Genomic DNA, 49276 nt, shown 5'->3' on the forward strand with positions numbered 1-49276 from the left:
TCACGATCCGGACCTCCATGGTGCGGGATCGGCGCGGCCAGGGGAACGGTCCGGCCGTCATGTCATCGGGCCGAGGCCGCCCTCCCAGACGGAGATGACGCCGCCCCCAGCGGAATCGTCACCGTGAACACCGTCGCCCCGGGCTCCGACGTCAGCTCCACCGTGCCGCCGTGCGCCTTCGCCAGCGACCTCGCCACCGCGAGGCCCAGCCCGCTGCCGCCCCGGTCCCGGGTGCGGGCCTTGTCGACGCGGTAGAAGCGGTCGAAGACCCGGGCGCGGTCGTCCTCCGGGATGCCGGGACCCGCGTCGGCGACCCGCACCGACGCCGTGCCGGGCGCGACCGAGAGCGTCACCGACACCGGGGTCCCGGGCGGGGTGTGCACGGCCGCGTTGGTGAGCAGGTTGTCCAGCACCTGCCGGATGCGGACCGGGTCCACCCGCAGCGGCACCGGGTCCTCGCCGAGCTCGGCCGTCAACGGGTGGTCCGGGTGCCCCGCGCGGAAGGCGTCCGCCGCCTGCCCCACCAGCTCCACCAGGTCCGCGTCCCGCAGCCGTATCGGAGTCTCCACGTCCGCCGCGTCGAGGCGGGCCAGCAGGAGGAGGTCGTCGAGGAGGATGCCCATGCGGGCGGCCTCGGCACGCAGCCGGGCCAGATGCTTGTCGCGCTCCTCGGGGACGTTCGCCGCCGCGTACTGGAACAGGTCCGCGTAGCCGCGCACCGACATCAGCGGGGTCCGCAGCTCGTGCGAGGCGTCCGCGACGAACCGGCGCAGCCGCTGCTCCGCCTCCGCGCGCACCGCGAGGGAGTCGTCGATGTGCTCCAGCATCGTGTTGAACGCGGTGCGCAGTTCCTCCACCTCGGGCCCGCCGTCGCCCCGCTCCGCCCGCAACGGCAGCCGGGCCGCCGACTCGCTGAGGTCGTGCGAGGCGATGCCGTGGGCCGTGCTCGCCATGTCGCTGAGCGGCCGCAGCCCGCGCCGCAGCAGATTCCGGCCGATCACCACCAGCACCAGCAGCGCCAGCGCGAACGCCACCACCTGCACGGTGATCAGCTGCCGCACCGTGCCCTGCACGTCCGCCAGCGGCGCCGCGCTCACCAGGACCACACCGGGCTGGACCTCGCAGGCCCGCAGCCGGTAGGTGCCCTCGCCGTCGATCGTCACCGTGCGCGAGATCTCCGTCCTGGAATGCGCCATCGTTTTCGCGAGGGCGGTGAGCGCACTCGTGTCATCCGGGACATCGGAGGGCTCGCGCAGCTTCGCGGTCGTGCCCGAGACGTCGTAGACCGCCGTGTACCAGCCGTAGTACGGCTTGCTCTGGACGATGCCGTGGGCCGCCGCGTCCTTGGTCTGGACGACCTGGACGAGCTTCATCTGATCGCTGACCTGGCGTTGCAGATAGTCCCGCATATACATCGTGAGGGCCGTGCCGACGACCGCGAACACGATCAGCGACAGGACGCCGACGCCCAGCGCCAGCCGGGTGCCCAGACGGACCCGGCGCCAGTTCCGCCGCAGCCGTCCGATCATTCGGCGGCCTGCCGGATCACATACCCGAAGCCTCGCACGGTGTGGATCAGCGGATCGTGCCCCTCGTCGAGCTTCCGGCGCAGCCGGCTGACCACCAGTTCCACCACATTGGAGCGGCCACCGAAGCCGTACTCCCACACATGGTCGAGGATCTGCGCCTTGGTGAGCACGGTCGGCGACTTGCGCAGCAGATAGCGCAGCACCTCGTACTCGGTCGGGGTGAGCGTGACGAGGCGGTCGCCCCGCCGCACCTCCCGGGTGTCCTCGTCCATCGTCAGATCCCCGACCCGCAGCACCGAGCGCGGGAAACCCGGCCCGGCGCTGCGCCGCAGCACGGTCCGCAGCCGGGCCATCAGCTCCTCCACCGCGAACGGCTTGACCAGATAGTCGTCACCGCCCCGGGTCAGTCCCGCGACCCGGTCGGCGACCGCGTCCCGGGCCGTGAGGAACACCACGGGCACCATCGTCCCCGAGTGCCGCAGCCGGTCCAGCACACCGAAACCGTCGAGCCCCGGCAGCATCAGATCGAGCACCACGATGTCCGGCGCGAACTCGGCGGCCACGGTCAGCGCCTCCTCACCGGAGTACGCGCACGCGGCCTCCCAGCCCTCGTACCGGGCGACCGTCGCGACAAGGTCGGCGATCGGCGGGTCGTCGTCCACGACGAGGAGTCGTACTTTGTCCACCCGCTCATACTGCGCCACCCACCGATCCACGCCAGACCCGCGGCACCGCCACACCCACATTGATAACCACTTGAAAGTTCTTCGACAGGAAAACGACAGCCCCCCGAGGTGAAGCTCTAGTTCCAGGACCCGATCAAGGAGCTGCCGTCCGTGACGACCGTCCAATCACCCCCTGCGCCCCCCACGGCGATACGCCCCAGGGTGGTGGCCCGCACGGGCCTGTACGCCGTGCTGGCCGCGAACGTCGCCGTGGTGACCGTCTTCTTCGCCCAGGCCGGATTCGCCTCCAACTCGCTGATCGTCATCGGCCGCCTCCTCGGCCTCTACGGCGCGCTCGTCATGGCCTTCCAGCTGCTGCTCGTGGCCCGCCTGCCCTGGCTCGACCGCCGCATCGGCATGGACCGGATGACCTCCTGGCACCGCTGGACCGGCTTCGCGCTGCTCTGGACGCTGCTCGGGCACCTCGTCTTCATCGCCTTCGGCTACGCGGAGGGCACCGACACCGGACCCGTCGGCGAGGTCGTCGACCTGGCCGAGACCACCGAGGGCATCCTGCGCGCGCTCGTCGCCTTCGCCCTGATCCTCGTCATCGGCGCGACCTCCGCCCGCTACGCCCGGCGCCGCCTCGCCTACGAGACCTGGCACTTCATCCACCTCTACACCTACGTCGCGGTGGTCCTCGCCTTCACCCACCAGGTCGCGGTCGGCACGACGTTCACCGCGTCGTCCACCGCCACGACGTACTGGTACACCGTCTGGGGCGTGGCCCTCGGCTCGGTCGCCCTGGGCCGGCTGGTCCTGCCCCTGTGGCGGAACCTGCGCCACCAGTTCCGGGTCTCGGCGGTCGTCCCCGAGTCCGACAACGTGGTCTCGATCCACATCACCGGCCGCGACCTCGACCGGCTCCCGGCCCAGGCGGGCCAGTTCTTCCTCTGGCGCTTCCTCACCAAGGACCGCTGGTGGCAGGCCAACCCCTTCTCCCTCTCGGCCGCCCCCGACGGCAACGGCCTCCGCCTCACCGCCAAGACGGCCGGCGACGGCACGGCCGCCCTGCGCCACCTCAAGGTCGGCACCCGCGTCTTCGCCGAGGGCCCCTACGGCGCCTTCACCAGCCTGCACCGCAGGAAGCCGGACTCCCTCCTCATCGCGGGCGGCGTCGGTGTCACCCCCATCCGCGCCCTGCTGGAGGACCTGGAGGGCCACGCGGTCGTCATCTACCGCGTCTCCGCCGAGCGCGACGCGGTCCTCTACGGCGAACTGGCCGAGCTGGCCCATGCCAAGGGCGCCCAGCTCCACCTGCTCACCGGCCCGCCCGTCCCCGACAAGCTCGCCCCGCGCGAACTGGCCCGCCTGGTACCGGACATAGCCGACCGGGACGTCTTCCTCTGCGGACCGCCGCCGATGATGAACGCGGTGCTGCGCACCCTCGGCGACATGGGCGTGCCCAAGCAGCAGATCCACTTCGAACGCTTCAGCCTGGCGGGATGAGAGACATATCGTGAAGCGAGTCATTCCTGTTCTGGTGCTGTCCGTCGCGGGTCTGATTCCCGTATGGCGGTACGAGCCGTCCATCGGGACGACGACGAGTACGCCGAGTTCGGCGAGTACGCCGAGTGTGGAGGCGGTCGCGACGCCGACTCCTGCCTCCACCTCCACGGATGCCTCTTCGTCGGCCCCTTCCACCTCCTCGAAGAAGGTCGTCCAGGGCACCGCGATCAACACCGACAAGGGCACCGTGCAGGTACAGGTGACCTTCGAGGGCGACAAGATCAGCACCGTGAGCATGCTCCAGCAGCCGGACCACCCGCAGACCACGGCGGCCGTCCCGGTGCTGATCGAGGAGACCCTCAAGGCGCAGAGTTCGAAGATCGACACGGTGTCCGGCGCCACGATCACCAGCGACGCCTACGTCCAGTCGCTCCAGGCCGCGATCGACGCCAAGGGCGCCTGAAATGAACCGGGTCGAGCATGTGATGGGGTTCCCGGTGTCGTTGCGCGTCGACGACGAGGGCATCGGGGTCGGGACGATCGAGGAGGCGGCGGACGCGCTGTTCGCCTGGCTGCGTGCGGTCGACGCCCGCTTCAGCCCGTTCCGCGCGGACAGCGAGGTGTGTCGATACGACCGTGGCGAGCTACAACTGCCCTACCTCAGCGCGGACTTGACCGAGGTCCTCGACCTCTGCGAGCAGTACCGGATCGCGACCGACGGCGCCTTCGACGTCCGGCTGCCCGGCCGGCCCCTCGACCCCTGCGCGGTCGTCAAGGGCTGGTCGGTGCAGCGGGCGGCGGAACTGCTCACCGCCGCCGGTGCCCGGCGCTTCATCCTCAACGCCGGCGGCGACGTCGTCGTGGCCGGCGGTCCGTGGCGGGTCGGCGTACGGCACCCCGAGCACGCCGACCAGCTGTGCACGGTCCTGGAGTTGACCGACGGGGCGGTGGCGACCTCGGCACGCTACGAGCGCGGCGACCACATCGTCGACGGCCGCACCGGCCGCCCCGCGACCGGGCTGCTCAGCATCTCCGTCGTCGCCGACTCCCTCACCGAGGCAGACGCCACGGCGACCGCCGCCTTCGCGATGGGACCGGCCGGCGTCGACTGGGCCGCCGCCCGGCCCGGCTGCGAGGTGTTCGCGGTCGACGCGGAGCGACGAGTGCGCCGTACGCCGGGATTCCCCGTCGCGCTCGCGGCGGCCTAGCCTTTCTTTCTCGACCTACGACATGCGGAAGGGCCGCCGGGGTTACCGGCGGCCCTTCCTGTCGGGAAATGTGGCTGTTGGCTCAGCTGACGTCGGACGCGTCCAGGCGGTAGAGGCCGCTGCTCGTGGAGGTCGAGGTCGAGGTCGACGAACTCGTGCTGTACGCCGAGGACTTGACCGCCGTGCCGTGCGCCTTGACCCACGTCGCGATCGCGGAGTTCGTGCCCTGGCCGCCGTCGCTGCTGACGATGATGTAGTGCAACTTGCCGGACTTGACCAGGGACTTGAGCTTGGCGAGGGTCATCGCGTTGTCGCTGCCGGACCAGCCGCCCATGGAGATCACGGGCTGACCCGACTCCAGGATGATCGAGGACGCCGTCTGGTCGGTGGACACCGCCAGCAGCCAAGTCGCCCCGTCCTGGTGCTTCTTGAGGTACGCGATCATCTCGGAGGAGACCTGGGTGCCGCCGCCCATACCGCCACCGGCCGACTGAGTACCGGACTCGGAGGTGGATCCCGACTCGGTGCCCGCCTCGGTCGTCCCCGTCTTGCCGGTCGCGCCGGTCGAGGAGCCGGTGCCCGAGGGAGCCGTACCGCCGGACGGCGGCGTGCCCATCCTGCCGGTACCGGAACCGCTGGGCTTCGTACCGGACTTGGTGCCGCTCGGCGCGGAGCCCATACCGCCACCGCCACCACCGCCACCCATACCGCCACCCGTGCTGGGCCCGGCCGTCGGGTTGGTGCCGTTGGTCGAGGAGGTCGCCGCCGAGACCGAGTAGGTCGCGGGTCCGGCGAGGAGGGCGACGACCGCCGCCAGCGCCGCGAAGCCCATCAGCCGGTGGCGGTGGGTGAACCGGCCGACCAGCAGGCCGAGTACGGAGGCGATGCCCGCCACCGCGACCACGATCTCCGCCACCGTGTACACCGTGCCGGAGCCCGACACCCGCTGGAGCAGGACGACCGCCCAGACGGAGCTGGCCGCGATCCCCGCCGGCAGCACCCAGGCCCACTTGGCCGCGGCGCCCTCACAGAAGGCGCGGTACAGCAGCACCCCGCCCGCGCCGGCCAGAGCCGCGATACCGGGTGCCATGGCGGTGACGTAGTACGGGTGGAACGTGCCCTCGGCCAGCGAGAAGGTCAGGAAGTGGAGGACGAACCAGCCGCCCCAGAGCATGAGCGCCGCCCGCTTGGCGTCGGTGCGGGGAGCGCGGCCACGCAGGACCAGACCGCCGATCAGCGCGATCGCCGCGAAGGGGATCAGCCAGGAGATCTGGCCGCCCATGATCTCGTTGAACATCCGGTACAGACCCGAACTGCCGCCGAACGAAGCCCCGTTGCCCTGCGAGCCGACCGAGGAGCTGGCGCCGAAGATCCGGCCGAAGCCGTTGTAGCCGATGACCAGGTCCCACACCGTGTTGTCCGTGGAGCCGCCGATGTAGGGGCGGGAGGAGGCCGGGATCAGGTCGACGATCACCATCCACCAGGCGCTGGAGACGACCAGCGCGACGGTGGCGACGGCGAGGTTGCGGAGGCGCTTGCCGAGCGAGACGTTCGTGGCCCAGAGGTAGACGAGGAAGAACACGGGCAGGACGACGTACGCCTGCATCATCTTGGTGTTGAACGCGAAGCCGATCGCGACCGCCGACCACACCAGCGGCATCAACCTGCCGTTGCGGACGGCCTTCATGAGGGCCGCGGCGCCGAGCATCATCAGCAGGACGAGGATCGGGTCCGGGTTGGTGTCACGGGTGATGGCGACCGTGATCGGGGTGAGGGTGAGGACCAGTGCGGATATGGTGCCCGCCACCGCGCCGAAGTCGCGCTTCACGCTGCGGTACAGCAGGGCCACCGAGCCGGTGCCGGCCGCGACCATCGGGAGCATCAACTGCCAGGTGCCGTAACCGAATACGCGGGCGGAGAGGCCCATCACCCAGAGGGCGAACGGTGGTTTGTCGACCGTGATGAAGCTGCCGGAGTCCAGCGCGCCGAAGAAGAACGCCTTCCAGCTCTTGGTGCCGCTGTAGACGGCCGCGTCGTAGAAGGTGTTGCCGGTGATCGAGGTCAGGTTCCAGGCGTAGAGCGCCGTGGCCAGCAGCAGGATCGCCCACAGGGCCGGGCGGGCCCAGCGCGGGTCGTCCTCCGGGCCCGTGAAGAGCCTTCTGGCACGGGAGTTGAGGCCGCCGTCGGCGGGCGGGCCCGCGCGGTGCGAGCGGCGGGCGGTCTCCTGACCGGGGGGCGGGGCGAGGGTCGTCATGACGCGTACTCCAGGTGTTCCGCGGAAGAGGCGGGCGCCCCGACGGGCAGGACAGGGGTGGTGGTGCGGGTGCGGTGGGGTACGGCGGCGATGCGGGCGCGGCCGGTGACGCTCTGCCTGAACATGCGGCGCATGCCCTTGAGGTCGTCGAGGGCGGTGCGGACGATGTCGACGCGGCTGTCGGGGTCGTCGATCCAGTCGACCGGGACCTCGTGGATGCGGAGCTTGTTGCGCTGGGCGAGGACGAGGAGTTCGGTGTCGAAGAACCAGGCGGTGTCCTCGATGTGCGGGGCGAGCGCCCGGAACACCTCGGTGCGTACGGCCTTGAAGCCGCACTGCGCGTCCGAGAAGCGGGCCGCGAGCCCCGCTTTCAACAACAGGTTGTAGGAGCGGGAGATGAACTCCCGCTTGGCGCCGCGCCGTACGGCCGCCTGTCGGTGCAGTCGGCTGCCGATGGCCACGTCGCTGTGGCCGGAAAGGAGCGGGGCGACCAGGGGCAGGAAGCCTTCGAGGCCGGTGGACAGGTCGACGTCCATGTACGCGACGACGTCCGCCTCGGACTCGCTCCACACGTGCTTCAGCGCACGGCCCCGGCCCTTGGCGTCGAGGTGGACGGCGTGCACGTGCGGCAGCCGCTGGGTGAGATCGAGCGCCGCCTGCCAGGTGGCGTCGGTGCTCGCGTTGTCCGCCACGGTGATCGTGAACGGGAACGGGAAGGACGTTTCGAGGTATGCGTGGAGACGGCCGATGCTGCCGGCGAGGACGTGCGCCTCGTTGTACACCGGCACCACGATCTCGACCGAGCGCTGCCGGACGCCTCCCGCGTTCTGTTCGTTCATGACGGTGACTTTCCGGTCCCTGTCTAGGGCGTTCCTGTGCCTTCGCTGAACGGTCGATGAGAATCAGCGGACTCACAGGAAGGGCACAGTCGATCCGCGTCGAACCCCCAGGAAGCGGCACCCAAAACCCCTCAGGTGCCCGCCAAGTTCCCGCAACACAAGCCGTCTAGACTCTCCCCTCAACGGCCTGAGAAAGCGGTCAGGAACAGGCAGTTTCTGCCACATCCGAAGGGTATTCGGCGTTTTGATACGGATAGATTCAGTCACCAAGCGGTACCCGGACGGCACGGTGGCGGTCGACCGACTGTCCCTGGACATACCGGACCGATCGATCACCGTCCTCGTCGGCCCCTCCGGCTGCGGCAAGACGACCACCCTGCGCATGATCAACCGGATGATCGACCTCAGTGAGGGCACGATCTCCCTGGACGGCGCGGACATCACCAAGCAGCCGGTCAACACGCTGCGCCGGTCGATGGGTTACGTCATCCAGAACGCCGGGCTCTTCCAGCACCGCACGATCGTCGACAACATCGCGACCGTGCCCCGCATGCTCGGCTGGGGCAAGGAGAAGGCCAGGGCGCGGGCCACCGAACTCATGGAGCGGGTGGGCCTCGACGCCGCCCTCGCCAAGCGGTACCCGTACCAGCTCTCCGGCGGTCAGCAGCAGCGCGTCGGTGTCGCCCGCGCCCTGGCGGCCGACCCGCCCGTCCTCCTCATGGACGAGCCCTTCTCCGCCGTCGACCCCGTCGTCCGCAAGGGCCTCCAGGACGAACTCCTCAGGCTCCAGGGCGAATTGGGCAAGACCATCGTCTTCGTCACCCATGACATCGACGAGGCCATCAAGCTCGGCACGATGGTCGCGGTGCTGCGCACCGGCGGCAAGCTCGCCCAGTTCGCCCCGCCCGCCGAGCTGTTGTCCGACCCGGCGGACGACTTCGTCGAGGACTTCCTCGGTGCCGACCGGGGCATCCGCCGGCTCTCCTTCTTCTCCTCCGCGGGCCTCGACCTCAAGACCTCCCCGATCATCGCCCTGGACTCCACCGCCGAGCAGATCGCCGAACGCACCACTCCCGGCGTGCCCTACCTCCTCGTCACCGACCTGGACGGCAGGCCGCTCGGCTGGAGCGAGCCCAACGCACTCGCCGCCGGAAGCGTCGACACCGCTCAACTCCTCTCCTACGGCCGCCCGTTCGAGGCCGGCAAGGACTCGCTGCGGGCCGCGCTCGACGGCGCGGTGCTGTCGCCCACCGGATGGGCGGTCGGCGTGGACGGCACCGGGCGCGTGGTCGGCGTCGTATCGCAGGGGGCCGTGGGCGAGGCGATCCGCAGCGCGCACGCGGCGACGCGCCCGGGCACGAAGGTCGCCGGATGAACGACTGGTTCCGCATCCCGAGCGACCTTCAGAACAGCTACCTCGGTCTGATCGGCCTGCATCTGCGCGAGGCCGTGATCCCGGTCCTCGTCGGCCTGGTGGTGGCGCTGCCCATCGCCCAACTGTGCGTGCGGCTGCGCTGGTTGTACCCGCCGGTGCTGTGGGTGACGACCGTCCTGTACGCGATTCCCTCGCTGGCCTTCTTCGTCGTCCTCATCGACTACACCGGTCAGACCGAGACCACCGTGATGATCCCGCTCGGCGTCTACAGCCTCGTGGTGTTCGTCCCGGCGATCGTGGACGGCGTCCGCTCGGTGCCCCAGGAGACCCTCGACGCGGCCACCGCGCTGGGCCTCGGGCCCGTACGCCGGTATCTCCAGGTGCAGTTGCCGATCGCCGTGCCCGCGATCATCGCAGGCCTGCGGGTGGCGACCGTGTCCAGCATCTCCCTCGTCAGCGTCGGCATGCTGATCGGCAACCAGGGCGCGCTGGGCAACCTGCTCAACGACGGCCAGATCTACCACCAGCCGCGGCTGATCTGGCTCTCCGTGATCACCACGGCCGTCCTCGCCATCGTCGTGGACGCCGTCCTGGTCGCCGTACGCCTGCTCCTCACGCCCTGGATGCCGCGCGGCACCCGCAAGGCCCGCCCCGCCGAGGACCGGCCCGAACCGGCCGAACTCGCACTGGAGGACGCAGCCCGGTGAACGTACTCCACTACATCAACCAGTTCTTCAGCGACAACACCCACTGGCACGGCTACGACGGCATCCCCACCCGGCTGCGCGAGCACGTCCAGTACTCGCTGATCGCGCTCGCCATCGCCGCCGGCATCGGCCTCCCGGTCGGCCTGCTCACCGGACACACCGGCCGTGGCGGCAACACCCTCTCGCTCATCGCCACCGCCGCCCGCGCACTGCCCAGCTTCGGTCTGCTGGTGCTGATGTTCGTGCTGATCGGCTTCGGCCTGGTGCCGGTGATGATCCCGCTGGTCGTCCTCGCCGTACCGCCGATCCTGGTCACCACGTACGAGGCGATGCGTTCCGTCGACCCGTCGCCGGTCGACGCCGCCCGGGGCATGGGCATGAACGAGGCGACCGTCCTGTTCCAGGTGGAACTCCCGGTCGCACTCCCGCTGATCCTCAGCGGGCTGCGCTCGGCGGCCATCCAGATCGTCTCCACGGCCACCATCGCGGCCTACGTCAGCCTCGGCGGCCTCGGCCGCTACATCATCGACGGCCTCTACCAGCGGAACTACGAGAAGGTCGTCGGCGGCGCCACCCTGGTCGCCGGCATGGCCCTGGTGACCCTCGCGGTCTTCTGGGGCATCGCACGGCTCGCGGTGTCCCCCGGGGTACGCAGGAGCAACTGAGCCCGGCTGCACGCAGAAAGAGAGGGGGAGGGCCTGCGCCCTCCCCCTCTCCTCGTGCTCGCGGCTAGTTCTCCGTGCGCGCCAGCGCCAACTCCAGGACGACCAGCAACGCGTCCCGCACCGAACCCCGCTCCCGCGCGTCGAAGGCGATGACCGGGACCCGCTCGTTGACGTCCAGCGCCCAGCGGACCTCGTCGAGGTCGTGCTCGATCCTGCCGTCGAAGGCGTTGAGGGCGACCGCGAACGGGATCTGCTTGTGCTCGAAGTAGTCGACGGCCGCATAGCAGTCGTCGAGCCGACGGGTGTCGACGATGACGAGACCGCCGACCGCGCCCTCCACGATGTCGTCCCACATGAAGCCGAAGCGGTCCTGTCCGGGCGTACCGAACAGATACAGCTTCAGGGTCGGGTCGATGGTGATGCAGCCGAAGTCCATCGCGACCGTGGTGGTGGTCTTGCGCGGGGTGAGCGACAGGTCGTCCACGCCCGCCGCGACCTCGGTGATGGCGGCCTCGGTGGTCAGCGGCTCGATCTCGGAGATCGCGCCCACGGTGGTGGTCTTACCCACGCCGAAGCCGCCCGCGACGACCATCTTGACCGGCAGCGGCGGTCGTACGACGGTCTGCGCAGCGGCACCGCGGGCGACCGGTTCAGTCGGTGTCACGGAGTACTCCCCGGGAGTTGGGGATGGCGCGGAGGCCATCGATGACCCTTCGCAGGACGGTTGCGTCACGGATGATGTCGGTGTTCGGCACGTGCACCGTCAACTGCCCGGCGGCGCGCAGGTCCTCGGCGAGGACCCGCACCACGTTCAGGTGCAGCCGCAGCCGGGCCGCGATCTCCGCGAGGGACTGCGGCTGCCGGCAGGCGGCGACGATGTCGTGCTGCTCGAAGGAGAGCCGGTCGAGCACCGCGAGCCCGGCGGCCGTGGCCACCACCTGGGTCTCGACGGGGATCGGCCGCCCGGAGGCGGCGGCTCCCGCACCCGCGACCCGGCCGGCGGTGACCAGGAACGGCCGTACGGCTGAGGGCGCGCGCACCGGATCGCGATCCGGGGGTGTGGCCCCGTCCGCGCCGGCACCGTTCGGAGTGCGGCCGTCGGGCATGAGTGGCTGTTCCTCTCTCGACCGGTCGGCGACCGGTCACCGAGCCGAAATGACGCCGACGCTGTTCTTCAGCTGGAGCACCAGCTGGGGGTTGAGCGCGGAACCGGCACGGTTGGCGAACAGCGTCATCTCGTAGGCGATGTTGCCGAGCTTGGCCTCCTTGTCGGTGACGACGCCCAGGACGGCGCCGCTGCCGATCGCGGAGACGAGGACGTGACCGCCCTCCAGGTCGATGATGACCTTGTTCAGGGCGCCGAGGCCGTAGTTGCCGGAAGCTCCGGCGGCCAGGCTGGTGATGCCGGAGACGATGGCCGCGAGCCGCTCGGAGTGGGCCTTCTCGCGTAGTTCCGCCACGGCGATCAGCAGACCGTCGGAGGACACCGCGATGGCGTCGACGACGCCCGCGGTCTCCGTCGCGAAACGGTTGAGCAGCCAGTTGAAATCGGCCGCCGCTGCCTGCAGTTCGGCCGGCGTGGTGCCTCCCCTGGGAGTTTCACCTGTCGACGTACTCACTGCTCCGCTCCTTTCGGGAGGTGGTTCGGGTCGTGCGGGTGGTTCGCGTCCGTGGCGCGCAGGCCCGTGAGGGTGTCGCTGTCGCGATGCGCTTGTTCTACGGCGGCCTCGAACTCTTCGAGGGCCGAGCGGACGGCGTCCGCGTCGGCGGGCCGGGGGGCCTGCCGGGCGGCTTGCTGGGCGGCGGCGTCGGCGCCCGTACGAAGGGTGGCACCCCGGACCCGCCGCCGCAGCGGCCGGGAGCCTCCGGCGGCGTCGTCGGGGGCGGCGGACTCGTCCGCCGGGGAGTGGTGGGTGACGGCGGCAGGCTCCGCCACGACGGCTGCCGGCTCCGTCTCGTACCGGGAGACCCGGCGCGGCAGCGGGGCGGGCTGATCGTCGGCCCAGCCGTGCTCCCGCACGGGCTCGGCGGCGACGGAGGGCCGCGGACCGGAGTCGGCGTACGTGGAGTCGGCGTACGCGGAGTCGTGCCCCGCGGGTCGTGCGGGTCCGGCGTCGACGGAGGGCCGTGAGCCGGAGTCGGCATCGTAGCCAGAGGAGCCGTAGCCCGCGGTGACAGCGGGTCGTCCGGAGTCGGTCCGGGCGTACCCGGAGTCCGAGGTGGCCCAGGACGGCGCCGGACGCTGCTGCTCCGGGACGGAGCCCGCGGACGCCTTGCCCGACCCCGACTCCGACTCCGCGAACCCTCCCGCCGAACCGCCGGAGGCCAGCGCGCTCATGCGCAGCAGCAGCGTCGCCGGGATCGTGATCTCGGCCGTCACACCGCCGCCCGGGGTGCGGGCGAGGGTGACGTCGATGTCCCAGCGGCGGGCGAGCGTACCGACCACGAACAGGCCCAGCACCTTCGTCGGCACCAGGTCGAGACGCTCGCGGCGGATGAGGCGGGCGTTCTCCTCGGCGATGCGCTCGGCGCTCATCCCGAGTCCGTGGTCGGCGACCACGATCAGCGCGTCGTCGCCGTCGGTGCGGACGACCACCTCGACGGGGCTGCCCACGGGCGAGAACGAGACCGCGTTCTCCAGGAGTTCGGCCACCATCAGCGTGAGGTCGCCGATGATGTCGGGCTCCACCATGACCTCGGTGTCGGCCCGCAGGCTCACCCGCTGGAAGCCCTCGATCTGGCCGAGCGCGGCCCGTACGACGTTGGTGAGCTCGGTGGGCCCGCCGTCCAGCACGGTCTCGCGGATGCCGGCCAGCAGCATCAGGCTGTCCGCGTTACGGCGCAGACGGACGGCGATGTGGTCGATGGAGTAGAGGCGCTCCAGCAGAGCCGGGTCGGTCTCACCGCGCTCCACCGCGTCGATCAGGGCGAGTTGACGGGTCGTCAGGTTGCTGACGCGGCGGCCGACGTTGCCGAACATCTCGGCCACGTTGCGTCGGCTGACCACCTGACGGGCCAACAGCGCGGCGGCCGTGGTCTGTACGTGGTTGAAGGCCTCGGCGAGGTCACCGATCTCGTCCTTCGCGGTGACCGGCATGTCGCGCAGCAGCGGCGGTCCGTCGTCCTCGGCGTCGTCGTCGGCCACGCGGGCGAGTTCACGGCCCGCGACCTCGGCCACCTGCTTGGCGGCACCGGTCAGGGCCTGCACCGGGCGGACCACCGAGCGGCGCACGATCACCACGAAGACGAGCCAGAGCAGGAAGCCGAACAACGACAGGCTCAGCAGCAGTCCGGCGCGCCAGGAGGCGGAGCTGGACGCGCTGTCGGCGCGGGTGGCGATCTGGCCGATGAGCGAGGTGGTGATCTTCAGCCGGCCCACGGCCTGTTGTGGATAGGCGGGGTAGTCGCTCATGGCGTCCGCGAAGGCCTTGCGGACGGCGCCGGGCGTGTCCGCCTGGAGCCCGCTCGGGTCGATCTGCAGCTCCGCGTAGGCCTCGGCGATCAGCCGCTGCGCGGGGGTGTGCTCGATCCCGGCGAGCTGGTCGGCCTGCTCCTCGGTGGCGAACCGGGCGAAGCGGGCGGCCTGGTAGGTGTACAGCTCGTAGGAGCCGACCGCGTTGTTGAACTCGATGAGCGCGTTGCTGTCACCGGTCGTCGCCGAGAACACGCTGGTCTCGAACGAGCTGTGGGCGGCATCGGCCCGCAGCACGGAGTCCAGCAGGTTGCCGGTGAAGGTGGTGGCGAGGTTCGTGTTGTGTTCGAGGTCGAGCCCGTCGATCAGACCGTCGGAGGCACTGGTGTACGCCGGGTCGATGTTGTCGGCGGGCAGATAGCTCTGCTCGACGGTGTCGCGCAGCGTCTCCAGGCCGTTGATCTCCTTCAGCGCCTGGGCCTCGCTGCTCGGCAGCCGGTCGCCGAAGGTGTCGCGCACCTTCTCGACCTGCTCGTCCACGGCCGACTGGGCCTTGCGGTACGCGGCCTGCGAGGGCGTACCGCCGTCGTTGGTGGCCTCGAAGCGGACGGAGAGCAGGATGGCCTGCTGGTGCTCCGCCTCCACGAGGTTCACCAACTCGGCGACCTGCCCGCTGTCACGCACCAGTTGGGCCGCGTCGCTCGCGTCCGTCGACTGCCCGACCTCGTCCGAGATGAGGTACGCGAGCAGCACCGCGACCACCGCGAGCGGTACGCCGACGAGCAGATTGAGCTTGCGCCTGAAGGGCCAACGGTCTGCGAAGCCCCGTATGGACACCAGGCCTCCTTCGTGGGGTGTTGTCACGGTACGCGCAGCGACACACGTGACTGTTTTTGATCGAAGCGGCCCCCGCACACCGCTGTGACCGATGCCAACTCCGGGGAGACTACCGCCTCTTCGATCGATCAAGTGCGTCGCCCTACGTCAAGAATCAATTACAAAGCGCCCGTGTTCGTGACCGGTCTGTTTACGTTGCCTTCACAACTGGGCACCCATTGAGGCCAATCGGTGACCAGACTTCTCTTGACTGACCAAGAACCGGCTGGATTGGATCAGCGGAGTGCGGAATTCACGCCCCGCGCGTGGACGCCACAGCCATGCCTGCACGTCTGAGCCAACATCCGAGCCCGGAACGGGAATTGTGACTTCAAAAGCGAAGAACAGCTGGTCAAGTACTAGGTACCCCGGCGCGGCCGCCATCGCGCTCGCCGCGACGGCTGCGCTTGTCACGGGATGTGGTTCGTCCTCCGACAGCAAGTCCGACAACCCGCTCTCGGGCGACAAGGCGAGCGGCGACACCGTCGTCGTCGGCTCCAACAACTTCGCCGAGAGCATCCTGATCGCCGACATCTACGGCGAGGCCCTCAAGGCCAAGGGCGTCAAGGTCACTTACAAGCCGAACATCGGCAGCCGTGAGACGACCTACGGCCTGCTCAAGAACGGCACCATCACCGTGCTGCCCGAGTACAACGGCGCGCTGCTGGCCTACCTCGACCCGAAGGCCACCCCGGCGACCCTCGCCGCGACCACGGCCGCGATCGACGCCAAGCTCGACACCAAGCTGACGCTGCTGGACCCGGCCGCCGCCGAGGACAAGGACACGGTCACCCTCAACGCGGAGACCGCGAAGAAGTACAACCTGACGTCCGAGTCGAGCATCGCGGATCTCAAGTCCATAGCCAAGGACCTGGTCATCGGCGCCTCGCCGGAGTTCCAGACCCGGCAGCAGGGCCTGGTCGGCCTGAAGTCGGTCTACGGCCTGGAGTTCAAGTCCTTCAAGGCGCTGGACGCGGGCGGCCCGCTGACCGCGGCCGCGCTGAAGAAGAACACCGTCCAGGCGGCCGACCTCTTCAGCACGGACCCGACCATCACCAAGGAGAAGCACGTCACGCTCCAGGACCCGAAGAGGCTCTTCGGGTTCGAGAACGTGCAGCCCCTGGTCTACAAGAGCGGCCTCTCCGCCGCCGGCGTGGCCGCCCTCAACGCGGTCTCCGCGAAGCTCGACACGGCGACCCTGCTGGACCTCGACACCCAGGTGGGCTCGCAGAACAAGGACCCGCTGGACGTGGCGAAGGCCTGGCTGAAGACAGCCGGCCTGGACTAGGTCTGCTCCGGCCGACGCGGGTGCCTCCGTTTCTCCGGGAGGCACCCGCGTCGGCGTGCCCGGACGGGTCTAGTACCCGACGTGGAACGTCGCGTCCTGCTGGTCCGTGGCGGTCGAGATCGGGTCGATGCGCAGCACGTAGTTGGAGTGCCGGATGTAGCGCGTCGGGTTGTTGTACGACCGGAAGGACGCCCAGGAGGCGTCGGCGAGCCCAGCGGTCCGGTAGAACGTGGCGTCCCCGGCGAACGCCGACGTGCCGTCGTTCACGTCCAGTTGGAGCGCGTAGTTGTAGTGCCGCAGATATCTGGTCGGGTAGTTGACCGACTGGAAGGACACCCCCGCGCTGTCCGTGAGACCCGGCACCAGCGTCCACTGCGAGTCGGTGTACGGGTCGAAGGCGTACTCGTCGATCCGCCCGACGAAGTTGGAGTGCCGGACGTAACGCGCCGGATAGTTGTAGGACTTGAGCCGGTTCCAGGCGGGCGTGCCCCACTTGGCGACCAGGTTGGCGTACTCGGCCGCGGTGATCGGCTGGATTCCGCAGTGCTTGGAGTTGAGCGGCTGGGTGTAGAGCTTCTGGTCGACGGCCGTCCAGGTGCCTGCGGCGAGGCTGCTGGTCTGCCAGGCGTAGAAGACGCCGTTGGGGTCCCAGGTGTCACCCCAGAGGTACCAAGTCCCGCTCGAAGCAAGGGACTTGACCAGAGTCGGCGCCTCGGTGCCGTTGTGCGAGACCGCCGTGCTGAACTCGGCGAAGCTCCCCGGGTCCAGTGACGTGGACTTCGCGCCGACCAGCGTCGAGTTCTTCTTGAAGTAGAGGTAGTTGACCCCGTTCACGCCCACCGCGAGGTCGCCGTCGATGACGTCGTAGCCGGGGTCGAAGAACACCTGCGGATCACCGGCGGTCACGAAGTCGCTCGTGTAGTTGACCATGATGACGTTGTGGCCGCTGTCGTTGACGGCCGAGTAGATCACGCCGTACTGCCCGCGCCCCGCGTCCCAGTACGACTCCGGCGCCCAGGCGTGGGTGTCCAGACTGTGCACCTTCATCCGCCGGTAGCCGGTGAAGGTGCGCAGGTCGGTGGAGTCCCAGACGTGCAGGTACTGGCTGACGTACGACCAGTCGGTGCCGTTGAGGTCGGTCGCGAGGACCACGAACGTGCCGTCCTGCTTGCGCAGGATGAACGGGTCGCGCAGGCCCAGGGAGCCCGCGGTGGGGGTGGCGACGGGGGCGTTCTGGTTCAGCGGGGTCCACTGCAGACCGTCGGGGCTGACGGCGAGGTGCAGACCGTAGTTGGCGCCGAGGAACGTCGGCGACTCGGTGAAGTAGCACATGACATAAGCCGAGTTGGTCGCGGCGTGCGCGCTCCCGGCGCCGAGCGTGAGCGCGCCGGTGGCCGCGAGGGGGACGGTCGCGGCCGCGCCGAGGAAGTGCCGGCGGGAGAGGTGGGGGAGGGGAGGGACGGCCATGTGTTCTCCAGGGGTGACGAGCGGGGGTGACGAGCGGCCCAACGTTCGGTATCCCGAACGCAGTTCGGTAAGTCGATCAGAAGGTAGAGATGGGGCGTGTGCGCGTCAATCACACGGTCGTGCTTGGCCGGTACTCGTCGTTCACGTAGGCGTCCGCTACGAGCCCCCTGTGTGGATCACGAGCCTCCGGCGCGGATCAGCAGCTCCGCCCGCGCCCGGGCCGCCGCCCCGATCGCCACCGCGTCACCGCCCAGCAGGGCCGGCAGTACCCGCACCGGACGGCCGCTCACCGGCGGCTCCAGCGCCAAGGTCTCCCGCACGGCGGACTCGACGAGCCCCCACGACCGGCTGACACCGCCGCCGATCACGCACGTCGTGACATCCAGCAGCCCCGCCGTGATCAGCAGCGCACGGGCCACCCCGCGCCCCAGCGCCGCGTACACGGCCCGCGCGTCCGGATCGCCCTGCCGGGCCGCCCCGGCGACCTCGCGGGCCGTGAGAGCGCGACCCGTCCGCTCCGCGTACCGCGCCGCGACCGACCGCCCCGACGCCAACGTCTCCAGATGCCCCCGACCGCCGCACGTGCACGGCAGATCGCCGAACCCCGGCACATGGCCGATCTCGCCCGCCGCCCCGCGCGGCCCGTCGTAAAGGGCGCCATTCAGCCACAGCGCGCCACCCACCCCGGTGCCGAGCGTCATCCCGAGCACGTTCTCCTCACCCGTGACAGCGCCCCGCGCCACCTCCCCGCGCAGAAACGCGTTCACGTCGTTGTCGAGGAACGCCGGTACGCCCAGGGCCTGTTGGACGGCCGCCGTCACCTCGAACCCGGCCCAGTCCCGGAACGAGTCGCTCGCCACGAGGATCCGCCCGGCCCGCACGTCCACGAGCCCGGCCGCACCGACCCCGACACCGAGCACCCGGGCGGGCGTACGGTCCAGCAGCAGCCGTAGCGCCGACAGCGCGGCGGCGAGCATGGCCGCGCCGCCCTCGCTCGCCGGTGTCGGCACCTCCGCCCGGTCCAGGACGTCGAGCCGGTCCGTGCACAGCACGACCTGGGTGCTCGTCCCGCCGATGTCGACGCCGACGATCACCTCGGGTGTGTCGCTCACGCGCCGGCCCCCGTCCCCGACGCCAACCGGTGTTCCCTGCGCTCCCGTTGGAGCACCGGATCAGGCACGGGTACGGCGGCGATGAGCCGACGCGTGTACGCGCTCTCCGGACGCAGCAAGGTCCGCGTGGTCGGCCCCTGTTCCTCGACCCGCCCGTCCCGCATCACGACCACGCGCCCCGCGAACCGCTGCACCACGGCCAGGTCGTGCGACACGAAGAGACAGGCGAACCCGAGTTCCTTCTGCAACTCGGCGATCACCTCCAGCACGGTCTGCTGCACACTCACGTCCAGCGCGCTCGTGGGCTCGTCCGCGACCAGCAGCCGGGGTTCGAGCACCAACGCCCGCGCGAGACTCACCCGCTGCCGCTGCCCACCGGACAGTTCACGCGGCCCACGCCGCGCCAACTCCCTGGGCAACCGCACCAGTTCGAGCACCTCGGCGACCCGCTCCCGCCGCTCGGCGGCCCCCATGCCACGCCGGTGCACCCGCAAGGGCTCGGCCACACACTCCGCGACACTCATCCGCGCGTCCAGCGACGCCACCGGATCCTGCAACACCACACCGACCCCGGCCAACAGCGCGCGCCGTGCCCGCCCCCGCGCCCCGCGCAGATCGGCCCCGAAGAGCGAAACACTCCCCGACTCCGGCGCGACCAGCCCAAGGGCCACCCGCGCGGCGGTCGACTTCCCCGATCCGGACTCACCGACCAGCCCCACGGTCTCCCCGGCCCGCACGGTCAGTGACACATCCTCCAGCGCCCGTACGGCACGCGGCCCACGCCCGAACTGCACGGCAATGCACCGGAGTTCGACGACCGGCGCCCCTTCGGCCTCCTCGCGCACGGCACCCACGGACCCGCTCACCGCGAGCCGAGGCACGGCGGCCAGCAACCGCCGCGTGTACTCGTGCGAGGGCCGCAACAACACGTCCTCCACAGTCCCCGTCTCCACGACCTCCCCCTCCAGCATCACGGCGACCCGGTCGGCGAAATCGGCGACGACGCCCATGTTGTGCGTGACCAGCAGCACGCCGGTACCCGAGTCGGCGGCCAACGCCCGCAGCAGATCGAGGATCTCGGCCTGCACGGTGACATCGAGGGCGGTGGTCGGCTCGTCCGCGACCAGCAGTCCGGGCGAGTTGGCGATGGCCATGGCGATGACGACCCGCTGCCGCTGCCCACCCGACAACTCGAACGGAAACGCGGAGGCCCGCCGCTCGGGGTCGGGAATCCCGACTCGACGCAACAACGCGACGGCTTCAGCGGCGGCCTCCCGCCGCGACACGTCCCGGTGATTCCGTACAACCTCCGCTATCTGCCTGCCGATTCGGGTCAGCGGATCAAGAGCGGTGGCCGGTTCCTGAAAGACCATGGAGGCGGTACGCCCACGCAGCCGCGCGAGTTCGGCCTCACCGGCGCCGACCACATCGGTACCGCCGACCGAAACACCCCCGGACGCACGGGCGTTGCCGGGCAACAGCCCGAGCGCGGCGAGGGCCACGGTCGACTTCCCGGACCCGGACTCACCGACAAGCGCCAGCGTCTCCCCGGGCGCGACCCGCAGCGAAACCCCGCGCACGGCGGGCACATCACCGCTCTCCGTCGAGAACGTAACACCCAGATTCTCTATCTCCAGGATGTCGTTCATCCGCGTCCCTTCACGTCGAAGGCGTCGCGCAGCCCGTCGCCGATCGCGTTGAACGCGCACACGACGAGGATGATCGCGAGGCCCGGTGGAACGATCAGCCACCAGCGTCCCGAGTAGGCGGCCGTCAGCCCCGCCGAGAGCATGCCGCCCCAGTCGGTCGCCGGCGGCTGAACTCCCAGCCCCAGATAGGACACATAGGCGACGAGCAGAATCGCGTCGGCGACCTGGAAGGTGGCCGCGACGACGATCGTCGACACCGAGTTGGGCAGGATGTGCCGCGCGATGGCCCGGGTGTGGGTACCGCCGATGGCCCGCAGTGTCAGCACATAGTCGCGCCTCTTCAACGTCAACGTCTCGGCCCGCACAAGCCGCGAGGGCACGAGCCAGGACACCAGCCCCAGGATGACGATCAGCCCCGGCACACCAGGCGTGGTGATGGCGGACACGACCAGCAGTATGAACAGGGCGGGAATGGCGATCCCGGCATCCACGACCCGCATCATCACGGCATCGACCCACCCGCCCGCATACCCCGCGATCGACCCCCAGAGCGTCCCGATGACAGTGGCGAGCACCCCGGCGGCCAGCCCAACGAGCAACGAGACTTTCCCGCCGTACATGAGTCGCCCCAACTCGTCATGCCCCACGGCATCGGTACCGAGCCAATGGGAGCCACTGGGGCTGAGGTTGACCTGCGTGAGGTCCGTATGGGTCTGGTCGGTGGAGTAGAGGAGAGGCCCGAGGAAGCAGAACGCGAAAAACAGGGCAACTATCACGATCCCGGCAACAGCAAGCTTATTGCGCGCGAAGCGCGCTCTCAGGGGCGCGGGGCTGTTTCGATGTGCGGCTCCGCCGCGGGGCGCGACCAGCCCCCACCGGCGCGCACTCCGAACACTCACGCCAGACCCCCCTTTACGCGAGGATCAACAACCCGCTGAACAACATCCGCGAGCAGCGTCCCCACCACAGTCGCGACGGAAATGACGAGCACGCACCCCAGCAGCACCGGATAGTCCGAAGACTGAGCCGCGCTCCAGAACAACAGCCCCATCCCCGGGTAGTTGAAGAGCTGCTCAACCACCAGCGCACCCCCGAACAACACCGGCACGTAGTACCCCAACATCGCGATCACCGGCGTCAACGAGTTCCGGAAGACATGCTTGAAGAGGATCGCCCCCTGCCGAGAACCCCCCGCCCGAGCCGTCCTCACGTAGTCCTCGGAAAGGTTCTCCAAGGTCGCGGCCCGCATGTACCGACTGAACACGGCGACCATCGATGCCGCCCCGGTCACCACAGGCAGCACCAACGCAACGGGATCAGCGAAGACTTGACCCACCGTGTCCCCCTGCGGCGCCTGCGAGGGAAACCACCGCAACACCTGCGTGAACACCAGCACCAGCACAAGTCCCAGGAAGTACACGGGAGTCGAGTACGCCACGAAGCTCAACGTCGTGATGACATAGTCGGCCGGCTTGTTCCGCCGCACCGCCTGCCACATGCCCAACGGAAGGGCGAGCCCCAGCCCGACCACCGCCGACAACACGGTCAACACCAGGGTTTTCGGGAGCCGTTGCTCGATGAGCTGCGACACCGCCTCGTTCAGGGTGTACGACGTACCGAGGTCCCCGTGCGCCAACTGCCGCAGGTAGTACAGGTACTGCACGGGCAACGGCCGGTCGAGCCCCTGGTCGTGGTTGAAGAGCGTGATCTGCTGGGGTGTGGCCTGCGGCCCGAGGATCCCGCGCGCGGGCCCCCCTGGCAGCGCGTGCAGCAGACCGAACACCACGACCGTCACGATGAGGATCACGACCAGCGCCTGCGCGATCCGCCGGGTCAGATACAGGAGGGTGTCCATGCCTCAGCCGGTCCACTTCCACTGTGCCGGGTGGAAGTTGGCGAGCGGGTCCTGCGAGAAGCCGCCGAGGCCGTTCTTGACGACGGAGATCTGGTAGTCCGGCTCGGGCAGCCAGATCACCGGCAGATCCTTGGCGAGGGCCGCGCTGTAGTCCTGGATCGCCTGGGTCGAACTCGACGTCGTGGACGCGGAGATGAGCTTGTCGACGTCGGCGTTGGAGTAGTTGCCGAAGTTCGCGCCGCCCTTGGACTGGAACAGGGAGTCGCCGGTCGGGAAGGCCGGGAAGTACCAGCTGCCCGCCGTACCGAAGTAGGACAGCTGCCACTTGCAGATCGACTGCGAGGCCGTGCACTGCGGGGTCTGCGACAGCACGGAGTTGACCGGCGCGGTCTTGATGGAGAACGTGATGCCGGTCTTCGCGAGCGAGGACTGGATCGCGCTCATCATGTTGTCGGTCACCGTCGAACCGGACTGCGACAGCACCTGCATCTTGAACTTCGTCCCCTTGGCGACCCCTTCACCGCACTGGGCGGCCCCGGTGCCCGGGCCGGTGCAGGTCATGACCCCACCCTCCTCGCTCCAACCATGGCCGGTGAGCAGGGACTTGGCGGCCGAGGTCGAGAACGGATACGGGTCGCTCTTCTGCGCGGCCGACAGGAACGACGAGCTCTGCGCCTGCGGAATCGGGCCGTACCCGGGCACCGCCGTGCCGTTGAAGATGACCTTCGACAGACCGCTCTGGTCGATGGACCGCTGGACGGCCTGCCGGGCGTAGAGCTGCTTGAACACGGCACCCATGGAAGGGTTGTTGAAGTTGTACGGCATGTAGGTGATCGCCCAGCCCGACCAGGGTTTCACCGTGTAGCCCTGCGCGGTGAAGCTGTCCTTCTGGTCGAGGTCGGTCGCCTCGATGTAGCCGTAGTCGACGCTCCCGGAGCGCAGCGCGTTCTTCTCCGCGTCCGCCGTCGTGAACGGCAGGAGGTTCACGGTGGGGATGCCGGCCTTCTCGCCGCCGTCGTACTTCGAGTTGGCGGCCAGGACGACCTTGCCGGCCGTGGAGAAGGACTTCACGGTGTACGGGCCGCTGATCGTCTTCCACAGGGCGTTCGTCGCGTAACCGCTGATGCTCTTGGCCGCGTTGTTGAGGTACGTCCAGTCCTGCTTGGCGTCTCCGGCCTTGTCCCACGCGTGCTGGGGGAGCGGGTTGATCTGGCTCAACTCGTTGGCCAGCATCCACTGCGGGTTGTACGCCTTGTCGAAGGTGATCGTGAAGTGGCGGGTGTCCACGGTCTTGAAGGACGTCCAGTTGTCCGGCGCCTTGCCCGGGTTGTAGCCCGCCCACTGCGCCTTGTTCGCCTTGATGAGGTCGAACCAGAACTTCACGTCGGCGGAGGTGATCGGCTTCCCGTCGCTCCAGTGCCGCTCGCCGAGGGTGATCGTGACGCTCTTGTTGTCGGCCGCGAAGTCGGCGGCGGTCGCCACCGAGCCCTTCTTGTTCCAGCCCATGGTGCCGGTCGAGCCGTCGTACGCGATCAGCGGCTCCCACAGCGAGTTCGCGATGGAGATGTTGTTGGTGTTGAGGTGCGCGGCGGTGCCGATCGGGAGGATCCAGTTCGGGGTGAAGTTCGCGGGCAGCGCGTAGTCGATGGAGTCGTGGGACCCGGAGGACGACGTACCGCTCGACCCGGAACAGCCCGCGAGCAGCAGCGAGGCCGTGGTCAGGGAGGCACCGGCGAGGAGTCTCGAGCGAACAGGGGACATGGTTCTCCTCGGAAAAAGAGGGGTGGAGGCGGGAGTGAGGACAGTCAACGACCCCTGTGGTCGAAGAAATAGGCGTGGCGCTGTAAAAAGCCTGTTACTGCCGTTCTGAAAAAAGCGCACAGGGCATCCGGGTGACTTACGCTCATCGCCTCGTTCGTCGATCCGGAAGTAACTTCCTTCATGCCTGAAAAAAGTGCGCACCGCCGGAAGAGCACCTCGGGCGTCTCCTCACAGGCCGAGCACGTCCTGGAACTCCTCGCCTCCGGGCAGGCCGCCACCCGCACCGAACTCGCCGAGCTGCTCGGTGCCGCGCCCTCGACGATCTCCCTCGCCGTGGGCCAACTGGTGTCCCTGGGCCTGGTCGCCGAGCACGGCACGCGCTCCTCGACCGGCGGCCGGCCGCGCAAGGTGCTGCGGCTGGGCGGCAGCGACGGGTTCGCGGTCGCGGCCGAACTCGGCGGCAAGCACGCACACGTGGGCGTCGTCCTGCCCGGCGGCGGACTCACCGACGTCTCGACGGTGCCCTTCGCCACGGCGGACGGCCCCGAGGCCGCGCTGCCCGGTCTCGCCGAGACGCTCACCGCGCTCGCCGACCGGCACGGGAGGGACCGCCTGCGGGGCGTGGGCCTGTGCCTGCCCGGCCCGGTCGACATCGCCTCCGGGATCGTCACGCTGCCCGCCCGGATGCCCGGCTGGAACAGGTTCCCCATCCGCGACTGGCTCGCCGAACGCTTCGAGGTACCGGCCGCCGTCGAGAACGACGCCAACTGCATGGCCGTCGGCGAACACACCGTCCAGCCCGCCGAACGACGCCAGTCGATCATGGTCAAGGTGGGCACCGGGATCGGCGCCGGAGTCATCGCCGACGGCCGCCTCTACCGCGGCGGCACCGGCGCCGCCGGCGAGATCACCCACGTCCGCGTGGAGGCCGCCCAGGACACCCCCTGCTCCTGCGGCAACACCGGCTGCCTGGAGACGGTCGCCTCCGGCGCCGCCCTCGTCCGCATCCTGCGCGGCCACGGCCTCGACGTGACGACCACCGAGGACGTCGTACGCCTGGCCACCGACGCCCACCCCGAAGCAACCCGAGCGGTCCGCCAGGCCGGCCGCTACCTCGGCCAGGTCCTGGCAGCCAACGTCAACTTCTTCAACCCCGACGCCGTGTATCTGGGCGGCATCCTCTCCACCCTGGAACCTTTCGTGGCAGCGGTCCGCAGCCAGCTCTACGAGGGCTGCCACCCCCTGGTCACAGAACACCTGGTGATCGACCGAGCAAGCCTGGGCGCAGACGCGGGCCTGGTGGGCGCAGGCCAGTTCGCCCTACAGAGGGCTTTGGCCCAGGCACTCCAAACGGTCACAGATAGACCGGCGGCGCGATGAGTTGCTTTTAGGGGCGCGGGGAACTGCGCGACCAGCCACAACGAGCCGGCACACGACACACAACCTGGAGCCTCCGTGCCTTCATCCCGCCCCACAATCGCCATCGCAGGCCTCGGCATAGAATCCTCAACCTTCTCCCCGGCCCGCACGAACGCCTCGGCCTTCCACCCCCAACGAGGCCAAGAGGTCCTCACCCGCTACCCCTTCCTCAACCCCGGCACCCCGCTCCGGGAAGCCGCAGACTGGCAAGGCGCCCTCGTCGGCAAGGCCCTCCCCGGCGGCACGGTCACGGCCGCCGCGTTCACCCGACTCTCCGACGAACTCATCGCCCGCCTAAGGGAGTTGGGTCCGCTAGACGGCCTCTGGTATGACATCCACGGCGCGATGACAGTAGAGGGCATGGACGACGCCGAGGCCCACCTCCTCACCCGCATCCGGCAAACCATCGGCCCCCACCCACGCGTGTCGACCTCGATGGACCTCCACGGCAACGTCTCCCGCGAACTGGTCCACGCCACCGACCTGATCACCTGCTATCGCATGGCCCCGCACGAGGACGCCATGGACACCAAGGAACGCGCCGCCCGCAACCTCGTCGACCACCTGGCAAGCGGCGCCCCCCGCCCGGTCAAGGCCTGGATCCCGGTACCGGTATTCCTCGCGGGCGAGCAGACCTCCACCCGTATCGAACCGGCGAAGAGCGTCTACGCGGCCGTAGCAGACGTAGAGGCGAAAGAGGGGGTCACGGACGCGGCGATCTGGGTCGGCTACGCGTGGGCGGACGAGCCCCGCAACCGGGCCGCGGTCGTCGTCACCGGACCGTCCGCCCCCCAAGTCACCGCAGGCGCCGAACAGTTGGCACGCGGCTTCTGGGACGCCCGGCACGACTTCGCGTTCGTCGCCCCGACCGGCACCCTGGCCGACTGCCTGGACGAGGCCCTCGCCTCCATCGCCCGCCCGTACTTCATCAGCGACACCGGCGACAACCCGACCGCCGGCGGCGCGGGAGACGTCACCTGGGGACTCCAACAGGTGCTGGAGCGCCCGGAGTTCAAGGACCAGGACGGTCCGACGGTCATCTACGCCTCACTGCCCGGACCGGCCGCCGTAGAGGCAGCGGAGCGAGCCGGAGTCGGCGCCACCGTGACCGTCACAGCCGGCGCCGAGGTCGACGACCGTCACGCGCCCCCGCTCACCCTCACCGGTGTCGTCCACTCGGTCCGGCACGGCGACCGGGACGCGGGGACCGAAGTGGTCCTCAGGGTCGGCAGCGTGCAAGTGGTCCTGACCCGGCTGCGGAAGCCGTACCACCACGAACACGACTTCACCGAACTGGAGTTGGACCCGCGCTCCGCCGATCTCGTGCTCGTCAAGATCGGCTATCTCGAACCCGAACTGTTCGCCATGGCCGCCGACTGGAAGATGGCCCTCACCCCGGGCGGGGTCGACCAGGACCTGGTCCGGCTCGGTCATCACCGCATCCGGCGGCCGATGTTCCCCTTCGACCACGCCATGCCCGACCCGGACCTCACGGCCCGGGTCATCGGTCCCTCGGACGAGCCGCTCACCGGGGCGGACGAGTGAGCTTGCCGCCGTCGCCGTCCTCGATGGCCGCCTCGATCAACTGGTCCAGCAGCGCGATCAGTACGTTCCGGCACGAGTCGCGCTCCCGCGCGTCGCACAGCAGCACCCGGACGTCCTCGGGGAGGGCCAGCGCCTCGCGCACCGCCTCCGCGGGGTAGGGGTGTTCGCCGTAGAAGCCGTTCACGCCCACCACGAACGGGATGCCCCGGCGTTCGAAGAAGTCGACGGCCGCGAAGCTGGACTTCGGGCGGCGGACGTCGATCAGGACGACCGCGCCGAGCGCGCCGAGCGCCAGGTCGTTCCACATGAACCAGAAGCGCTGCTGGCCCGGGGTGCCGAACAGATACAGCACCAGGTCCTGGCCGATGGTGATCCGGCCGAAGTCCAGGGCCACGGTGGTGGCCCGTTTCTCCTCGATGCCGTCGAGGTCGTCGACGGCGAGGCCCGCCACGGTCAGCGGTTCCTCGGTGCGCAGCGGCGCGATCTCGCTGACCGCACCGACCATGGTGGTCTTGCCGACCCCGAAGCCCCCCGCGATCAGGATCTTGACCGTCTCGGGCGGCGCGGGTGCCGGAGCGATGGTGTCAGAGCCGGCCAAGGCCCTCCCTCACTTTCTGCAGCAGGTCCATGTCCGGGCTGGTACGGGAGACCGGGTGCGGCGGACGGGCCGTGATCAGACCCGCCTCCAGCAGATCGCAGAGCATGATCACTACCACGCTCACCGGAAGGTCGACAAGGGCGGCGACCTCCGCGACCGCCAGCGGCTCGGCGCACAGTCGCAGGATGCGGGACTGCTCCGGTTGCGGCCGGGGTGCCCGCGCGGGCGCCGGGTCGACCGCGGTCACCGTGGTGATGAGGGTGAAATCGGCGCGGCTGGGCCGGGTTCTACCACCGGTCAGCGTGAACGGCCGTACGAGCCGCCCCGCCGCGTCGCCACCGCTCACCTCACTCGCCGGCGCCGGCCGCGGGGCCGACGCCGGCCCGCGGCGCGGCGCTGAGATGCTCGCCTATCTTCTTCACCAGCATGTTCATCTGGTACGCCACGACCCCGACGTCCGCGCCCGGACCGGTCAGGACCACCAGATGGGCGCCGGGGCCCGCCGAGGTGAGGATCAGATAGCTGTTCGCCATCTCGATCAGCGCCTGGCGCACCGGACCGCCCCGGAAGTCCATGCTGACCCCCTTGCTGAGGCTCATCAGACCGGACGCGGTGGCCGCGAGCCGCTCGGCGTCGTCGCGCAGGAATCCGGTGGACTTGCTGACGACCAGGCCGTCCTCGGACAGCACGACGGCCTGGTTCACCTCGGCCACCCGGTCCACGAGTCCGGTGAGCAACTGGTCGAGCTGGGTGTGCGTGGCGGGGACGGGTCGTGTCATGGCGGAGTCCTTCATGAGCGGTCGGCGGGCGGATTGGGGGAGGCTGCTGCTTCCTCCCGGTCGTACTGCGTCGGCGCGTCGCCGTCGATGGCGTCCCGCGCCTGGAACGTGCCACGCTGGAACCCGGCCAGCGAGGATGCCGCGCGCTCCGCGGTGAAGTCTTCCAGCTCCAGGTCCTCCTCGACCGGGGCGGCCTCCTCCCGCAACTCACTGGCCAGACTGGTCTGCGGCACCCGCCGCGGCAACGGGGTGAGCCCACCGAGCCCGACCGCGACCGACTCGTTCTCGGGCGACCGCGCCGGCGGTACGACGGGCCGGGCCTTGGGCGCGGGACCCGACGCGTCAACATCCCGGTCCGCCAAGGCGGTTGCCGCGGCGGCGGCCGTCCGCTCCGCCTTCTCCGCTACGGCGGTCACTTCCGCGTCGGCGCGTTTCGAGGCGCCCGGAGCGGACTCCTCGGGGGCCTCGGGCACGACGATCTCGTGCGGGATCAGCACGATCGCGGTCGTGCCGCCGTACGGCGAGGAGCGCAGCGTCACCGCGATGCCGTGCCGGACGGCGAGCCGGGCGATCACGAACATGCCCAGCCGCAGGTCGTCGGCGAGCGCGACCACGTCGAACTGCGGGGCCACCGCGAGCTGTCCGTTGAGCGAGGCGTAGTCCTCCTCGGACATGCCGAGCCCGCGGTCCTCGACCTCGATCACGAGACCCTTGGCGACCATCGCGGCCCGTACCCCGACGGGGCTGGGCGCGGGGGAGTACACGGTCGCGTTGTCGATCAGCTCGGCCAGCAGGTGGATCACGTCCGCGACCGCGGGCGGCGCCAGGCACACCTCCTCCTCGGTGTGCACCTCCACCCGCTGGTACTCGGCGACCTCACCGACGGCACTGCGCAGGATGTCGATCAGCGCGACCGGCTCGGTCCAGCTGCGGCGCGGCTGCTCACCGCTGATGACGACGAGGTTCTCCTCGTAGCGGCGCAACTGGCTTGCCGTGGAGTCCAGTTCGTACAGGCCGCGCAGCACCTCGGGGTCGTCGTGCCGGCGTTCCAGCTGGTCGAGCTTGGTGAGCTGGAGGTTGACCAGGTTCTGGCTCTGCCGGGCGATGCCGAGGATGACCTTCTGGAAACCCCGCCGGGTGTCGGCGAGTTCGACCGCGGTGTGCACGGCGGTGCGCTGCGCGGCGTTGAACGCCTGGGCCACCTGGCCGAGTTCGTCGTCGCCGTAGTCCAGCGGCGGGGTCGCCGACTCCACGTCGATCTTCTCGCCCCGGTTCAACCGGGCCACCACGTCCGGCAGTCGGTCCTCCGCGAGGCCCAGCGTGGCCACCTTCAGACCGCGCAGCCGGCGGGACAGGGAGCGGGTGATCCGCCAGGACATGCCGACGCACAGCAGCAGGGCGCCGAGTCCGCCCGCGCTCAGCGAGCCGGCCGTCACGAGCAGGCTGTGCGCCTTGTCGGAGCTGCGGTCCAGGAGCCCGTCCGTCTGCTGCCTGATCATGTCCGTGTACTGGTCGCCGACCTCGGACAGCGCGGCGTTCCACTGCTTCTGCAGGTCGGGCAGGGCGACCTGGCCGTCCTTGCCGCCGCTCGTGGTGCCGGCCGCGAGTACCTGGTCCTCCACCGACTCCAGGGTCTTCCACTCCGCGCTCTGGAGCACCCGCTCGACCTGTGCCTTCGCACTGCCGGTGAACATGCCGACGATCTGGTTCTCGACCAGCCAGCGCCGGGCGTGCACCTGCTCCGCGAACTGCTCCCACGCCGCGTCGTCGAAATGCCCCGAGGGCCAGGCCAGCGTCAGTTGCGCGTCCTCGACGGAGACCATCTCGGCCCCGCGCTCCAGCGTGATGAGCGGACCGGCCTGCGAGGTGAGGTCGCCGTCGTCCACCTGGGACAGCGCCTGGAACGCCTGCATCTGGTCGTTGATGATCGAGGTGTACTGGTCCAGCACCTGCTGGGCCGTGATGTCGGTGGGCTTGTCGACCTGGCCGCGGTAGTACTCCAGGCTGTCCACCGAGGCGACGACCGAGTACATCCGGTCCCTGATGCGGGCCGGCGCCTTCTTGATCGCGCCTGACTGGCCCACGAGTTGGGCCACCGCCTTGTCCGTCTTCACGCGCTGCGCGTCCAGCGCGGCACGGGAGCTGTGCGGCGCGGACAGCCACGCCGCCGAGAGACTGCGCTCCTGCTGGAGCGCGAGCGCGGCCTCGGTGCCCATGGCGCCGGTCGACCTGCTCAACTCCGTCTGCGAGCGCAGCCGTAGCCCTTCCGCGAACATCTGGGACGTCGTCAGGCCCCACATGGCGGCCAGCGTGATGCTGGGGACCAGCGCGAGCAGGATCAGGGAAAGACGTATGGAACCGACGCGGCGCCGGGCACCTGTCCGTGGAGACATCGTGGTCGTCCTCGCTACATCCTCGTACGAAGTGTCCGGTCAGCGCGTTCCGTTGGCCGCGAACTCCGCGACCGCGCCGACGTTCGTCTTCGTCACGAACGCCGGACCGGTGAGCACGGGAGCCACCCCGCCGCCACTGATGTTGCCGTTGGTCTTGTACAGCCACAACGAGTCCACGGCCAGATAGCCCTGCAGATACGGCTGTTGATCGACCGCGAACTGTACGGCCCCGCTCTGTACGGCCTTGACCAGGTCCTGGTTGAGGTCGAAGGTCGCGACCTTGGCCCTGCTGTCCGCCGCCTTCACGGACTTGACCGCGGCCAGGGCGAAATCGGCGCCCAACATGACCACTTCGTCGATGCTGGGGTCCTGCTTCAGCCGGTCCGTGACCCCCGCGGACACGGCGTCCATGTCGGTGCCGTCCACGTAGAGGTTGTCGGTCTCGCCGGTGAACGTCTTCTTCACGCCCGCGCAGCGCGCCTCCAGGGCCACATTGCCCCGCTCGTGGATCACGCACAGGGCGTGCTTGGCCTTGAGGGAGTCCAGTTTCTCGCCGATGGCGCGGCCCGCGACACTCTCGTCCTGCCCGAAGAACTCCAGGATGCCGTCCGACTGCCAGGAGTCGATACCGGAGTTGAGGCCGACCACCGGAATGTCCGAGGCCTTGGCCTGCGCGATCGGCGCCTTCATCGCGTCCGGCTTGGCGAGCGTCAGCGCGATGCCGTCGACCCCGTCCCGGATCGCGTCCCGCACCAGCTCCGCCTGCCCCTTGGCGTCGGGGTCGCTCGCGTACATCAGCTCGACGCCGTCCTTGGCCGCGGCGGCCTCGGCGCCCTTCTGCACCAGCAGCCAGAAGGCGTCGCCCTTGCTCGCGTGGGTGACCAGCGCGATCTTGAGCCGGCCCTTGCCCACGGCACCGGCCGTGTCCGTACCGGAGTCGGAACCCCCGGTCCCGGAGCAGCCGGAGAGCAGCAGAGAGCCCGCCACGGCGACGGTGAGCGCCGCGCCGCGTATGAGCCGGAAGGAGGCGTGAGATGCGGGAGGAGTGGTCATGGGGGGTGCGGCACCTCGCTGTGCGGCCGAGCTCGGGGACGGGGAGAGTTCGCCCGGGGCCGTATGAGGTACGCCGGCCGGGAGTCTCCCGTTGGCTCGGAGCAAATCGTGTGTGACCGCTGGTAGTCAAGTGAGCAGCGACATGGAGTGAGTTGTTGCTGCCGCATTGTGATCATCTCGACGTCGTACGGAAGTTGATGGGGTGAAGCGCGGGAGAATCGGTGGTTACGGTTTCCGGGCCACCGCCCCGTACATCGCGATGTCCGCGTCGCTGATCGGTTCGGTGTCCGTCCCGTCCGGACGCCACTTGTGCACCTGGACGATACCGGGCCCGACGAGTTCGAGCCCCGCGAAGAACTCCTCGGCCTCCGGATATGTACGCAGGCGCATCGGCATCCCGCGCGCCGCGTACTCACGGGCGACCCGGCCCACCTCGTCCGGCGCGAACTCGGCCGTACCGATGGACATCGCCAAGTAGCTGCCGGCGGGCAGGGGTTCGAGGAGCCGGCGCACGATGCCCACGGCGTCGTCGGCGTCCAGCACGAAGTGCACGATCGCGATCACCGTCAGCGCGACCGGCTCACCGGCGTCGAGCGTCCCGCGGAACTCCGGCGCGCGCAGGATCGCCGCCGGGTCCAGCATGTCGGCCTCGACGTACGCGGTCCGGCCCTCGGGCGTGCTGTCCAACAGGCCCTGGGACAGGGCGAGTACGAGCGGGTCGTTGTCCACGTAGACCACGCGCGCGTCCGCCGCCGTCGCCTGCGCGATCTCGTGGATGTTCGGCGAGGTCGGGATGCCGGAGCCGATGTCGAGGAACTGCCGTATGCCCGCCTCGCCGGCGAGATACCGCACGGCCCGGTTCATGAAGTCGCGGTTGGCCCGCATGTGCACCGGCATGGCGGGCCACTCCCGGATCATCGCGTCACCGGCCTCCTGGTCGGCGGGGTAGTGGTCCGTGCCGCCCAGGATGTAGTCGTAGATCCGGGCGGAGTGGGCGGTGGTGGTGTCGACGCGGCTGTGATCGGGCAAGGCGGGGCTCCCTGGGTGAGATCTCGTGGTCACGGGTGTCGCCGATGGAGGAAATCCTCGATCCCGGACGCCTGGCTGGAAGAGGTGTCCCCGCGATTCCACGCTCCGGTCATGAGTCAACTGGGCGCACCCTCACGGTCGTTCACCCCCGCGGGGTCCTACCCACGCCGATGGCCGGCACTCGTCGCCCTGTTCCTCGCGGAGGCGATGAACCTGCTGGACGCGACGGTCGTGCAGGTGGCCGCGCCCGCGATCCACATCGAGCTGGGCGGGACGGTGTCCGACGTCCAGTGGTTCACGACCGCCTGCACCCTGCCGTTCGCGGTCCTGCTGATCACCAGGCGCCGACCGGGCGACATCGCGGGCCGGCGTCTGCGGTCCCGTACCGGTCGGTCTCTTCACGCACGCCGAGCTGTTCGGCTCGTCCTGGCGTGCGGTGTTCCTGGGCAACGTCCCGCTCGCGCTCGTCGTCCTCGCCCTGTCCTACGACTGCCGGAGAACCGCGCCCCGAAGCGCCCGACCCTCGACCTCACCGGCACTCTGCCGGCCATGACCGGCACCGGACTTCTGGTCCTCCCGCTGATCGGGGGGCACATCTCCCGTCTGCCCGGCCGGAGTTGGGCCGCGGTGGTCGCAGGGCTGCTGATCCTCGCGGGCTTCGCACCGCACCAGCGCCGGGCGACGGTCCGGGCGGAGACGTCCAGGACCGCGGCGATCCGGTTGAAGGGCGCCCGGCCGTCGATATGCGGGGCGTGGACCAGGCCGCGGTCCAGGTCGTCGAACCTGCTTCCGGTCATGTGCCCCGGAGGCCGGTCAGAGGTCGAACTCGTGCGGCGGCAGGTCGAGGGTGAAGCACGCCTCGCGGACCACGGCCTGCTCGGTCTTGTCGAAGTCGCCGTCGGCGCCGCCGATCACGATGCCGATCTGGATCACGGCACGCGCCTCGGCGGGCTTCTTCTTCGCCTTGGCGATCTCCTGGAGCACGCTGACCTTGCCGAAGGCGAAGTCGGCGGTCAGCTTGTTCAGGTTCTCGTCGAAACGGCGCTGGAGGTCCATCGCGTCGAAGTTCTGCAGCACCTCGTTGCTCGCGATGAGCTGGGCGACGCGCTGCCGCTCCGAGGGGTCGACCGTGCCGTCGGCGGCGGCCACGAGCGCGCACATCGCCATGCTCGCGTCGCGGAACGCCCCGCTCTTCAGGTCGTTCTTCTTCGCCACGAGCTGGGTCTGCATCGTCGACGCGGACTCCTTGAAGCGGTCCCACAGGGCCATGCGAACTCCATGCGTAGTAGTCGTGCGTATACAAATCGTGGCTGCAGCACCGTGGAAACTCCCCGGCCCGGGGAGAAGTTCCGGCCGCCTGGACTGGCCCGGTTCGCGGGAGGCGAACGGCAGGGGGCGGGAGGCGACGACGGTGGGGACAGCCGGCAGAGGCTTCGACGACCCGTCCGCCGACGTGCTCACGGACGCCGCCGTGGCCTTCGGGCTGCTGGCCTCGCCCGCCCGGCTGCACATCGTGTGGGCGCTGGCCCAGGGCGAGTGCGATGTCACCGGGCTCGCCGAGCGTGTCGGCGGCGCGCTGCCCGCGGTCAGCCAGCACCTCACCAAACTGAAGCTCGCGGGCCTGGTCCGGGCCCGCCGCGAGGGCCGCCGCCAGGTGTACTTCGTCGACGACCCCGACGTGGTCGACGTCGTCCGGCTCGCGATCACCCGCATCGGCGCCCGTGCCGCCCGGTTTGAGCTGCCCGCCCCCCGTCTCCGTGGCCTCTGACACCGCCGCACACCTCAGGACGAGGCCCGCGCGGTCGCCGCCCTGCGCGCGGTGGGACACACGGTCGGCTTCCTCGGGGACGGTCTCGACGACGTGCCCGCGCCGCGCGCCGCCGACGTCTGTATCGCGCCGTGAGCCGCCGTGGACGTGGCACGGGAGGCCGCCGCCATCGTGCTCGCCGGCAAGGACCTCGCCGCGATCCGGCACGCGGTCACGGCCGGGCGGCACGGCGGCGCGAACATCGCCTCGTATCTGCGGATCACGCGCTCCTCGAACCTCGGCAACGGGATCGCGATGCTCGCCGCCAGATTGCTGCTGCCCTTTCCCGCCGATGCTGCGCGGCGCAGGTGCTCGCCCAGAAGCTGTGCTTCGGCGCGGCCCAACTCGCCCTCGCCCACGACCGACCCGGTACCGTGCCGCCGTGCTGCGGCCGGAGGCGTTCCTGACGTTCATCACCGGGTTCGGGGTGCTCAACACGGTCACCGACCTCGCGACCCTCGGCGTGCTCGCGCTCGCCCTGCGCGGCCCGGACGCCGTCGACGACGAAGTGCTGTTCCACTCGGCCCGGTTCACCGAGAACCTGCTCACCCAGGCGCTGGTGATGCTGCTCCTGAGGGGTCTGCGGTTCACCTCAGGGTTGTACAGTTGCGCAACATAGCAACTGTCGTGTGACGGAAGAGGGAGGGTGAGGCCATGCTCCGCAACGGACTGGAACCTTGGCACCTGCTGGTCGTGGCGATCGTCGTCATCCTGCTGTTCGGCTCGAAGAAGCTCCCCGAGGCAGCGCGCGGACTGGGCAAGTCCATGCGCATCCTCAAGAGCGAGGCGAAGGCGATGAAGGAGGAGAACGCCGTGGCGGACCCGGCCCCGGTGCGACCGGCCACGGTCTACACCGAGACCGACTCCCCGGCGGCCACGTCCACGGAGCCGCCCGCGACCGCCCACTGAGCCCACCGACACGTCGGGCCCCGGCGGTCGCCGGGGCCCGGGGGACGGGTCAGGACTGGGGCTGGAGGGACTCCGTGGTCGTCTTCGCGTCGCGCTTGCGGCGGCGGCGTTCCGAGCGCGGCTCCTGGTCCGGCAGCCAGCCGAACGTCATACAGCTCCCCACGATGCCCAGCAGCAGCCCGATGAAGAAGCCGCCGAGGTTCGAGGTGAGCCAGCTCCCGAGGGAGCACAGGATCCCGACGATCGAGTAGAACAGCCGCTGGCCCGGGCTGAAGAGGATCAGCAGTCCGCACAGCATCATCATCACGGGGAGCAGATAGCCGGTCATGCCCTGCATCCCGATGTGCATCGCGACCTTCAGCGACACCTTCTCCGTGAGCAGGATCTCCCCGCCGCCCAGGGTGAGCAACAGCCCACCCCAGAACGGACGGCGGGCCCGCCAGTGCCGGAAGGCGGGCCCTTTCCCCTGCTGTGGCAGGTTCTCCGACATCAGCAACCCGTGTCGCTGAAGCTGAGCTTGAGGCCCGGCAGCTTGAACACACCCGCTGTGGTGGCGTAGTTGGTCTGCCGCAGGTTGTCGATGTGCACGGTGTCGGCCTGCTGGCTGAAGACGCCCTTCTTGCCCTGCACGCCCGCCTTGTTGAGTGTGCTGGCGTCGTTGCCGATCTCGATGTTGTTGAAGGACGCGTTACCGGACATCTCCGTCGAGTCGGTCGTCAGGTCGGTCGCCGTCACCTTCGTGGCGCCGCTGCCGGCCTTGATCAGCAGGTTGATCCCGCCCAGGTCGACGCTCTGGCACAGACTGTCGAGCGTGGCGTTCTTGATGGCGGAGGTGATGATCAGCTCCTGGCCGCCGGTGTCGCCCGCGTTCGGGCTGTCCGGGATCATGTTGTCGAGGTCGCCGAACTGCTCGAAGCCGGTGCCGTCCATCGACTTGGCGGTGACCGTGAACGGCATGCCGGAGATGGAGAACTGCACGCCCAGGGCACCTTGCGCGGTGAGCACCGCGAGGGCCGCGGCGGTGAGCGTGGCCGGCACCGCCATGATCGCGGCGCGGCGCAGTCGGACCTGACCGCGTCTTTCGGGCCCCCCGGCGGTGTCGGGTGCGGAACCGCTCTCCGGCTGCTCGGGGGTGTTTCCGTTGGACGAGTTGGCGTCCGAGGGTGAAGCCATGTCTGCTCCCATGTGCTGCTCTGGTTCAACGCGAGTCGATGTCGAAGTGGCGCGTTGTCCTGGCGCGGACAGCGAGTGCGGCGTACCCCTCCCCACAACTCCCGGCGGGTGCAAGGGCTTTCAGGTTACGCAGCAGTAGCCGTCGAGGAAGTTACCGGGGGTTACATTCGAGGGTCAAGGGAGTTGTGAAAAAAGAGTGTCGATCATGTGTCACCTGTAGGGCAAGGGCTTCCCGCGCAGCCGCAAAGCCTCGATTTGTACATCAACTTGCCCTACATCTCTTGACGTTGACTGACACTCAGGTCTACAACTCTCCCTTGTTTGCCGGATCCGTGGCGCCGGATCCGCCGCGCGGCACGAGCCGCGTTCCCGGACTTCCCTTTCCGCAGGGGCACTTCACCGCCCCCCCAGAGTCCGAACCCTCCGCGGCCCGGCACGGCCGCTTCCCCCTGGCCCGTGCCGTCCGCCCCACCGCCCGGCCCGGCCGGAGACCCCCAACCCCCGCGGGTCACCGGCCGGTCACCGGCCGGCCGCCGCCCCGGCCCGTCACGTACGGAGAAGGCGTCACGGGCCGGCGGCGGCGAACTCGCGTCCCCCAAGGCGCGGTTGCCTCACCCTCGGAAGTCCCCCAAGTTCCCCCACCCCCCAAAGAACCCCCCGGTTCGACCCTCCATCTCGAAGAAGAGGTACACCCGCATGCGCACTCGCACCGTCCTCACCCTCGTCGGCTCCGTCGCCGCGCTCACCCTCCCCTTCACCGTCCCGGCGTCGGCGGACGGCACCGCCGTGCTCACCACCGGCAGCCTCGGCGGTACGGCCGTCGCCGTCGGCGATGTCCTCACGGCGCCGCTGGCCACCGGCACCTCGGCCACCCTGTACTCCAGCGCGACCGGCACCAGCGGCATCAAGTGCACCTCGTCGCAGTTCACCGCGACCGTCACCGACAACCCGACCGCGCCGGGCACCGCCACCGAGTCCGTCTCCGGGCAGACCTTCACCAGCAGCAGCTGCACGAGCAACGTCCTCGGCGTTCTCGGTGTCTCCAGCATCACGGTCGACAACCTGCCGTACAGCACCGCGGCGGTCTCGGACGGCACCCTGACCGTCACCCCGGCCAGCGGCTCCACCATCCAGACCACGGTCAAGCTGACCACCCTGCTGGGCAGCATCACCTGCGTCTACCAGGCGCCCAGCCTGTCCGGCACGTCCAACAACACCGACACCAGCATCAACTTCACCAGCCAGGCCTTCACCAAGACCTCCGGCTCGTCCCTGTGCTTCAGCGCGGGCTACTTCACCGCGAAGTACGCCCCGGTGACGGACAACGGCGCGGCGGTCTACACCAACTGAGGCCGTAAGCAAGGAGATCCACCACAACTGAGGATCAACCAGGGCCTGTAGGCGTCGAGTTCAGCGTCGACGCAGTCGCAGGGCCAGGGCGGCGCCCCCGGTGAGCACCAGCACCGCGGCGGCGCCGCCCGCCATCATGGGCGCCGAAGGACCGCTCGAAGAGGCGTCGGTGTCGGACGCCACCGGACTGCTGCCCGGCGCGGTGCCCTCCTCGGCGGGGGAGGCCTTCTGCGCCGTGGCGGAGGCCGGAGCCTTGGCCGAACTGCTCGCGGCGGCGGGGGACTTGGTCGCGGACGCCGACGGGCTCGGCGTCTTCCCCTTCGAACCGGCCGTCCCTGTCGTGGGCGTCGGCGAAGCGGTGGTGCCCCCGGGGAACACCACGTCCGAGCACGAGTAGTAGGTGTCCTCTGTGCTGCTGTTCTGCCAGATGGTGTAGATCAGCTGGCGCCCGGTCCGGCCCGTCGGCAGCGTCGCCTTGATGCGGTACGCGCCGCCGGTCAGCGGCGGGTCCTTCACCTCGGCGAACGGCTGTGCCGGCAGCTCGGACCAGGTGAGCGGCTTCGCCGGATCGTAACCGGCCTTCGTCAGATACAACTTGAACGTGCCGGTGTGCGCGATCGTCGAGGCGTACGTCATCGTCAGCTTCGCCCCCGGAGTCAGCCGCGTCGACGGAAAGTCGGTGCGGGCGAGGTCGAGTCCCTTGTAGTCGGCCAGACCGCCGCTGCACAGCTTCCCGTCGGGGATCAGCTGCCGGTCCCGTCCGTTGATGTCCGGGACCCGGACGTTGTCCCAGAAGGTGAAGGGCCCGCCGTTCGCCGTCACGGCCGCCTTGCAGGCCGCCGTCCCGGCCGCGCTGCCGCCGTTCGGAGAGCAGGCGTACACCCGGCTGACCGGATACGTCGGCGCCCCGTGCGCCTGCGCCGGACCCGCCGCCCAGACGGTGAGCAGCAGCGGGGCCATGGCGGCGGCCGCCATGGCAGTGCGATGTGCGGTCATCCGGGACATCCGGAACGTCTCCTCGGCCGGCGCGGCAACGGTCTGTTCGTGGAATACGGAAACCGGGCCCGGCGCGTTCAGTCCGTCCCCTTCGGGCCTTCCCTTGCCGCGAATCGGGATCTACCTGGTCAACTGGCTGATAATCAGGGGTGGTTTCCGGCCTGATCGAGGGTTTCCCCCGTATCCGTATGACCTTCTCTTTGCCTATCGTTTGGCCACAGGTGACCCGCAGGCAACCCCTGTCGAGGTAGTCGCCCGCGCCCGGCGCTCTCTGGCTCGACCCCCCGCCGCTTCGACGACGAAGCGAATCGACCGCCGCTCCGCGCTGCTTGGAGTACGGCCACGAAAGGCAAGCCCTTGCGCACTCCCACGGCATTCCCCACCGGACGGACCCTGATATCCGTCGCCGCGGTCTCCGCGGCCCTCCTCGCCACGGTCGCCACCTCGGCCGCCGTCGCCCAGGTGCCCCCCACCCAGGCCGCCGCGCCGGCCCTCCCCGGACAGACCGAGGCCGCTCCCGGCGCCCTCGCCGAGCGTCTCATCGTCGGCTACAAGTCCGGTGCGGCGGAGGCGAGTTCGAACCGCGCCGCCGAGGCCGACGCCACCGCCAAGGGCAAGGAGACCGGCGAGAGCGTCGACTTCCAGCGCCGCCTCGGCACCGGCGCCGCTCTCGTCGGCCTCGGCGACGCGCACAGCACGACCGAAGTCGCCGACGTCATCGCCGAGTTCAAGGCCGACCCGCAGGTCTCCTACGTCGTACCGGACCGGCTGAACACCCCGCAGGCCGACCCGAACGACACCGAGTACGGCAAGCAGTGGGACCTCTTCGAGTCCACGGCCGGCATGAACGTGCCCGCCGCGTGGCCGACTTCGACCGGCAGCGGTGTGACCGTCGCCGTCATCGACACCGGCTACGTCACCCACTCCGACCTCGCCGCGAACATCGTCGCCGGATACGACTTCATCACCGACACCGCCGTCTCGGTCGACGGCGACGGCCGCGACAGCAACCCGGCCGACCCCGGCGACTACTACGCGGCCAACGAGTGCGGCACGGGCATCGGGGCGAGCAACTCCTCCTGGCACGGCACGCACGTGGCCGGCACCATCGCCGCCGTCACCAACAACAGCAAGGGCATCGCGGGCATCGCCTACGGCGCGAAGATCTCCCCGCTGCGCGTCCTCGGCAAGTGCGGCGGCTACGACTCCGACATCATCGACGCCATCACCTGGGCGTCCGGCGGCACCGTCTCCGGCGTCCCCGCCAACGGCAACATCGCCAAGGTCGTCAACATGAGCCTCGGCGGCGACGGTGCCTGCACCTCGGCCACCCAGGGCGCGATCACCGCCGCCGTGAACCGCGGTACCACGGTCGTCGTGGCGGCGGGCAACGACAACGACAACGTCGCGAACCACTCGCCGGGCAACTGCGCCAACGTCATCTCGGTCGCTGCCACCAACCGCGCCGGCGCGAAAGCGTCCTACTCCAACTACGGTACGGGCGTGGACATTTCGGCCCCTGGCGGCCAGACCAGCACCGGCACCGCCAACGGCATCTACTCCACGCTGAACTCCGGCACCAAGACGGCGTCCACCGAGTCGTACGCCTACTACCAGGGCACCAGCATGGCCACCCCGCACATCGCGGGCCTGGTCGCGCTCATGAAGTCGGCGAACTCCTCGCTGACCCCGGCCCGGATCGAGTCGGCCATCAAGGCCAACGCCCGAGCCCTGCCCGGCAGTTGCTCCGGCGGCTGCGGTGCGGGACTCGCGGACGCGGCGAAGACCGTCCAGGCCGTGAGCGGTGGTAGCGGTGGCGGTACGACGACGACGGGGACGACCTTCTCCAGCACCACCGCCGTGGCCGTCCCCGACGCGGGCTCGGCCGTGGAGTCCTCGATCGCGGTCAACGGCCTTACCGGCAACGCGCCTTCGGCCCTCCAGATCGGCGTCGACATCACCCACACCTACCGCGGTGACCTCGTCCTCGACCTGGTCGCGCCGGACGGTTCGACGTACCGGCTGAAGGCCGCGAGCACCTCGGACTCCGCCGACGACGTCAAGGCCACCTACACGGTCGACGCGTCCGGTGAGACCGCCAACGGCACCTGGAAGCTGCGCGTCCAGGACACCGCCGCGCAGGACACCGGCACGCTCAACAGTTGGAAGCTCACCTTCTGACAGCGAGCCTGACGGCGGCACTGGCAGCGGGCCCGACAGTGCGCCTGGCGGTGCTTGGGAGTGCCTCAGGTGGCACAGGGTATCCACAGAAACAGACCGACTGACCCGTAAGGTAAGGCGTCTCCCCGGGGGCGCCTCGCCGGGGCGGTCGGTCTTCTGTGTGGCCGGTAACCGGTGTTGACACGTGCCACGGATACCGAAAGTGGTCAAGAGTCGGGGCGGGGGTGACGCAGGGGTGCAAGTGATGGGAACGTGAGGGGTGTTGGCAGTCTTGGGGTGCAAAGTCGGCACCGCCGCACGGTGAGCTACTGTCTACAGGGGGTAATAAAAAACGGCATGGGCCGTTGTTTTTCCTTCAGGGGAGTATGTCAGTCGATGGTGAGGCAGCTACGGGCCGAGCAGACCCGCACAACGATCATCACGGCCGCCGCCGAGCTGTTCGACCGGCAGGGCTATGAATCCACCAGCCTGAGCGACATCGTCGACCACGCTCAAGTCACCAAAGGCGCCCTGTACTTCCACTTCGCGGCCAAAGAAGACCTGGCCCACACGATCCTGGAGCTGCAGGCCAAGGCCTCGCGCCGGATCTCCAAGGAGATGGACAACCGGGGCTACTCCTCACTGGAGACGTTGATACGTGTCACGTTCGCCATGACACGGCTGGCCATCGAGGGCCCCATCCCACGCGCCGGACTCCGGCTCGCCGCAGGAGAGATAGAGGTACGGCCCCCGATGCCGCACCCCTTCACCGAGTGGCTCGACATCGCCTCCCGCAAACTCACGGGCGCGGTCGCGGAAGCCGACGCCCACCCCGACATCGACGTGGACGCGGTCGCCCACACCCTCGTCGGCCTCTTCGTAGGCATCCGCGTCCTGGGCCGCACCCTCGAACCGGTCGCCCTCCAGCCCCGCCGAACGGCCGAGATGTGGCACCTGGTGATCCGCGGGCTGGTGCCTGTGCCACGCCGTGCCCGCTATCTCAGCTTGGCGGCGCGGCTGGAGCGGGAGATCGAGGTGGGGGGCTGACCCGCTGGGTGCAGCGAGGTCGGCCGGCCCGCCCGGCAGGCCGGAGTCGACCGGGCGGCCCGGTACGGTGAGGCGCATGCCCGTCACCCCCGCCGCGTCCGTGATCCTCGGCAACGAGCCCGGCTCGTTTCCCCGCAGCGTGCTGGCCGAACGGCACCCGGCGATCATCCAGCAGGTCCGGGACGCCTTCCCCTACGGCCCCGGGCAGCACCGTGCTCTCGACGCCCTCCTGAAGAACTGCACCGAGGGCCCGGTCGAACCCCTCCCCGCGACCGCCGCCGACCACGACCGGTGGGCGGCCTGGGGCACCGACACCTACGCCGGACAGTCCTGGTACGACGTGCCCTGGCTCTGGTCCGAGAGCTACTTCTACCGCCAACTCCTCGACGCCGTGGGCTACTTCGGCCCCGGCGCCTGGCAGGGCATCGACCCGTTCCGCCCCTTCAAGCGCGCCGAACTCGACGCCCCCGAGACGGACGAGGAACTCGCCGCACTCGACGCGCTAGAGGGCAAGTCGCCCGAAGAGCGCGACCGGGCCCTGCTGCACGGCTCCCTCTGGGGCAACCGCGCGGACCTCGGCTTCCGTCTCTCCGCGGCCGGGGCGGAGTCGGCCACACAGGCCCCCGTCCCGGCGCTGGTCGCCGACGACAGCGAACTGCTCTGGTCACTCCTGTCCGGCGACGGCGACGGCACCGGCACGGGCACCGGCACCGGCACCGGGAATGGCACCCTCTGCCTCGTCGCCGACAACGCGGGCCGCGAACTCATCCCCGATCTCCTGCTGTTGGCGCACCTTCTCGACCAAGGGCGCATCGAGCGCGCGGTACTTCACATCAAGCCGCACCCCTACTACGTCTCCGATGCCACGACCGCCGACGTGGTCGACGCCCTGCACCGGCTGACCGGAGCGCCGGGTGCCGCGGCGACGTACGGCCACCGCCTCTGGTCGGCCATGACGGACGGCCGCCTCACCGTGCGCGCCCACCCCTTCTCCTGCGCCCCGCTGCCGTACGCCGAGATGCCCGCCGACCTCCGCGCCGAGTTCGCCGCCGCCACCCTGACGATCGTGAAGGGCGACCTCAACTACCGCCGCCTGGTGGGCGATCGCCTCTGGACCCCGACCACTCCTTTCGCGGACGTCACCGCCTACTTCCCGGGCCCGGTCGCCGCCCTGCGCACCCTCAAGTCCGATGTGATCACGGGCCTGGACGCGCGCACCGAGGCCGCGTTGGTCGCGGCGGAGGGGCAGCGCTGGCGTACCGGCGGCACCCATGCGCTGATTCAGGTGCGGGCGTGAACGGGGTGTCCCCGGAGCCCGTCGTGCTGTTGGGTCGTCACTGACGTTCTTGTCGGACGAGGGGAGTACGACCGAGATGCGTATCGGAGTGGCACCGCACCGCCTGTGGCCCGACCGGGACGAGGAGGTGGACGCGGTCCTTCAACTCGCTGTCAGAGCGGAGGAGTCGGGCCTCGACCACGTCTTCGCGAGCGGCCACGCGGTGGCCGGTGCGACCGGCGTGACCCCGGACCCGCTGATCCTGCTGGCCGCCGTGGCCGGGGCGACGCGACGGATCGGGCTGGTCACCAGCGTGCTGGTGCTGCCGCTGTACAACGCGCTGATCCTGGCCCATCAGGCCGCCACCCTCGACCGCCTCTCCGGCGGCCGTTTCACGCTCGGTGTCGGCACCGGTTGGGACACCGAGGAGTACGCGGCCGTCGGCGTCCCGTTCGCGGGCCGAGGCCGCCGGACCGACGAACAGCTCGCCGTCGTACGGCAGTTGTGGCGCGGCGAGGGTTCCGCGCGGCTCGGGGTGCTGCCCCGAACCGAGGGCGGACCCAGGGTCTGGATCGGCGGGCAGAGTGACGCGGCGCTGCGCAGGGCCCTGCGGTTCGGCGAGGCGTGGCACGGCTCCGGGGTCGATGCCGAGGGACTCACCGGGGTGCGGGCGCGACTCGACGTGCTCGGCGAAGAAGTGGGACGCGATCCCGGTGAACTGGCGTTGACAGCAGGCCTGTTCCTCGTGCCGCCCGGTTTCACGCCCGCCGTGAAGGTACCGGGGCGCCCGCTGGGCGGAGCCGACGCGAGCGCCCAGAGCGTCCGGGACGAGCTCGGCCGGCTGTCCGAAGCCGGGCTGGTCTCCGCGTCCCTGTGGCTGCCGGTGAGCACGGAGGCGCTGCCGGACGCGCTCGCGTGGGTCGGCGAGGAACTCGTCCCGCACCTGTCCGGACAGCCCTGACCCAGCCGTACGTCCTGCCACACCATCCGGTGGTCCGACGTCACGACCGTCGTGCCGTCGCCGACCAGGCGGTACAGAGAGTCGTCCGAGGTCGGCCAGAACACGCCGTTGCCGCGCGGGACCAGCCCCTGGGACGGCAGGACGTGGTCCACCCGCAGATTGCCGGGGGCGGTGTCGCTGAAGTCGCCCGTGTCGTGGGCCGGGTTGTCGATCTGGCCGACGTTCGCGCCGCCCTGGAGCTTCGCCGCCTCGACCCCGCCCGCGCCGGCGGGCGGCTTCGCGGGCAGGTTGATCGCCGGGTGGTCGAGGAACTGCCGTACGGCGTGGTCGTAGCTGTCGCCGTCGCACGGATCGGCGTTCTGGTCACCCGCGATCACCCGCTGGATCGTCTCGGCGACATATTGCGCGCCTGGGCGTTGTCGGGTGTCGACAGGTCGGTGACCAGCGCGCCCTGCGTGCCCCGGTTCAGCGAGGCGTTGAACGTGGCGAACCGCACGGTCCGCCCGGACCCGTGGCGATCGGACGCCGCCGCCGGGAACGCGGCGGTGCCGGCCGGCGCCGCCCCGGCCAGGGAGGCGAGCGCGGTGCGGCGGGAGAAGGAGCCGGCATGGTTCATCGGGACTCCGGTGAGGGAGGGGACACGTGAACCCCCGTAGTCCGCGCGCCTAGAAGTGAACGCCACAAGATGCCGCGAAAACTCATGGGTTCACCCTCGATTCACGCGATGGTGTGATCATGTCCCCTGCCCGGGATGGCCGCCCAGGGCCACGGGTAGGGCCCGGCCATGACCCAGCCGTTCGAACTCCCGCACTTCTACATGCCGTATCCCGCACGCCTCAACCCGCATCTGGACGAGGCCCGCGCCCACTCCTCCACGTGGGCGCGCGAGATGGGCATGCTGGAGGGCTCCGGGATCTGGGAGCAGGCCGATCTCGACGCGCACGACTACGGCCTGCTCTGCGCCTACACCCACCCCGACTGCGACGGGCCCGCCCTGTCGCTGATCACCGACTGGTACGTGTGGGTGTTCTTCTTCGACGACCACTTCCTGGAGATCTTCAAGCGCAGCCAGGACCGCGCCGGCGGCAAGGCCTACCTGGACCGGCTGCCGCTGTTCATGCCGCTCGACCTGACAACCCCCGTACCGGAGCCGGAGAATCCGGTCGAGGCGGGACTCGCCGACCTGTGGGCGCGCACCGTGCCGTCGATGTCCGTCGACTGGCGCCGCCGCTTCGCCGTCGCCACCGAGCATCTGCTCAACGAGTCCCTGTGGGAGCTGTCCAACATCAACGAGGGGCGGGTCGCCAACCCCGTCGAGTACATCGAGATGCGCCGCAAGGTGGGCGGCGCGCCCTGGTCGGCCGGTCTGGTGGAGTACGCGACCTCCGAAGTGCCCGCGTCCGTGGCCGAGGAGCGGCCGCTGCGGGTGCTGATGGAGACCTTCTCCGACGGCGTCCACCTGCGCAACGACCTCTTCTCCTACCAGCGGGAGGTCGAGGAGGAGGGCGAGTTGAGCAACGGCGTGCTCGTCCTGGAGACCTTCTTCGGCTGCACCACCCAGGAGGCCGCCGACACCGTCAACGACGTCCTCACCTCCCGCCTCCACCAGTTCGAGCACACCGCGTTCACCGAAGTGCCCGCCGTGGCCCTGGAGAAAGGTCTCACCCCGGACGAGGTCAGGGCGGTCGCCGCCTACGCCCACGGCCTCCAGGACTGGCAGTCCGGCGGCCACGAATGGCACCTGCGCTCCAGCCGCTACATGAACGAAGGCGCCCTCGACAACTCGCCGTTGAACGGACCGACCGGCATCGGCACCTCCGCCACCGACGTCGGCGCCCTGCTCGCCGCGGCCGGCGCCGAGCGGCTGCGCGCCTACACCCACGTGCCCTTCCAGAAGGTCGGCCCCTCCCAACTCCCCGACTTCTACATGCCGTTCCAGGTCGAACTGAGCCCGCACCTCGACGGCGCCCGGCACCGCCTCGTCGACTGGACGCACTCCGTGGGCATGCTGGAGGAGGGCGTCTGGGACGAGGAGAAACTCGCCGCCGCCGACCTCCCGCTCTGCGCGGCGGGCATCGACCCGGACGCCACCGAGGCTGCCCTCGACCTCAGCTCGCGCTGGCTCGCCTGGGGGACCTACGGCGACGACTACTACCCCCTCGTCTACGGCATCCGCGGCGACCTCGCCGCCGCCCGCGTCACCACGGCACGCCTCTCGGAGTGCATGCCCGTCGAGGGGGAGACGGCCCTCGTGCCGGTCAACGGCATGGAGCGCGGCCTCATCGACCTGTGGGCCCTCACCACCGCCGAGATGCCCCTGGACGACCGGCGCACTCTGAAGGACTCCATCAACACGATGACCGAGAGCTGGGTCTGGGAGCTGGGCAACCAGATCCAGCACCGCGTCCCCGACCCGGTCGACTACCTGGAGATGCGCCGCGCCACCTTCGGCTCCGACCTCACCCTCAGCATGTGCCGCATGGGCCACGGCCCGAAGGTCCCGCCCGAGGTCTACCGCACCGGCCCCGTCCGCTCCCTGGAGAACGCGGCCATCGACTACGCCTGTCTCCTCAACGACGTCTTCTCCTACCAGAAGGAGATCGAGTACGAGGGTGAGGTCCACAACGCCATCCTTGTCGTCCAGAACTTCTTCGGCATCGACTACCCGACCGCGCTCGGCGTCGTCCACGACCTGATGACCCAGCGCATGCGCCAGTTCGAACACGTCGCCGCGAACGAACTGCCCATCGTCTACGTCGACTTCGAGCTCTCGGACGAGGCACGCGAGATCATGCGGGGCTATGTGACCGACCTCCAGCACTGGATGGCGGGCATCCTCAACTGGCACCGCGAGGTCGACCGCTACAAGTCCGCGTACCTGGCCCGGCGTTCACACGGCTTCCTCCCGGACCGGGTGCCGGCGATGCCCTTCGCCTGACGACCCCTCACCCGAGATCCCTGGCCTCACCCGAGATCTCTGGGATCCCGGACCCGCTCCGCCACGTCCTCGGCGAGCTCCCGTACGGCCGTCGCGGCGGCGCCCGAGAGCTCGCCGAGTATCGCGTCGGCTGCGGCCAGCGTCACCCGGGCCTCCGCCGGGAGGTCCGCGTCGGCCAGCGCGCGGGTCAGGGCGTAGTGCTCCTCGGCGACGAACCGGCCGAGGTTCACGCCCTGCCAGTGCCGCAGCGACTCGTCCCCGGGGTCGGTCAGCGCGCCCCGGAGGATTGTCAACGTCCCTGCGGCCTCGGTGAGTTGACCCGTCTCCCGCTCCAGGCGGGACTGTGTCAGCCGGGCCGAGACGCGGTCCCACGCCGAGTCCTGGAGGGCGGCGTAGCGGCGCTGGGCGCGCAACGCCTGGACGCGGTCGCCCAGTTGCTCGAACTCGTGGGCCAACGCGCCCAGGGGAGACGGGTTCAGTGCCTTCGGGGTGTCCGGCAGCCGCAACAGGCTCTGGTCCAGCTCGATCTCGTCCAACCGGCGGATCAGGGCTGCCCGCGCCAACTCGATGAGCCCCTGATCGGCCGCCAACTCGGTCCAGGTGGACGGAGGTTCGTCGGAGGGGTCCGTACCGAAGAGAGACTCGTCCAGCTCCCGGGCCCACTCGCGCAGGGCCGCTCCGTCCGCGTCCGGCCCCGGCATCTCGCCCAGCCCGCACGCGGTGTCGAAGTCCGTCTCCCGCACCTCGTGCAGCAACGGCAGATCCTCGGCGTGCCCGCGCAGGCCCACCAGCACGGCGGCGAGCCGCAGTTCGTCCGTCATCGACGACTCCGTCTCGCGCCGTAGCAGCTGCCGCAGCAACTCCAGGTCACCGTCCGCGCGGTCGAACTGCGCGGCCCGCAGGGCCAGTCGACGCCGTACGGGGTCCCCGGCCACCGTGTCCCACACCGTGCGGTCACCCGCGCGCAGCGCCGCCAGATCCACCCGCCCCCGGGCGAGCACCGGCTCCCACAGCGGGGGACGGGGATGCCGGTCGAGGAGGGCGTAGGCGCCGCCCTCCTCCGCGTTCAGGAGCAGGAAGTCGGGCTCCGTGCGCAGCAGGGCCGCGTGCAGCATGCCGATCAGCTCGACCGGGGAACGCACGGACAGGCCCAGGGCGGCGCGGAGTTCGGGCCGCGCCTCGTCCAGGTTGTAGTCCTCGCGGAACTCGTCCTCCGTCTCCGCGACCAGGGACAGGATCTTCTCGGGCCCGTCGGACGGGGACAGGTCCAGATGATCGCGCCAGCCCGGCAGACCGATCACCAGCTCCAGCGCCTCGTCGACACTGGAGCCGATGATCCCGGCCGAGCCCTCCGAGTCGGCGTACAGCACGGAACCGTCCGCGCACTCGAAGTACGTACCTCCCGAGCCGTCACCGGCGACCGGCCGCAGCGGGGCGCCCGAGGCCAGCCGGACCTCCTCGACGTGGTCCGTGCGGTCCAGGTCGAAGTCGAAGGGGAACGCGGCCAGTTCGGCCAGGTGAGCGTGCCGGCGCAGCAGTCGCAAGGTGTGATCGGTCATGTCACAGAACGTAACAGGCGGCACTGACATTGATGCTGGTACTCAGGTTCCGGTGGCTGTGGCTCGGGCACTGACTGACGTCCTGCTGGGCTGTCCTCAAGTTGTTCTGTCCG

Annotated in this window: 44 protein-coding genes and 2 pseudogenes; 18 read left to right on the plus strand and 28 right to left on the minus strand. The window is 69.9% G+C overall.

The features are described from left to right. Nucleotides 1-62 precede the first annotated feature (62 nt). Nucleotides 63-1529, minus strand: coding sequence for a sensor histidine kinase (locus ACIRRY_RS44385; protein WP_403984762.1), 1467 nt, complete (start codon nt 1527-1529; stop codon nt 63-65). After that, complete coding sequence (locus tag ACIRRY_RS44390) at nt 1526-2215, minus strand: response regulator transcription factor (protein ID WP_403984841.1); 690 nt, start codon at nt 2213-2215, stop codon at nt 1526-1528. The genes ACIRRY_RS44385 and ACIRRY_RS44390 overlap by 4 nt, the downstream gene beginning before the upstream one ends. Before the next feature lie 150 nt (nt 2216-2365). On the opposite strand from ACIRRY_RS44390, the gene ACIRRY_RS44395 reads away from it, so the two are divergent. Genes ACIRRY_RS44395 through ACIRRY_RS44405 form a run of 3 tightly spaced genes read left to right on the plus strand, consistent with a single transcriptional unit; the run spans nt 2366 to nt 4911 of the window. Continuing rightward, entirely contained in the window at nt 2366-3703 is a 1338-nt protein-coding gene (locus tag ACIRRY_RS44395; RefSeq protein WP_403984764.1) for a ferric reductase-like transmembrane domain-containing protein, read from the plus strand. Between the two features lie 10 nt (nt 3704-3713). After that, nucleotides 3714-4166 carry an FMN-binding protein gene (locus tag ACIRRY_RS44400; RefSeq protein WP_403984766.1) on the plus strand — a complete coding sequence of 151 codons (453 nt, stop codon included), beginning with the start codon at nt 3714-3716 and terminating at the stop codon, nt 4164-4166. A 1-nt stretch (nt 4167) separates the two neighbouring features. Beyond that, nucleotides 4168-4911 (plus strand): FAD:protein FMN transferase, encoded by a 744-nt coding sequence (locus tag ACIRRY_RS44405; RefSeq protein ID WP_403984768.1) that lies wholly within the window; start codon nt 4168-4170, stop codon nt 4909-4911. Between the two features lie 82 nt (nt 4912-4993). Here ACIRRY_RS44405 and ACIRRY_RS44410 read toward each other — a convergent pair whose 3' ends face one another. Together ACIRRY_RS44410 and ACIRRY_RS44415 are read right to left on the minus strand one after the other, a co-directional pair. Next, complete coding sequence (locus ACIRRY_RS44410) at nt 4994-7165, minus strand: ArnT family glycosyltransferase (protein WP_403984770.1); 2172 nt, start codon at nt 7163-7165, stop codon at nt 4994-4996. Beyond that, the gene (locus ACIRRY_RS44415) at nt 7162-8004 is read right to left on the minus strand and encodes a dolichyl-phosphate beta-glucosyltransferase (RefSeq protein WP_403984772.1); all 843 of its coding nucleotides are present in this window, start codon (nt 8002-8004) and stop codon (nt 7162-7164) included. Before ACIRRY_RS44415 ends, ACIRRY_RS44410 begins: the two co-directional genes overlap by 4 nt. Nucleotides 8005-8248: 244 nt before the next feature. Here ACIRRY_RS44415 and ACIRRY_RS44420 point away from each other — a divergent pair, with 244 nt between their 5' ends. Genes ACIRRY_RS44420 through ACIRRY_RS44430 form a run of 3 tightly spaced genes read left to right on the plus strand, consistent with a single transcriptional unit; the run spans nt 8249 to nt 10751 of the window. After that, the gene (locus tag ACIRRY_RS44420) at nt 8249-9379 is read left to right on the plus strand and encodes an ABC transporter ATP-binding protein (protein ID WP_403984774.1); all 1131 of its coding nucleotides are present in this window, start codon (nt 8249-8251) and stop codon (nt 9377-9379) included. Beyond that, nucleotides 9376-10086, plus strand: a complete 711-nt coding sequence (locus tag ACIRRY_RS44425) for an ABC transporter permease (protein ID WP_403984776.1) — start codon at nt 9376-9378, stop codon at nt 10084-10086. Before ACIRRY_RS44420 ends, ACIRRY_RS44425 begins: the two co-directional genes overlap by 4 nt. After that, nucleotides 10083-10751: an ABC transporter permease gene (locus tag ACIRRY_RS44430; RefSeq protein ID WP_403984778.1), complete on the plus strand. Its 669-nt coding sequence runs from the start codon at nt 10083-10085 to the stop codon at nt 10749-10751. The genes ACIRRY_RS44425 and ACIRRY_RS44430 overlap by 4 nt, the downstream gene beginning before the upstream one ends. A gap of 64 nt (nt 10752-10815) precedes the next feature. Here ACIRRY_RS44430 and ACIRRY_RS44435 read toward each other — a convergent pair whose 3' ends face one another. The 4 genes from ACIRRY_RS44435 to ACIRRY_RS44450 are packed head-to-tail and all read right to left on the minus strand — an operon-like array spanning nt 10816 to nt 15000. Further along, nucleotides 10816-11415, minus strand: a complete 600-nt coding sequence (locus ACIRRY_RS44435) for a GTP-binding protein (RefSeq protein ID WP_403984780.1) — start codon at nt 11413-11415, stop codon at nt 10816-10818. Further along, a complete protein-coding gene (locus ACIRRY_RS44440) occupies nt 11402-11857 on the minus strand; it encodes a DUF742 domain-containing protein (protein ID WP_403984782.1) in 456 nt (151 codons plus the stop codon). Before ACIRRY_RS44440 ends, ACIRRY_RS44435 begins: the two co-directional genes overlap by 14 nt. A 36-nt stretch (nt 11858-11893) precedes the next feature. Further along, nucleotides 11894-12370, minus strand: coding sequence for a roadblock/LC7 domain-containing protein (locus tag ACIRRY_RS44445; RefSeq protein ID WP_200678363.1), 477 nt, complete (start codon nt 12368-12370; stop codon nt 11894-11896). After that, nucleotides 12367-15000, minus strand: coding sequence for an ATP-binding protein (locus ACIRRY_RS44450; RefSeq protein ID WP_403984785.1), 2634 nt, complete (start codon nt 14998-15000; stop codon nt 12367-12369). The genes ACIRRY_RS44445 and ACIRRY_RS44450 overlap by 4 nt, the downstream gene beginning before the upstream one ends. A gap of 364 nt (nt 15001-15364) precedes the next feature. Here ACIRRY_RS44450 and ACIRRY_RS44455 point away from each other — a divergent pair, with 364 nt between their 5' ends. Continuing rightward, nucleotides 15365-16327, plus strand: a complete 963-nt coding sequence (locus tag ACIRRY_RS44455; RefSeq protein ID WP_403984787.1) for an ABC transporter substrate-binding protein — start codon at nt 15365-15367, stop codon at nt 16325-16327. Nucleotides 16328-16396: 69 nt separating this feature from the next. Here ACIRRY_RS44455 and ACIRRY_RS44460 read toward each other — a convergent pair whose 3' ends face one another. The 6 genes from ACIRRY_RS44460 to ACIRRY_RS44485 all read right to left on the minus strand — a co-directional run bounded on the left by ACIRRY_RS44460 (nt 16397) and on the right by ACIRRY_RS44485 (nt 24171). Next, nucleotides 16397-17794: a glycoside hydrolase family 43 protein gene (locus tag ACIRRY_RS44460; protein ID WP_403984789.1), complete on the minus strand. Its 1398-nt coding sequence runs from the start codon at nt 17792-17794 to the stop codon at nt 16397-16399. Nucleotides 17795-17970: 176 nt separating this feature from the next. After that, complete coding sequence (locus ACIRRY_RS44465; protein WP_403984791.1) at nt 17971-18906, minus strand: ROK family protein; 936 nt, start codon at nt 18904-18906, stop codon at nt 17971-17973. Continuing rightward, complete coding sequence (locus ACIRRY_RS44470; protein WP_403984793.1) at nt 18903-20555, minus strand: dipeptide ABC transporter ATP-binding protein; 1653 nt, start codon at nt 20553-20555, stop codon at nt 18903-18905. The genes ACIRRY_RS44465 and ACIRRY_RS44470 overlap by 4 nt, the downstream gene beginning before the upstream one ends. Continuing rightward, nucleotides 20552-21424 (minus strand): ABC transporter permease, encoded by an 873-nt coding sequence (locus ACIRRY_RS44475; RefSeq protein WP_403984843.1) that lies wholly within the window; start codon nt 21422-21424, stop codon nt 20552-20554. Before ACIRRY_RS44475 ends, ACIRRY_RS44470 begins: the two co-directional genes overlap by 4 nt. A 26-nt stretch (nt 21425-21450) precedes the next feature. Next, nucleotides 21451-22410, minus strand: coding sequence for an ABC transporter permease (locus ACIRRY_RS44480; protein WP_403984795.1), 960 nt, complete (start codon nt 22408-22410; stop codon nt 21451-21453). A 3-nt stretch (nt 22411-22413) separates the two neighbouring features. Beyond that, on the minus strand, nt 22414-24171 hold the full coding sequence (locus ACIRRY_RS44485) for a peptide ABC transporter substrate-binding protein (protein WP_403984797.1): 1758 nt from the start codon (nt 24169-24171) through the stop codon (nt 22414-22416). A 180-nt stretch (nt 24172-24351) separates the two neighbouring features. Between ACIRRY_RS44485 and ACIRRY_RS44490 the strand changes: the two genes are divergently transcribed. Together ACIRRY_RS44490 and ACIRRY_RS44495 are read left to right on the plus strand one after the other, a co-directional pair. Next, nucleotides 24352-25551: an ROK family protein gene (locus tag ACIRRY_RS44490; protein WP_403984799.1), complete on the plus strand. Its 1200-nt coding sequence runs from the start codon at nt 24352-24354 to the stop codon at nt 25549-25551. 75 nt (nt 25552-25626) lie between these two features. After that, nucleotides 25627-27135 carry a M81 family metallopeptidase gene (locus ACIRRY_RS44495; protein WP_403984801.1) on the plus strand — a complete coding sequence of 503 codons (1509 nt, stop codon included), beginning with the start codon at nt 25627-25629 and terminating at the stop codon, nt 27133-27135. On the opposite strand, the gene ACIRRY_RS44500 is transcribed toward ACIRRY_RS44495, so the two are convergent. The 8 genes from ACIRRY_RS44500 to ACIRRY_RS44535 all read right to left on the minus strand — a co-directional run bounded on the left by ACIRRY_RS44500 (nt 27116) and on the right by ACIRRY_RS44535 (nt 34256). Beyond that, nucleotides 27116-27733: a GTP-binding protein gene (locus tag ACIRRY_RS44500; protein ID WP_403984803.1), complete on the minus strand. Its 618-nt coding sequence runs from the start codon at nt 27731-27733 to the stop codon at nt 27116-27118. The two genes, ACIRRY_RS44495 and ACIRRY_RS44500, sit on opposite strands and share 20 nt — an antisense overlap. Continuing rightward, nucleotides 27720-28079, minus strand: a complete 360-nt coding sequence (locus tag ACIRRY_RS44505) for a DUF742 domain-containing protein (protein WP_019071425.1) — start codon at nt 28077-28079, stop codon at nt 27720-27722. Before ACIRRY_RS44505 ends, ACIRRY_RS44500 begins: the two co-directional genes overlap by 14 nt. Nucleotide 28080: 1 nt before the next feature. Beyond that, nucleotides 28081-28512, minus strand: a complete 432-nt coding sequence (locus tag ACIRRY_RS44510) for a roadblock/LC7 domain-containing protein (RefSeq protein ID WP_200678384.1) — start codon at nt 28510-28512, stop codon at nt 28081-28083. An 11-nt stretch (nt 28513-28523) separates the two neighbouring features. Continuing rightward, complete coding sequence (locus ACIRRY_RS44515) at nt 28524-30905, minus strand: nitrate- and nitrite sensing domain-containing protein (RefSeq protein ID WP_403984806.1); 2382 nt, start codon at nt 30903-30905, stop codon at nt 28524-28526. Between the two features lie 39 nt (nt 30906-30944). Continuing rightward, entirely contained in the window at nt 30945-31958 is a 1014-nt protein-coding gene (locus ACIRRY_RS44520; protein WP_403984808.1) for a substrate-binding domain-containing protein, read from the minus strand. 225 nt (nt 31959-32183) lie between these two features. Next, on the minus strand, nt 32184-32987 hold the full coding sequence (locus tag ACIRRY_RS44525; RefSeq protein WP_403984810.1) for an SAM-dependent methyltransferase: 804 nt from the start codon (nt 32985-32987) through the stop codon (nt 32184-32186). A gap of 398 nt (nt 32988-33385) precedes the next feature. Beyond that, nucleotides 33386-33784, minus strand: coding sequence for an AsnC family protein (locus ACIRRY_RS44530; protein ID WP_403984812.1), 399 nt, complete (start codon nt 33782-33784; stop codon nt 33386-33388). 16 nt (nt 33785-33800) lie between these two features. Then, on the minus strand, nt 33801-34256 hold the full coding sequence (locus ACIRRY_RS44535) for a tellurite resistance TerB family protein (RefSeq protein WP_043686538.1): 456 nt from the start codon (nt 34254-34256) through the stop codon (nt 33801-33803). A gap of 142 nt (nt 34257-34398) precedes the next feature. On the opposite strand from ACIRRY_RS44535, the gene ACIRRY_RS44540 reads away from it, so the two are divergent. The 3 genes and pseudogenes from ACIRRY_RS44540 to tatA all read left to right on the plus strand — a co-directional run bounded on the left by ACIRRY_RS44540 (nt 34399) and on the right by tatA (nt 35703). Continuing rightward, nucleotides 34399-34755 carry an ArsR/SmtB family transcription factor gene (locus ACIRRY_RS44540; protein WP_403984845.1) on the plus strand — a complete coding sequence of 119 codons (357 nt, stop codon included), beginning with the start codon at nt 34399-34401 and terminating at the stop codon, nt 34753-34755. A 3-nt stretch (nt 34756-34758) separates the two neighbouring features. Next, nucleotides 34759-35371 (plus strand): annotated as a pseudogene (locus ACIRRY_RS44545) (magnesium-translocating P-type ATPase); the annotation flags it as partial. A gap of 77 nt (nt 35372-35448) precedes the next feature. Next, nucleotides 35449-35703: a Sec-independent protein translocase subunit TatA gene (gene tatA, locus ACIRRY_RS44550; protein WP_403984815.1), complete on the plus strand. Its 255-nt coding sequence runs from the start codon at nt 35449-35451 to the stop codon at nt 35701-35703. A gap of 49 nt (nt 35704-35752) precedes the next feature. Here tatA and ACIRRY_RS44555 read toward each other — a convergent pair whose 3' ends face one another. Together ACIRRY_RS44555 and ACIRRY_RS44560 are read right to left on the minus strand one after the other, a co-directional pair. Then, a complete protein-coding gene (locus ACIRRY_RS44555; protein ID WP_403984817.1) occupies nt 35753-36193 on the minus strand; it encodes a DUF6114 domain-containing protein in 441 nt (146 codons plus the stop codon). Beyond that, nucleotides 36193-36876, minus strand: coding sequence for a DUF6230 family protein (locus ACIRRY_RS44560; RefSeq protein WP_403984819.1), 684 nt, complete (start codon nt 36874-36876; stop codon nt 36193-36195). The genes ACIRRY_RS44555 and ACIRRY_RS44560 overlap by 1 nt, the downstream gene beginning before the upstream one ends. A 696-nt stretch (nt 36877-37572) precedes the next feature. Here ACIRRY_RS44560 and ACIRRY_RS44565 point away from each other — a divergent pair. Beyond that, nucleotides 37573-38226 (plus strand): Tat pathway signal sequence domain protein, encoded by a 654-nt coding sequence (locus ACIRRY_RS44565; RefSeq protein ID WP_403984821.1) that lies wholly within the window; start codon nt 37573-37575, stop codon nt 38224-38226. 60 nt (nt 38227-38286) lie between these two features. On the opposite strand, the gene ACIRRY_RS44570 is transcribed toward ACIRRY_RS44565, so the two are convergent. Next, on the minus strand, nt 38287-39231 hold the full coding sequence (locus tag ACIRRY_RS44570; protein ID WP_403984823.1) for a lytic polysaccharide monooxygenase: 945 nt from the start codon (nt 39229-39231) through the stop codon (nt 38287-38289). 348 nt (nt 39232-39579) lie between these two features. Here ACIRRY_RS44570 and ACIRRY_RS44575 point away from each other — a divergent pair, with 348 nt between their 5' ends. From ACIRRY_RS44575 to ACIRRY_RS44590, 4 genes are all read left to right on the plus strand, one after another. Next, nucleotides 39580-41403: a S8 family peptidase gene (locus ACIRRY_RS44575; RefSeq protein ID WP_403984825.1), complete on the plus strand. Its 1824-nt coding sequence runs from the start codon at nt 39580-39582 to the stop codon at nt 41401-41403. 375 nt (nt 41404-41778) lie between these two features. After that, a complete protein-coding gene (locus ACIRRY_RS44580; protein WP_403984827.1) occupies nt 41779-42429 on the plus strand; it encodes a ScbR family autoregulator-binding transcription factor in 651 nt (216 codons plus the stop codon). Between the two features lie 76 nt (nt 42430-42505). Further along, the gene (locus ACIRRY_RS44585; protein ID WP_403984829.1) at nt 42506-43726 is read left to right on the plus strand and encodes a damage-control phosphatase ARMT1 family protein; all 1221 of its coding nucleotides are present in this window, start codon (nt 42506-42508) and stop codon (nt 43724-43726) included. Nucleotides 43727-43802: 76 nt separating this feature from the next. Beyond that, on the plus strand, nt 43803-44666 hold the full coding sequence (locus tag ACIRRY_RS44590) for an LLM class flavin-dependent oxidoreductase (RefSeq protein ID WP_403984831.1): 864 nt from the start codon (nt 43803-43805) through the stop codon (nt 44664-44666). Between the two features lie 89 nt (nt 44667-44755). On the opposite strand, the pseudogene ACIRRY_RS44595 reads toward ACIRRY_RS44590, so the two are convergent. Beyond that, nucleotides 44756-45043 (minus strand): annotated as a pseudogene (locus ACIRRY_RS44595) (endonuclease/exonuclease/phosphatase family protein); the annotation flags it as partial. Further along, nucleotides 45040-45282, minus strand: a complete 243-nt coding sequence (locus ACIRRY_RS44600) for a hypothetical protein (protein WP_403984833.1) — start codon at nt 45280-45282, stop codon at nt 45040-45042. The gene ACIRRY_RS44600 and the pseudogene ACIRRY_RS44595, both read right to left, overlap by 4 nt. 168 nt (nt 45283-45450) lie before the next feature. Here ACIRRY_RS44600 and cyc2 point away from each other — a divergent pair, with 168 nt between their 5' ends. Continuing rightward, entirely contained in the window at nt 45451-47604 is a 2154-nt protein-coding gene (gene cyc2 / locus ACIRRY_RS44605) for a germacradienol/geosmin synthase Cyc2 (protein WP_403984835.1), read from the plus strand. 26 nt (nt 47605-47630) lie between these two features. Here the strand turns inward: cyc2 and ACIRRY_RS44610 are convergent, their stop codons facing one another. Beyond that, nucleotides 47631-49163 carry a hypothetical protein gene (locus tag ACIRRY_RS44610; RefSeq protein WP_403984837.1) on the minus strand — a complete coding sequence of 511 codons (1533 nt, stop codon included), beginning with the start codon at nt 49161-49163 and terminating at the stop codon, nt 47631-47633. Nucleotides 49164-49276 lie beyond the last annotated feature (113 nt).

The sequence above is a fragment of the Streptomyces sp. NPDC101776 genome (genome assembly GCF_044766845.1).
GTDB lineage: Bacteria > Actinomycetota > Actinomycetes > Streptomycetales > Streptomycetaceae > Streptomyces.

What these genes read in the sequence shown, in the direction of transcription:
- ACIRRY_RS44385 (WP_403984762.1), bottom strand. Translation starts at nt 1,529, where the DNA reads ATGATCGGACGGCTGCGGCGGAACTGGCGCCGGGTCCGTCTGGGCACC.
- ACIRRY_RS44405 (WP_403984768.1), top strand. Translation starts at nt 4,168, where the DNA reads ATGAACCGGGTCGAGCATGTGATGGGGTTCCCGGTGTCGTTGCGCGTC.
- ACIRRY_RS44410 (WP_403984770.1), bottom strand. Translation starts at nt 7,165, where the DNA reads ATGACGACCCTCGCCCCGCCCCCCGGTCAGGAGACCGCCCGCCGCTCG.
- ACIRRY_RS44415 (WP_403984772.1), bottom strand. Translation starts at nt 8,004, where the DNA reads ATGAACGAACAGAACGCGGGAGGCGTCCGGCAGCGCTCGGTCGAGATC.
- ACIRRY_RS44425 (WP_403984776.1), top strand. Translation starts at nt 9,376, where the DNA reads ATGAACGACTGGTTCCGCATCCCGAGCGACCTTCAGAACAGCTACCTC.
- ACIRRY_RS44440 (WP_403984782.1), bottom strand. Translation starts at nt 11,857, where the DNA reads ATGCCCGACGGCCGCACTCCGAACGGTGCCGGCGCGGACGGGGCCACA.
- ACIRRY_RS44460 (WP_403984789.1), bottom strand. Translation starts at nt 17,794, where the DNA reads ATGGCCGTCCCTCCCCTCCCCCACCTCTCCCGCCGGCACTTCCTCGGC.
- ACIRRY_RS44470 (WP_403984793.1), bottom strand. Translation starts at nt 20,555, where the DNA reads ATGAACGACATCCTGGAGATAGAGAATCTGGGTGTTACGTTCTCGACG.
- ACIRRY_RS44480 (WP_403984795.1), bottom strand. Translation starts at nt 22,410, where the DNA reads ATGGACACCCTCCTGTATCTGACCCGGCGGATCGCGCAGGCGCTGGTC.
- ACIRRY_RS44485 (WP_403984797.1), bottom strand. Translation starts at nt 24,171, where the DNA reads ATGTCCCCTGTTCGCTCGAGACTCCTCGCCGGTGCCTCCCTGACCACG.
- ACIRRY_RS44490 (WP_403984799.1), top strand. Translation starts at nt 24,352, where the DNA reads ATGCCTGAAAAAAGTGCGCACCGCCGGAAGAGCACCTCGGGCGTCTCC.
- ACIRRY_RS44510 (WP_200678384.1), bottom strand. Translation starts at nt 28,512, where the DNA reads ATGACACGACCCGTCCCCGCCACGCACACCCAGCTCGACCAGTTGCTC.
- ACIRRY_RS44515 (WP_403984806.1), bottom strand. Translation starts at nt 30,905, where the DNA reads ATGTCTCCACGGACAGGTGCCCGGCGCCGCGTCGGTTCCATACGTCTT.
- ACIRRY_RS44520 (WP_403984808.1), bottom strand. Translation starts at nt 31,958, where the DNA reads ATGACCACTCCTCCCGCATCTCACGCCTCCTTCCGGCTCATACGCGGC.
- ACIRRY_RS44530 (WP_403984812.1), bottom strand. Translation starts at nt 33,784, where the DNA reads ATGACCGGAAGCAGGTTCGACGACCTGGACCGCGGCCTGGTCCACGCC.
- ACIRRY_RS44535 (WP_043686538.1), bottom strand. Translation starts at nt 34,256, where the DNA reads ATGGCCCTGTGGGACCGCTTCAAGGAGTCCGCGTCGACGATGCAGACC.
- tatA (WP_403984815.1), top strand. Translation starts at nt 35,449, where the DNA reads ATGCTCCGCAACGGACTGGAACCTTGGCACCTGCTGGTCGTGGCGATC.
- ACIRRY_RS44555 (WP_403984817.1), bottom strand. Translation starts at nt 36,193, where the DNA reads ATGTCGGAGAACCTGCCACAGCAGGGGAAAGGGCCCGCCTTCCGGCAC.
- ACIRRY_RS44560 (WP_403984819.1), bottom strand. Translation starts at nt 36,876, where the DNA reads ATGGCTTCACCCTCGGACGCCAACTCGTCCAACGGAAACACCCCCGAG.
- ACIRRY_RS44565 (WP_403984821.1), top strand. Translation starts at nt 37,573, where the DNA reads ATGCGCACTCGCACCGTCCTCACCCTCGTCGGCTCCGTCGCCGCGCTC.
- ACIRRY_RS44570 (WP_403984823.1), bottom strand. Translation starts at nt 39,231, where the DNA reads ATGTCCCGGATGACCGCACATCGCACTGCCATGGCGGCCGCCGCCATG.
- ACIRRY_RS44580 (WP_403984827.1), top strand. Translation starts at nt 41,779, where the DNA reads ATGGTGAGGCAGCTACGGGCCGAGCAGACCCGCACAACGATCATCACG.
- ACIRRY_RS44585 (WP_403984829.1), top strand. Translation starts at nt 42,506, where the DNA reads ATGCCCGTCACCCCCGCCGCGTCCGTGATCCTCGGCAACGAGCCCGGC.
- ACIRRY_RS44590 (WP_403984831.1), top strand. Translation starts at nt 43,803, where the DNA reads ATGCGTATCGGAGTGGCACCGCACCGCCTGTGGCCCGACCGGGACGAG.
- ACIRRY_RS44600 (WP_403984833.1), bottom strand. Translation starts at nt 45,282, where the DNA reads ATGAACCATGCCGGCTCCTTCTCCCGCCGCACCGCGCTCGCCTCCCTG.
- cyc2 (WP_403984835.1), top strand. Translation starts at nt 45,451, where the DNA reads ATGACCCAGCCGTTCGAACTCCCGCACTTCTACATGCCGTATCCCGCA.
- ACIRRY_RS44610 (WP_403984837.1), bottom strand. Translation starts at nt 49,163, where the DNA reads ATGACCGATCACACCTTGCGACTGCTGCGCCGGCACGCTCACCTGGCC.